The following is a 54909-nucleotide window of genomic DNA, read 5'->3' on the forward strand; positions in this document are numbered from 1 at the left end:
TGGTACGACAAGGAGCTCTTCGACAAGGCCGGCGTCAAGTACCCGACCGCCGACTGGACCTGGGACGACCTCAAGGCCGCCGCCAAGAAGCTGACCGACCCGGCCAAGAAGCAGTACGGCCTGCTGGCCCCCCTGTGGGACCAGGGCGGTTTCTACCCCACGATGATCCAGGCCGGCGGCCACGTCATCTCCGCCGACGGCAAGAAGTCGGGCTTCGACGAGCCCGGTTCCATCCAGGGCCTGGAGTTCTGGACCGACATGATCAACAAGGACAAGGTCGCGCCGCCCGTCCAGGTGACCACCGACACCAACCCCATACAGCTGTTCATGACCGGCAAGTACGGCATGTACTACGGCGGCTCCTGGCTCGCCACCACGTTCAAGGCCAACACCGAGCGCGGCGACAAGGTCGACGTGGCGCCGCTGCCCAAGGGGCCGGTGCAGGAGGCCGTCATCCTGCTCGGCCTGGCCAACTCCGTCTCGGCCAAGAGCGAGCACCCGGCCGAGAGCCTGGAGTTCGCCACGTTCCTCTCCTCCGAGGAGGCAGAGAAGATCCTCAGCGACTCCGGCGGCGCCTCGGTCTCCTCCCGGGCGGGCACCCAGGACGGCTGGTTCAACGCCTTCCCGAACTACCGCCTGAAGGAGACGTTCGACGCCTCGATCCCGAACGGCGTGCCGTACCCCGTCTCCCTCGACACCGCCAAGTGGCAGGACGTGCAGAACAAGGTCCTGGCCGACGCCTGGGCGGGCAAGCGGGCGACCGCGGACGCGGCCAAGGAGATCGCCACGCAGATGAACGAGATCCTGGCCAAGGAGTAGCCGATGGTGCTGACCGAGGAACGGGCCGCCGCCAAGGCGGCGGCCCCGCCGGGGCGGCCCGCGCGGCGCGACTGGCTCTGGGGGTACGGGCTGATCGCGCCCATGGCCCTCGGGCTGGCCGTGTTCTACCTGTGGCCGATCGTCCAGACGCTCTATCTCAGCTTCACCGAGTCCGGCGTGTTCGGCGGGCAGACGTGGGTGGGCCTCGACAACTTCGCCGAGCTCCTCGGCGACGAGGAGATGATCGGCGCCCTGCGCAACACGCTGCTCTATTCCGTGCTCGTGCTGATCGGGGTGCCGCTGTCGATCGTGATCGCGGCGCTGCTCAACGTCCCGGGGCTGCGCGGGCTCGGCTTCTACCGCACGCTGTACTTCCTGCCGGTGGTCACCATGCCCGCGGCCGTCGGCCTGACCTGGCGTTACCTGTACAACGGCGACTTCGGGCTGATCAACTACCTGCTCGCCCAGGTGGGGATCGACGGGCCCTACTGGGTGTCCGACCCCGACTTCGCGATCTACGCGGTCGCGGTGGTCGGGATCTGGACCTCGCTCGGCTACAACGCGGTGTTGTTCCTGGCCGGGTTGCAGGGGATCCCCAAGCACTACTACGAGGCCGCCTCGATCGACGGCGCGGGCAAACTGCGGCAGTTCTTCCGCATCACGCTGCCGCTGCTCACGCCCACCACGTTCTTCGTCATGGTGATCACGCTGATCAACGCCCTCCAGGTGTTCGACCTGGTCTACCTCATGATCGACATCAAGAGCCCGGCGCTGGCGGGCAGCCGCACGATCGTCTACCTCTTCTACGAGCAGGGCTTCGTGCAGAACAGCCGCGGCTACGCCGCCGCGATCGCGGTGGTGCTGCTGGCGCTGATCCTCCTGCTGACCGCCGTCCAGTTCAGGCTGCAGAGGCGGTGGGTCCACTATGAGTAGGCGCTGGATCGTGCACGCCGTGCTGCTCGTCGGCGGGCTGATCATGATCATGCCGTTCGTCTGGCAGCTCGTCGTCTCGCTGCAGACGATGACCGAGTCGATGCGGGTGCCGCCCACGGTGGCCCCCTCCTGGCAGTGGCACAACTTCGCCGACGTGTTCCGGACCGTGCCGCTCGGGCGGCAGTTCCTCAACACCGTGATCGTCACCGTGGCGGTGACCGCCGGGCAGCTGCTGCTGTGCTCGCTGGCGGCCTTCGCGTTCGCGCGGCTGGAGTTCCCCGGGCGCGGGGCGGTCTTCATGTTGTTCCTGGCCGTGCTGATGGTGCCGGGCGAGCTGTTCCTGCTCCCGCGGTACCAGATCATGCAGGAGCTCGGCTGGCTCGACACCCTCCAGGCGCTCATCGCCCCAGGGGTCTTCGGGGCCTTCGGCACGTTCCTGCTGCGGCAGTTCTTCAAGACCCTGCCCAAGGAGCTGGACGAGGCGGCGCGCCTGGACGGCGCCAACCCGCTGCAGATCTACTGGTGGATCATGCTCCCGCTGGTGCGGCCCGGCCTGCTGGCGCTCGGGCTGCTGACCGTCATGTGGTCCTGGAGCAGCCTGCTCTGGCCGCTGGTGGTCAACACCGACCCGGAGATGATGACGCTCTCCGCCGGGCTGGCCTCCCTGCGCGGCCAGTACCTGACCAACTACCCGATCCTCTTCGCCGGGTCCGTCGTTGCCTCGCTGCCCGTGATCGTTCTCTTCGTGGTCATGCAACGGCAGCTGATCGCCGGGATCGCGTTCACCGGCTCGAAGGGCTGATCCGCAACCCTTTTATCCCGCTGTATCACCTATCGAGGAGTATGTATGTCTTCGTTCCGCAAGTGGATAGTTGTCGCCTTAGGCGTCACTCTGGCCTCAACAGCCTCACCGCCGGCACTGGCCCAGCCGAAGCCCGTGGACGTGCAACTGCTGTCCCTGACCGACTTCCACGGCTACATCACCCCGCAGAGCAACGCCACCGACGGCACCATCAAGGACCCGCAGGGCAACACCCTGGTGGTGGGCGGCGCGCCGTACGTGGCGGCACACCTGAACAGGCTCCGGCAGGGACGTGAGAACACGGTCACGTTCGCCAGTGGTGACAACTTCAGCGGCTGGCCGACCGAGGTGTCGTACCACGCCGACGAGCCCACGATCGAGTTCCTGAACAAGATCAAGGTGGAGTTCACCGCGGTCGGGAACCACGAGCTGGACCGCTCCCTGGGGTTCCTGCGCGACCACATGGGCAAGGGCGAGTGCTTCGGCGAGATCGGGCTCGACAGCTGCTTCGCCGACTCCGACGGCAAGCAGTTCGCCGGCGCCGACTTCACCATCTCCACGGCCAACATCGCCCGGAAGGGCGACACCGAACCGGTGCTCCCGCCGTACGTGATCAAGCGTTTCCAGGGCATCCCCGTCGGGTTCATCAACCTGACCACGCCCACCACGGTGGACGGCTCCACCTCCTACCAGCCGGCGCTGGACAACCTGCCGCTGGTGGAGACGGCCAACAAGTACGCCGCCATCCTCAAGAAGCGCGGCGTCAAGGCCATCGTCGCCAACGTGCACGAGGGCGGCAAGGCCGGGGAGGACTACACCGGCTGCGGTGACCAGAAGGCCGGGCCCATCTGGGACTTCGCCAAGAACGCCTCGCCCGACATCGACGCCATCGTCACGGGCCACTGGCACTGGTACTTCAACTGCTCGATCCCCGACCCGGCCGGCAACCCCCGCCCGGTCGTCGAGGCCGCCAACCACGGCCGCCTCATCAGCGAGGTCAACCTGAAGCTCGACCGGCGTACCCGTGACGTCATCAGGTCCGAGACCACCGCGGCCAACCACCCCGTGACCCGCGACATCGCCCCCGACCCCACCATGGTCAAGCTGGTCGACTACTGGAACGCCAAGCAGAAGGAGACCTACGCCAAGCCGTACGGGACCATCACCGGCGACCTCACCAGGACGCGCGACGCCACCGGGCAGAGCACGCTCGGCAACACCGTGGCCGACGTGGCGTACTTCGACTCGCAGCAGACCCCGGGCGGCAAGGCCGACCTGGCCATGGTGGCCGTGGCGCCGGCCAAGGGCTCCAACTCGCTGCGCGGCGACCTGAAGTTCGCCAAGGGCACGAACCCCGCCGACAGCGACGGCCAGGTGCTCATGGGCGAGTCGTGGGCGGCGTGGGGCTACGCCAACCCGGTGCTCACCGTCTCGGTCACGGGCGCGCAGGTGGAGCAGGCCCTTGAGCAGCAGTGGCAGACGCAGGCCGACGGCACCGTGAAGTTCGCCCCGCTGGCCGTGTCCGGGAACGTGCGCTTCTCCTACTCCGCGAACAAGCCCGTGGGGGACCGGATCAACCCCGCCGACGTGATCGTCAACGGGCAGCCGCTCGACACCGGCAGGACGTACCGGCTCGCGGCGCTGGCGTACACGCTGATCGGCGCCGACGGCTACAGCGCCTTCGCCGGGTACACCGACGCGGTGCGCGGCGAGCGCGACTACGAGGCCATGCGCGCCTACCTGCGGCAGGGGCCGGTGACCCCGCCCGCCCTGAACCGGGCGGTGCCGCTGACCTAGAACCGTCCGTGCGGGGGAGCTCGGCCCCCCTGCACGGAAATGCCCCTCTCCGGTCATCGTACGTTCTGATGTATACGCCGTAAACGTCTGTGGTTTACTGTGTATACGTCAGGACGCGACGGGGAGGGGCTTCGATGGTGTCCAGGAACGGACGACGGCGGTGGGTGTGGATCACGGGCCTGGCGGTCGTCGTGGTCCTGGTCGCGGCGACGGGGATCGGGGCCTGGTTCGGCAGCGAGCAGTCGATCGGGGTCGTCCACTACGGCACCGGCAACGCCGAGGTCCTGGCCGTACGGGGTGACCTGGTGACGCTCGCGCAGACGCCGGAGACCGGGAAGCCGGGCACGTACTGGCTGGAGTGGACCGGCTCGTACGCGATGCTCGGCGACATCGTGTCCCGCGCGCCCGGCCGGGTGACGCGCAAGGTGCTGCGCGGTTCGACGCCCTCGGTGGGCACGCCCGGCTACTTCGGCAACGTGCCCCCCGGTGATCCCCAGGTGGCCTGGGGGATCGGCTACACGGAGATCATGGTGCCCACCGAGCTGGGGCCCGCGCCGGCCTGGTACGTGCCCGGCAAGGGCGACACCTGGGTCGTCGCCGTCCACGGCCAGAACGGGCGGCGCAAGGCCGAGCTGAAGGTCCTGCCCGTCGTGCACCGGTTGGAGCTGCCGTTCCTGGACATCAGCTACCGCAACGACGAAGGCGCCCCGCCCTCGCCCGACGGGCTGCTGCACCTGGGCGACTCCGAATGGCGCGACCTGGAGGCCGCCCTGCGCCAGGCGCGGACGATGGGCGCCCGCCGGTTCGTCCTGTACGGCACCTCGATGGGCGGCCAGGTCATCGGGCAGTTCCTGGGCCGGTCACCGCTGGCGGGACTGGTCGACCGGGTCGTCATGGACGCGCCCATGATCGACCTCGGGATGACCGCCGAACAGGGCGCCAGGAACTTCCACGCGCCCGCCTTCATCGGGAGCCTTGCGAACCAGGTCGCCCGGTGGCGTACCGGCGTCGACCCGGACAGGCTCAGCCTGATCCGGCATCCGCCGCGGACCCGGCCGCCGCTCCTGCTGATCCACACCGTCCCCGACACCGAGCACCCGATCCAGGAGGCGTACGGTCTCGTGGCCGTGGGCAGGCGGCTGGGCTGGGAGATCCGGTTCGAGCCGTTCGAGCAGGGCGCGCACACGGAGGCGTGGAACGTGGACCGCGCTCGCTACGAACGCCTCGTCGGCGACTTCCTGACCCCGAGCGCCCCGCAGAGGTGAACCCGCCTGGTCCACTCACCGGTCATTAGGGCGATTATGACCATATTTGTCAATATGATCACACTTTTCCCATAGATCACTTCATAACCAGGAACGGGAGTTCTTAGCTATACACTGCGGGCTGTTCCTGGTTTTGTGTCGCCGGTCCGGTATGGGCGGGCGACGCCGTTCTCCTGGCGGGGCGCACCTGCGCCGCCTGCGTGTACACCCGATTCACGGATGGCATGGGGCAGGTGGGGATGACGACGGTTGGGGAACCGGATCGGATCGTGCCCGGCGAGGGACGGCCGTGGGCGATCGGGGCGGCCCGGGAGTACCGTCGCGACCCGCTGGGGTTCGTGGAACGGGCGGCCCGCGAGCGGGGGCCGGTGTTCCGGCTTCCTGACGACGGGGCACTGTGCGTGGCCGACCCCGCCGAGGCTCTGCGCGTCCTGCACGACGACGCGGGCGACTACGACGACGTGTCCGGCTTCTTCCACGTCGGCGGGGGAGTGCTGGGGCCGCGGGCGACCCAGGTGGCGATCGGGCGGGCGGCTCGTACGACGCTGCGCGCCCACGTGGCCGCCCACCGCGAGCGGCTGCCCGCCGTCGTCGCGGAGCTGGGGGAGGTCAGCGCGTGGCCGGACGCCGGGCGCGCCGCCGTCCACCGGTTCCTGGCCGGCGCCCTGCTGCGGCCGGACAGCTCGCCCGCGCTGCGGGAGCTGATGGCGTACGTCGTCCGGCGCGAGGTCCTGATCCGGCCCGGCGGCCGGCTCGCGCGGTTGTCGCGGCGCGCCCTGTGGGCCCGCGTGGTACGCACGATCGCCGCCGAGGCACGCCACCGCCGCGCCACCCCGCGAACCGCCGACCTGCCGGGCGATCAGCCGAGTGATCAGCAGGGCGATCCGCCGGGCGACCTGCTGGACGCGGTGCTGGGCGCCACCCCGCCCGGCACGCCCGCCGAGCACGTCGCGCAGGTGTACCTGCTGCTGTTCCGCACCTCGGTCGCGCCGGTGGGCCATGTGGTCGCCTGGGCGCTGCTGGAGGCGGCGGCCCACGACGTCGATCTGGCCCAGGTGCCCGCCGGCTCGGCCGTACGCGAGTCGCTGCGGCTCTGGCCGGTCGCGTGGCTGCTCGGCCGTCCGGTACGCCGGGCCCACCGGGTCGGCGGCGTACCGCTGGAGCCGGGCGAGAGCGTGGCCGTCTGCCCGTACCTGCTGCACCGCGACGAGCGGCACTGGCCGCAGGCCGCCAGGTTCCGGCCCGGCCGGTGGGACGGCTCCGAACCCCGCGGGCCCTACCTGCCCTTCGGCGGCGGCCCGTTCACCTGCGCCGGGGCGTCGGTCGCCCAGAGCCTGGCCGCCGACCTGCTCGCCGCCCTGACCCACGACGCGCGCCTGGAGGTTCGCCGCGGGGGGGGACGGCCCCACGTCGAGGGCATCATCACCCCGCCGCCCTTCGAGCTGCGGCGTACCGCAAGCCACACCTGACCACCAGCGGTTCGTCACGGAAGGGAGGTGATCTCCATGAGGAAGCTGCTGCGCCGCGTCACCGGCCGTCGGATCAACCGGCAGGCGTGGTTCATCTGGTAGGTCTGTTCGGCGACCGCGCCGGGCCCGTGGCCCGGCGCGGTCTCCCCGCTCTCGACCGGAGGCACGCATGTCGCACGTCGAGGAGACGCTGGCGGCCTACGACGGCATCGCCGCCCGCTACGACGAGCTGAACGCGCGGATGGACACCGCCGCGCTGGTGGGCCGCTTCGCCGAGGCCGCCGACCGGCACGGGTCCGGCGGGCGGCGGCTGCTGGACGCCGGATGCGGCACCGGCCGCAGCAGCGCGGCCTTCAAGGAGCGGGGCTTCGAGGTGACCGGCTACGACCTGTCCCCGGAGATGGTGGCGATGGCACGGCGACGGCCGGGGGCGGAAGGCATCCCGTTCCTGGTGGGATCGCTGCTGCGGCCTCCGCCGGGGCTCACCGGCTTCGACGTGGTCGCCGGCGTGGACGTGCCGCTGACGTACCTGACCGACGCCGAGCAGCTGCGGCAGGCGCTCGCGGCGGCACGCGACCAGCTCGCCGACGGCGGGGTGGTGCTCTTCGACCTGAACACCATCGGCTACTACCGGCGCACGTTCGGCGCCCCCGTCGTCGTCGACCGGGGCGACCGGTACGTGGCCTGGTTCGCCGAGTCGCCGCTGATCGAGGCCGACGGGGTCGTGGTCACGCAGTTCGACCTGTTCGAACGGGCCGGCGCCGGCTGGGACCGGCTGTCGATGCGGCACGTGCAGCGCCACCACTCCGGCCGGACCGTACGCCTGGCCGCCGAGCAGGCCGGGCTGCGCGTCGTGGCCACCCATGGGCTGGTGGGCACCGAGGTACGCGACCCGGCGGACGAGGACGCCCATGACCGCGTCCTGTACGTCGCCCGAACGGCATGACGGGGACCACTGTCTTCGCGTGGTCAAGTCGCCCGGCGGCGAAGGAATAGGCGCATCATCTCGCCTCTCATGTTTTGTACCTTTTCTGCGGTAATTTCCGCCGCCGAACGTCACGACTTGCACCACTTGCCAGGGCGAGCCCGTGCATCGGGCCTGGCCGCGTCATGTCGCACCCACAGCGCGGTAAAGATCTTCATCGCTACCTGAACGGCGAAACAGGGCAAATGGTAAAGCTCTGTGACACCTGAAGATTCGCAATCTTTATCGGACGCCATCCCGTGGGTGCGGCCTTACCTGGGAAGCCTCCAAGTAAGTTGGTCGCTGCCCGTGAATCGGGGCGATTATCGGAATGGAGTCAAAGATGAGCGAATTTTCGCGATAAGCGAGACATGTATACCCCCACGCCGTACGTGGATGCCTCACCCTGAAATGGTCGCGCAATGGAGCAGATATGGTCACACCTCTGAGGGAAGAGGAACCCTTCCCGCATTCCACGTCAACGGGCATGCTCCTTGCGCAGCGGCTCGGCCTCCGCTCCGGCCGCGGCCGGCGACGGCCGGTGACGTCCTGGACCTTCTGCTCCCTGGCCGACGCGAGCGTCGACGCCGTCGCGCTGGCCGCGCCCGTCCTCGACGCGGGGTACGGCGCGCTGCTCGCCGTGATGGCTGTGGGGCTGCTCCTCCTGCTGAACCTGGCGGGCGGCACGTACCGGTTCCGGTTGTCGCCGTCCCTGACGGACGGATGGTCGTGGCGGGGCGGCTGCGTCACCGCGATCGCCTGCATGCTGACCGTCGCGGCACTTGAGCACGAGGCCGCGCTGGTCGTGTGGGCGGGCGAGGTGGCGCTGGTCGTCGTCCCGTACCTCGGGCTGACGCTCACCGGGCGGGGGCTGGTCTACACGGTGTTGCGGCAGGCCCGCCGCCGCGGTGTACGGGTGCCCACGCTGGTGGCCGGGTCCGGCGCGCACGCCCGCGCCCTCGCGCTGACCCTGCTGCGGCACAGCGAGTACGGCCTGGCGCCCGTCGGCGGGGCCTGCGACGTGCTGGGCCAGGCGTCGCACACGCCGCTCGCGGACGATCCGGAGAAGCTGCTCGCCATGGCCCGCCGGCACCGGGCCCGCGTGGTGCTCCTGGCGCCGCCTCCGGGCGGCGAGGAGCACTCCCACCGGCTGGCGCAACAGGCCCGGCAGGCGGGATATCCGGTGTACCTGGCGCCGCAGCCTGGCGGGGTGCTGGTCGACTTCGTCTCCGGCGCCGAGCACATCCGGGGCTTCCCGGTGCTGCGCATGCGCCCACTGCCGCAGCAACGCCTGTCCTGGCCGCTCAAGCGCGCGCTGGACGTCGTGCTGGCGGCGGCCGGGCTGGTGGTCAGCGCTCCGGTGCTGGCCGTCTGCATGCTCCTGCTGCGCCGGCAGGGTGGTCCGGGGGTGCTGTTCCGCCAGGTCCGGGTGGGTCTCGCCGGGACCCCCATCGAGATCGTCAAGCTCCGTACGTTCGCCCCGCTGCGCGCGGGCGAGTCCGACACCCGCTGGAGCATCGACGACGACCCCCGCCTGACCCGGACGGCCCGGCTGATGCGCTTCTGCTCGCTGGACGAGCTGCCCCAGCTCTGGAACGTGCTGCGCGGCGACATGAGCCTGGTCGGCCCGCGCCCCGAACGCCCGCACTTCGTGGAGCTGTTCTCGCGCGCCGACCACCACTACGGACGCCGCCACCGGCTGCCCGTCGGCCTCACCGGTTGGGCGCAGACCCACGGCCTGCGCGGCGACACCTCGATCGAGGACCGGGCGCGGCTGGACAACCACTACATCGACACCTGGTCCCTGCGCCGGGACATCAAGATCATGATCCGTACGGTCGGGTGCCTGCTGTGGCCGGGGCGATCGTGATCAGGGCAACCCCGGCGTCCCTGGGCCGCCTGGCCGCGCGGCCGGCGCTGTGGGCCGCGCTGACGGTGATCGCGGTGTGCGTGCCCGCCGAACCGCACGCCGCCGACGTCCTCCGGGTGCACGTCGCCGACCTGATGTCGCTGGCGCTCGTGGCCACCGCCGCGGCGAGCCTGGTGCGCGGCGGCGCGCGTCCGGGACGGTGGGTCCTGCTCGCCGCGCCCGCGGCGGTCGCCGTGACGGTGGCCGCCGTCACGGCCTCCGACCTTCTGCTCGCCCTGCCGGGGCTGGCCCGGTTCCTCCAGGTGTTCGTCCTGGTCCCGGTCGCCGTGGCGGTCGCGGTACGGCAGCGTTCGGACGTCCTGCTGGTGGGCGGCGCCGTCGCCGCCGTGGCGCTCGTCCAGGCCGCGATCGGCTGCTGGCAGACGCTCACGGGCAGCGGCGCCTCGTACGGAGGGCAGATGATCCGCGCGGTCGGCACGTTCGGCGCGAGCGAGGTCATGGCACTGGCGAGCGTGGTCAGCTTCGGGCTGATCATCGCCCTGGCGGTCGCGCTCGCCGGGCGGCCGTCCTGGCGCGCCGCCGCCCTGATCGCGGCGGCGGCGCTCTGCCCGCCGCTCGTCATGTCGCTCAGCCGCGGCACCTGGCTCGCCGCGGGCTGCGCCGTGGTGGTGATGCTCGTGCTGCGCGACGCGCGCCTGGCCGCGCGGGCCGCCATGGCCGCGACGGCCTCGGCCGTGCTCCTGGCGCTGGTGGGCGGGCCCGCGAGCGGGGTGATCACCGAACGCGTCGCGTCCATCTCCTCCTCACTGACCCAGCCCGACAAATCGGTGACCGACCGCTTCCAGTTGTGGCAGGCGGCGGCCGGCATGTGGCGGGACCACCCGGTGACCGGGGTCGGCCCCAGGGGGTTCGCCGCCTGGCGCGACACCTACGCGCCGCTGGCCCTGTCCTCGGGCAGCGACATCGAGGACGAGGCGAGCGGCTACCGCCGCCAGCAGCTGCTGTCGCCGCACAACATGTACCTGCTGGTGCTCAGCGAGCAGGGGCTGGCCGGTCTGGCGGCGTTCGCGCTGCTCGTGGGGGGCATCCTCGTACGGGCGCTCACCGGGCCCGGACGGACCCGCCCGGCGGGCCTGGCCGCGGCCGGCTTCATGACGTGGCTCGTGGTGGACTTCGCCTACGCCGACGTCGGCGGCGCGACCAGCCTGGTCATGTCGGTCATGCTGGGCCTGGCACTGGGACGGACCGGTACGACCGCGCTCCCGGCGCGGCGACCGGCGTGCTGAGCCGGGGAGCGGCCGACCTGCGCGCGGCCGTCCTCACCGCGGTGCTCGTCGGCGCGGGATCGGCCCTCGGGTACGTCCGCGACCTGCTGATGGCCGCGCTGTTCGGCGCCAACGCCGACACCGACGCCTTCCTGGTCGCCTGGACCGTGCCGGAGACGGCGGCGCCGCTGCTCATCGAGGGGGCGATGGCCCTGTGGCTGATCCCGCTGTTCAGCGTGGCGGCCGGTCGCGCGCAGGTGGCGGCACTGGTGGAGCGGACGCTGCCCGCCCTCGTCGCCGTGCTCGCCGCGGTCGGCGTCTGCGCCGCGGCGTGCGCGCCCTGGCTGGTGGCGATGCTGGCCCCCGGCCTGCCCAGGACCGGGCTGGCCGTGGAGTGCTGGCGGATCTGCTGTGCCTGCGTCCTGCCGTTCGCGCTGGCCGGATACGCCAGCGCCGCCCTGCGGGCCAACAACGTCTTCGGCCCGCCCGCGGCCACCGGCCTGGCCTACAACGTGGCCCTCGTCGCCTGCGTGGCCCTCTGGCACGACGCGCTCGGCGTACGGGCCGCCGCGTGGGGCGTCGCCGCGGGGGCCGTCCTCATGGTCGTCGCGCAGGCGCCGTCGTACCTGCGGCGGGTCGGGCTGCCCCGGCGGCTGCCCCGGCGCCTGGTGCTGCCGGTCGCCGCGCTGCTGCCCATCATCGTCTTCACGCTCCTGCGGCAGGGACAGGTGCTCGTCGAGCGCGTGCTGGCCGCCGACCTGCCCGCCGGGGCCATCTCCCACCTCAACTACGCGCAGAAGATCGCCCAGGTGCCGATGGTCGTCGCGCTGATGCTGGCCACCGTCACCTATCCGCGCCTGGCCCGCAGCCTCGCCGCCGGTGACACGCGCCGGGCCTGGCAGCTGCTGGCCCTCGACCTGCTGGCGGCGGGGGCCATCACGGTCAGCGCCGCCGCGCTGCTGGTCGCCTTCGCCCCGGCGATCGTGGCCGTACTGCTGCGCCGGGGCGCCTTCGACGGCGCCGCCGCCACCGCCACCGAGCACGTCCTGCGGCTCTACACGATCGGGTTGCCGGGCCACACCGTCGTGGGCGTGTTGTGCCGCGCCTACTTCTGCGCCGGGCGCGGGCTGTGGTACCCGGCCCTGGCGATGGCCGCCGGGCTCACCCTGACCGCGGCGCTCGCCGCCGCGCTCGTCCCGGACCTGGCGCAGGGCGGCATCGCCGTGGCCAACGCCGCCGGGATCACCGTGACCGCCGTCCTCATGCTGGCCGGTCTCCACCGTCTCGGCCTGTCCCCGATCCGGGCGGCCGTCCCGACAGCCAGGGAAGGGGAACGCGTATGAGCATGCGCACCGGCGCGCTGCCGCTCATCTGGATGTACCACTCTGTCGACGAACGCGGAGAGGACCCCTTCGACATCGTCGTCTCACCCGGGCGCTTCGCCGCGCAGATGCGCTGGCTCGCCCGGCGCGGTCTGCGCGGCGTGTCGGTACGCGACCTGCTGGACCACCCGGGCAGCCGGCGCGGCCTGGTGGGGCTCACCTTCGACGACGGCTACGCCGACTTCGACACCGACGTCGTACCGGTGCTGGCCGGTCACGGCTTCACCGCCACCGTGTACGTGGTCGCCGGCCGGATCGGCGGGCACAACGCCTGGGACGCCGACGTCGCCCCCCGCGCCCTGATGGACGCCGCCGCGCTGCGCCGGGTGGCCGCCGCCGGCATGGAGGTCGCCTCCCACACCCACAGCCATCCCCACCTGCCGGCCGCCGGGCTCGGCGAGCTCGATGACGAGCTGACCACCAGCAGGAACATCCTTCAGGACGTGCTCGGCGCCCCGGTCACCGGTTTCGCCTACCCCTACGGCGAGCTGACCGCCCGCGAGATCGCCGCCGTACGCCGGGCGGGCTACGAGCACGCCTGCGCCGTCCGGCCCGGCAGGCTCGCCGGCCGCCACGCCCTGCCCCGCCGCTACGTCGGCGACCGCGACACCGCCGCCCGCCTGCTGGCCAAGGCCGCCTGCCACCGGCTGCGCTGGGAGCTGCGCCGATGAAGGTCCTGCACGTCATCACCGGGCTGGCCGCCGGCGGGGCCGAACAGCAACTGCGTACGCTGCTGCCCCACATGGACTGCGCCAGCGAGGTCGCCGTCCTGACCGCGCCCGGCGTCCTGGCCGACGCCATCCGGGCCGGCGGATCACCCGTACGGGTCGTCGGCATGGACGGCAACCGGGACCTGCGGGCGCTGCCCCGGCTCACCGCCCTCATGCGCGCCGGCCGCTACCAGGTCGTGCACGCGCACCTGTTCCGCGCCTGCGTCTACGCGCCGCTCGCCGCCCGGCTGGCCGCGGTGCCGGCCGTCGTCGCCACCGAGCACTCGGCCGGCGCCCGGCACATCGAGGGACGGGCCGTCACGGCGCCGATCCGCTCGCTGTACCGGACCGCCACCCAGCTGACGCACGCCGTCGTCGCGGTCTCGCCGACCGTGGCCGACCGGCTGCACGCCTGGGGCCTGCCGCGCTCGCGGGTCGTCACCATCCCCAACGGCGTGGACCTGTCCGCCTTCCGCCACGACCCGCGGGCCGCCGGCCTGGCGCGGGCGCGTCTGGGCATCCCGACGGAGGCGTTCGTCGTCGGCGGGGTGGGCCGCCTGGTGGCGGGCAAGAACTTCCACCTGCTCGTCGAGGCGCTGCCGCACCTGGACGGCGCGGTGCTCCTCCTCGTCGGCGACGGCCCGGAACTGCCGCGGCTGCGCCTGCTGGCGGCGCGGCTCGGCGTCGGGCGCCGCGTCGTCCTGGCCGGGGAGTCGGCGCACGTGCCGGAGCTGCTGTCGGCCATGGACGTGCTGGCCGCGCCGTCGCAGGAGGAGACGTTCGGGCTGGCCGTCGTCGAGGCGCTCGCCGCCGGCCTGCCCGTGTTGTACGGCTCCTGCCCGGCGATCGACGACCTGCCCCCGGGGACGGCGCCCGGCGCCCGCAGGGTGCCGCCCCACCGGCTGACCGCCGAGCTGGCGGCGCTGCTCGCCGGACCCCGTACGCGGCTGCCCCCGCCGCCCGCTCTTGACCGCTACGACGTGCGCCGCCAAGCCAGGCGGCTGCACGACCTCTACGACCGCCTGCTCACCAGGCACCACCAGGAAAGGCTGCCATGACTCACCCGGTCCAGCGCGTCGCCGGCGCGCTCCGTACCTGGTCACTGCTCGCGCTCCCGCTGATCGGCATGGGGGCCGGGCTGACGTACTCGCTGGTCCAGCGCCCTGTCTACACGGCCGACGCCTACACGGTGGTCAGCGGCGTACGGCAGGGCGCTCCGACCCAGGAGGCCGACTTCGCGCAGGCGTTCGCGCGGGTGACCGTACATCCCGGTCTGCTCGCGGGAGCGGGCGGCGACGCCTACCTGTCCAACGGCGAGTTGCTGCGGACCACGTTGCAGGCGTCGGCGTCGCCCGACGCGCCGCTGATCCGGCTGGCGGCCGTCGCCGACACGCCGGACGAGGCCGCCAGGCGGGCCAACAGCGTGGCCGGCGCGCTCACCGCGTACGCCAACCGGCACAGCGCCGACACCGGGGTCCGCCTGGCCGGGTTCGCCCCGGCCGTGCCGCCCGCCGTGTCCAGTTCGCCGCGCCCGCTGGTGGCCGCCGCCGTCAGCACGGCAGGGGGCCTGCTCCTCGCCGCCCTGATCTGGATGGCGCTCCCCGCCGGGCCGCGGCGCGACGACCGGGAGACGGCGTCTCCTCACCGGCCGGTCGAGACGACGTCGGCATGACCGTCGCGACCAGCCGGGAGCGGGACCTGGCCATCGAGACCGTGACCGGCTCCGACCGCCTGCGCGACCTGGCGGAGGAGTGGGCCGGGCTGCACGACCGCTCCCGGGCGGCGACGCCGTTCCAGTCGCACGCCTGGGTGTCGTCGTGGTGGGAGGCGTACGGCCACGGCGCGCGGCTGAGCGTGCTCCTGCTGCGCCGCGGCGCACGGCTGGTGGCCGCCGCGCCTCTGATGATCGTGCGGCGGGCGGGCCTGCGGGTCCTGCGGCCGCTCGGCGGCGACCAGTCCGACTACACCGACGTCCTGATGGAGGACGGCGACGAGGACCTGCCCGCCGCACTCGGCCGGGCCCTCGCCGACCTGCCCGGCTGGGACGTGCTCGACCTGCCGGAGGTACGGCCGGGGGCCGACGCCGAGCGGCTCATGGCCGCCTGGCCCGGCCGCTCCTGGCGGCTGCCCGCCTCCACCTGCGTCGAGCTGCCCGGCGTGCCGCTCCGGCAGGTGCTCGCCGGCCTGTCCGGCAGCCGCGGCAACAAGCTGCGCCGCGAGCTCAAACGGGTGGACGACGCGCCGATCCAGGTCCGGGACGTACCCGCCGCCGAGGTCGAGCCCGCCGTCGCCCGTCTGCTCGACCTGCACGCCCTGCAATGGCAGGGCCGCGGCATCAACGTCGAGCACACCAGGCCGCGTTTCCACGCCCACCTGTCCAGGGCCGCGCGGCGGCTGGTGGCCGCGCAGCAGGCACGGCTGACCGAGTACCGGCTGGACGGGCAGGTCGTCGCGGTGGACCTGGCGATCGTGGGCAAGGACTTCGTCGGCGGTTACCTCTACGGCACGCATCCCGGCCTGCGCACCCGGTTCGACGTCGTGACGCTGCTGCTGCGCACCGACCTCGACATCGCGTACCGGCTGGGCCGGCCGACGATGTCGTTGCTGCGCGGCTCGGAGTCCCACAAGACCAAGTGGGGTGGCCGGCTCACCGTTGCCCACCGGCTCCTGCTGGCCAGGACTCCGGTGGCGACGGTCTACGCCTTCGCGGCGCGGTCCCGTCCGGCGGCGCGGGCGCTGTGCGGGCGGGTGGGCGCGCTCGACCGGATCGTCCGCGTGCTGCGCAGGTCACGGTGACCGCCTCCGTCCCACCCCGCGTGCCGCATGTCACGCAGCCCACTGACGGCGGTGTCGCGCCCCGCGTGCTCCACGTCACGCAGCCCACCGACGGTGGTGTCGCGGTCTGCGTGGAGAGTGTCTGCGCCGACCAGAGCCGGCGCGGGTGGGCGGTCGCCGTCGCCGCGCCGCCCGGGGGACGGCTCGGCGAGCGGCTGGCCGCACTCGGGTTGCCGCATCTGCCCTGGCCCGCCGTACGGGCGCCGCGTCCGGCCGACCTGGCGGCCGTCGTCGCGCTGAGCCGGATCGTCCGCCGGTTCCGTCCTGACGTGGTGCATCTGCACTCCTCCAAGGCCGGGCTGGCCGGCCGGGTGGCGCTGCGCGGCCGTGTGCCGACGGTGTTCCAGCCGCACGGCTGGTCCTGGCTGGCCTGCCGCGGCCCGCTCGCCGCCGCGACGGCGGCATGGGAACGCGCCGCCGCCCGATGGGCCCACCTGGTGGTCTGCGTCGGCACCGGAGAGGCCCGGCAGGCCGAGGACGCCGGTCTGCGCGGCCCGCTGACCGTCGTACGCAACGGCGTCGACCTGACCCGCTTCCCGCCCGCCGGCCAGGACCGGCGCGAGGCCGCCCGCCGCGCCCTGGGCCTGGACACCGGGGGGCCGCTGGTGGTCTGCGTCGGCCGGATCACCCGGCAGAAGGGCCAGGACCTGCTGGTGGACAGCTGGCGGCAGGTCGCCGCGCGGCTTCCGGACGCCCGGCTCGCGCTCGTCGGCGACGGGGACGACTTCGACCACGTACGCTCCGCCGCGCCGCCCGATGTCCTCATGCCCGGGGCGAGCGCCGATCCCCGGCCCTGGTACGCCGCCGCCGACCTGGTCGCGCTGCCCTCCCGCTGGGAGGGGTTGCCGCTGACCGCGCTGGAGGCCATGGCCACCGGCCGGTCCGTGGTGGCCGCGGCCGTGCCGGGGCTCGTGGAGGTGGTCACCCCGGACACCGGGGCGCTCGTCGGGCCGGAGGATCCGGCGGCGCTGGCCGCGGCCGTCCTGGACCGGCTGACCGTCCCGTCCCTGCGGCACGCGGAGGAGCGGGCGGCCCGGTCGCGCGCGGCCGAGTTCGACCTGGCGAGCACTCTCGACCGGCTGGCCGCGCACACGCTCCGCCTGGCCCGCCCGCCTCACCCCGCGGACGCCACCGCCACGGAGGTGACGGCCGGGCCGGGCTGAGGGCTCGTGGGCAGGGACACGGGCGGCGGCGCGGGCGGCGCAGGGGCCGGTGGGGCGCTCGGCGGGGCGATGGGCGGGGTCGTCGGCGGGGGTGTCGCGCCGGGCTGGAAGCCCGGGTCGCGCATGAGCTCCTTGAAGACCTGCGACGACTTAGGGTTGGCCGGGCACTGCCAGACGCCGTGCGGGCAGTAGTCCACGATCGAGTGATAGGCCACGTCGTGCTGCGCTATCCAGCCGATCATGTCGCGGACGAACTCCGGCCGGTCCCCGTACCGGAACAGACCCCATTCGGGGAAGGAGATCTGCTTGTGGTGCTCGGTCGCGAAGTCGGCCTGCGCCCCCAGGCCGAACGGCTGGGCGACGTAGTCGGCGAACTCGTGGCCGGGGCTCTGGTCGTAGCTGTCCATGCCGATGATGTCGACCACGTCGTCGCCCGGGTAGCAGTCGGTCCAGCCGATGGCGTCCGGCCCCCGGCTGGGGGTGAAGTCGAAGCGGAAGCGCTGTCCCGGCACCGCCCGCATCACGGTGACGATCCGCCTCCAGTACGCCTTCCACGCCTCCGGATCGGCCGAGCAGCGGCTGGAGTAGACGATGCCGTTCATCTCCCAGCCGGGGACGATCACCGTGTCCGGCGCGCGCCCGGACACCAGCACCCTCGCCAGCCTGTCGAAATACGGATCGAACGCGCCGTCCGCGCCCGCCCTCAGCAGCGCCGACACGGCCTCGTCCGGGAGGCCGCCCTCGTTCGGCACGATCATCGGCACGTTGACCACGAGCATGCGCGACGGCTTGGCCGCCCGCCAGCGCAACCAGGGTTGCAGGATGAAGTCGGGCCCGCCCAGGGCCTGCCACGCCTCGCCGGGCACGTACGTCCGCCCCACCCGGACCTCCGCCCCCAGCCACGACTCGAACGCGGGCAACAGGGACGGGCCGCGCCCGTCGGAGGCGAGGAACACCCCGAACGGGGCAGCCGGCCGCGTGACGGGGTCCGCGGACGGCTCAGGGGGCGGCTCGGTGCCGCCCGCCGGCGGGCCCACCGCGATGAACGTCGCCAGCAGTGCGCAGACCCACGCCGTTCTCGCGCCCATCGCTCGCTCCTTCGGTCACCCTCTGTATCAGATCACGTACCCGGCGGAAGAATGTCCCGCCGCGCCCACGTCGGTAGGTGAGTTCTGCACATACTGTGCGAAGTTACTTACTCTACGTGTCCATGTGTTGCTATACCGGTCGATGTGGGCCCGGATGACAGTTTCGACGCCGTTCGCGCGATCGCCGACGCGATCCTCTACGAGGGGTACCTGCTGTACCCCTACCGCCGCTCGTCCGGGAAGAACCGGGTCAGGTGGCAGTTCGGCGTGCTGGTCCCGCCGGTATGGGCGCAGGTCAGGGGGCTCAACGGCGCGGGCGTGGCGGGCTCGGCCGAGTCGTGGCGTCAGCAGACGGAATGCCTGCTCGAACCGGCCGGCGAGACCGCGATCGAGTTGCGGATCCGCTTCCTGCACCAGCAGCGGCGGCAGGTGTTGCGCCGCGCCGACGACGGCACCCTGAGCCCGGTCGACTCCCTCCAGGACGGCCCGCGGCTGGAGCTGAGCTTCGACGAGGCCGTCCCGCGCGAGTTCGACGTACGCACGAGCGCCGCCGAACTTCTCGCCGGCGAGAAGCGTGTCGCCGTCACCGTGCCGGCGGGGGAGGAGCGCGAGCCGCTGCCCGGCGGGCAGGTGCTGATCGAGCGCGCGGCGCTCCGGGCGACGGCCGTCGTCTCGGCCACGCCGTGCGAGACGCCCTTCCCGCTCCTGCGCCTGCGGTGCCGCATCGAGAACGACGACCCGTCCACCCCCGCCGACGCCACCCGCGAGGAGGCGCTGCGCGCCTCGCTGCTCAGCTGTCACACCCTGCTCGCCGTGCGCGGCGGCGCGTTCGTCTCGCTGCTCGACCCACCTCGGTGGGCCGAGGCGGCGGCGCGCGACTGCGTCAACGAGGGCGCCTTCCCCGTGCTGGCCGGCGAGCCGGGCAGCCGGGACGTGGTCCTCTCCTCCCCGATCATCCTGTACGACCACCCGCGGGTGGCCCCCGAGAGCCCCGGCGACCTGCACGACGCCACGGAGATCGACGAGATCCTGTCGCTGCGCACCCTCACGCTCACCGACGCCGAGAAGCGCGAGGCCAGGGCCACCGACCCGCGGGCCGCGGAGATCATCGACCGGGTCGAGTCCATGCCGCCCGCCGCGTTGTCCAGGTTGCACGGCACGATCCGCGCCGCCCGCCCGTCGGCGGGACCCGGCAGCGTGACGGTCGCCGGCGTGGAGGTGTCGAAGGGCAGCCGGGTCAGGCTCCGGCCGAGGCTGACCGGCACCGATCCCCAGGACATGTTCCTCACCGGCCGTACCGGCCTGGTCGAGGACGTCCTGCTGGACGTGGACGACACCCTGCACCTGGCCGTCACCGTCGAGGACGACCCGGGCGCCGACCTGCACCGCTGGTACGGCCGCTACCGCTACTTCACGCCGGACGAGATCGAACCGCTGGAGGCGTCATGAGTGCCGCGCGGAACGTCCTGGTCGCCGGGATCGGGAACGTGTTCCTGGGCGACGACGGCTTCGGCGTCGAGGTGGTCAGACGCCTGACCGGGACGGCGATGCCCGCCACGGCCGACGTCGCCGACTACGGCATCCGCGGCGTGCACCTCGCCTACGAGCTCCTGGACGGCCGCTACGACACGTTGATCATGGTCGACGCCGTACCGATCGACGGGCCGCCGGGCACGCTGGCCGTCATCGAGGCCGCGGACGGACCGGCGGGGGACGCCGCCGCGATCGACGGGCACGGGCTGCACCCGGACGCCGTGCTCAGGCTGCTGAGCCATCTCGGCGGCGGCGTCGAACGGGTGCTGGTCGTGGGCTGCCGGCCCGCGGTCCTGGACGAGGTGATGGGGCTGTCCGAGCCGGTGGCCGCCGCGGTGGACGAGGCCGTCCGCCTGGTCGCGGAGCTGGCCTGGCAGGAGGCGGCCGGAACGGCCGAGAAGGAGACCACCGATGCATGAACTGGGGTTGTGCGACGCGATCGTGGAGGCCGCGCTGGGACGGGCCGGCGGCCGCCGGGTGAACGCGCTGCGCGTCCGCGTCGGCGGGCACCCGGTGGACCAGCAGGTCATCGACCTGGGATTCCGCATGGCCGCCGCGGGCACCGTGGTGCAGGACGCGAGCGTCGAACTCGTCGCCGAACCGCTCCGGGTGCGCTGCGCGGGCTGCGGCGCCGAGCAGGAGGCGCGCGCCGCCACGGACCTCCTCGCCTGCCGCGGCTGCGGCGGGCTGGACGTGGAGAGCGTCACGGAGGAGAGCGTCGTGGTGGAGTCGATCACGTTCGAGCCGGCCGCCGGGACCACCTGACGGACCGGACGGGGGAACAGGCCGCCGACGCGAAGGAGAGAGGCGACATGGGCGAGCACACGAGCGGATTCGACGAGATGCACATCCTGTGGATCTCGGAGGGCATGAGCTGCGACGGCGACACCGTCTCCGTGACGGCCGCGTCCCAGCCGGCGATCGAGGACGTCGTCAACGGGCTCGTCCCCGGGCTGCCGAAGGTGCACCTGCACAACAAGGTCCTGTCGCCGACGGTGGGCGGTGAGGACTTCCTGGCCCCGTTCCGGGCCGCGGCGCGCGGCGAGCTGGAGCCGTTCATCTTCGTCATGGAGGGATCGGTCCCCAACGAGCGCATCAACGGGGACGGCTACTGGACGTCGTTCGGCAACGACCCGGAGACGGGCGAGCCGATGACCGTCAACACCTGGATCGACCAGCTCGCGCCCAGGGCCTGGGCGGTCGTCGCGATCGGCACCTGCGCCACCTACGGCGGCATCCACGCCATGGCGGGCAACCCGACCGGCTGCATGGGCCTGGCCGACTACCTGGGCTGGGACTTCCGGTCGGCCGGCGGGCTGCCCATCGTCAACGTGCCGGGTTGTCCCGTCCAGCCGGAGAACTTCATGGAGACCCTCACCTGGGTGCTCTTCCACGCGGCCGGGTCCGCGCCGCCGCCGCCGCTGGACGCGCTGCTGCGTCCCCAGTGGTTGTTCGGCAAGACCGTGCACGAGGGGTGCGACCGGGCCGCCTACTACGAGCAGGCCGACTTCGCCGGCGACTACAACTCGCCCAAGTGCCAGGTCAAGGTCGGCTGCTGGGGGCCCGTCGTCAACTGCAACGTGCCGAAACGCGGCTGGATGAACGGCGTGGGGGGCTGCCCGAACGTCGGCGGCATCTGCATCGGGTGCACGATGCCCGGGTTCCCCGACAAGTTCATGCCGTTCATGGACATGCCGCCGGGCGGCAGCCTGTCCTCGATGTTGATCAAGCCCTACGGGGCGTTCATCCGCCGCATGCGCGGCATCACCAACCACACCGCGAACACCGAGCCCAGATGGCGGCACAACCGTGACGCGCTGACAAGCGGCTTCGATCCGCGGTGGCGCCCGTAAGGGCCCGCCACGCCAGAGAGGACTCACCAGCACATGGCCATCTCCGAGCAGGAAGCCCCCGGGCGGGGACAACCGGGTCAGCTCGTCGAAAAGTCGTGGGATCCCATCACGCGGATCATCGGCAACCTGGGCGTCTACACGAAGATCGACTTCGCCAACCGGCGGGTCGCCGAGTGCCACAGCACGTCCTCGCTGTTCCGCGGCTACTCGGTGTTCATGAAGGGCAAGGACCCCAGGGACGCGGGCTTCATCACCAGCCGGATCTGCGGCATCTGCGGCGACAACCACACCACCTGCTCGGTGTACGCCCAGAACATGGCGTACGGCATCAAGACGCCGCCCATGGCCGAGTGGATCATCAATCTCGGCGAGGCCGCCGAGTACATGTTCGACCACACGATCTTCCAGGACAACCTGGTCTTCGTGGACTTCTGCGAGGCGATGGTCAAGGACACCAACCCGTCGCTGCTGCGGCGGGCCAGGACCACCGAGGCGCCGGGGGCGGCGATCCACGGCAAGCGCACGATCGCCGACATCATGGAGGCGTTCAACCCGTTCGAGGGTGACATCTACAAGGAGGCGCTGCGGGTCAGCCGCGTCACCCGGGAGATGTTCTGCCTGATGGAGGGCCGGCACGTACACCCCTCGACCGTCTATCCCGGCGGGGTCGGCACGATGCCGGAGCCGACCCTGTTCACCGATTACCTGTCGCGGCTGCTCGGCGTCGTGGACTTCGTCAAGAAGGCCGTCGCGCTGAACAACGACGTGTTCGACTTCTTCTACGAGGCGCTGCCCGGGTACGAGGAGGTCGGCCGCCGCAGGATCCTGCTGGGCTGCTGGGGCGCCTTCCAGGACCCCGGCGTGGTCGACTACCGCTACGAGACGATGAACGACTGGGGCAAGGCGATGTACGTCACCCCGGGCATCGTGGTGGACGGCGAACTGGTCACCAACAACCTCGTCGACATCAACCTCGGCATCCGCATCCTGCTCGGCAGCTCGTACTACGACGACTGGACGGGCGAGGAGCCGTTCGTCACGCACGACCCGCTCGGCAACCCCGTCGACATCCGCCACCCGTGGAACCAGACGACCCTGCCCGCGCCGCAGAAACGCGACTTCGACGGCAACTACAGCTGGGTGATGAGCCCCCGGTGGCTCGATCAGCGCACCGGCGACCACCTGGCCCTCGACACCGGCGGCGGCGCCTTCGCCCGGCTGTACGTCACCGCCCTGTCGGGCATCGTGGACACCCCGTACGTGAAGGCGACCGGCTCCAGCGTGCAGATCTCGTTGCCGAAGGGCCCGGAGCTCCCGGAGACGACCCTCGAATGGCGCATCCCGCCCTGGTCGAACGCCCTCGAACGGAACCGGGCCCGGGTGTACTTCGTCGCCTACGCGGCGGCGATGGCGGTGTTCTTCATCGAGCAGGCGATGCAGCGCATGCACGCCGGCGACACCCGGGTGTTCACCGACTTCACGGTGCCGGACGAGGCGATCGGCGTCGGTTTCCACGAGGCGGTGCGCGGCGTGCTCTCCCATCACATGGTCATCCGGGACGGCAAGATCGCCAACTATCACCCGTACCCGCCCACGCCGTGGAACGGCAGCCCGCGCGACAGCTTCGGCACGCCGGGGCCGTACGAGGACGCCGTCCAGGACATGCCCATCTTCGAGGAGAACGGGCCGGACGACTTCAAGGGCGTGGACATCATGCGCGCGGTGCGCAGCTTCGACCCCTGCCTGCCCTGCGGCGTGCACATGTACGTCGGAAAGGGACGCACCGTGAAGAAGCTGCACTCCCCGATGTTCGGCGCGAGCCATGGCTGAGCGGGACGCAGTGGAAGACAGGACGGCTGAGCGGGGCCGCCTCGACGACCAGGCCGTGGCCCGGCTGCTGGAACGGCTGGAGGAGACCCTCGGGCGGCTGGAGGGCATGCCCGGCCCGTCGGCGGAGGCGGCGCTCGACGCCGTCGCCATCCTGGCCGAGGTGTACGGCGAGGCCCTGTCCCGGGTCATGGACCGGGCCCCGGCGGGCACCGCCGTCGCCGCGGCGCTCGCCGACGACGAGCTGCTCGGCCACCTGCTGGTCCTGCACGACATCCACCCGGAACCGCTCCGGCGGCGGGTCGAGCGCGCGCTCGACGGGCTCGCCTCGGTCCTGCGCACCCACGGCGTCGAGGCGCGGCTGGCCGAGGTGACGGCCGACGTCGCGCGGGTGCGGCTGACGGGCGGCTGCTCGTCGGGCTCGGAGCCGGTACGGCAGGCGGTCGAGCAGGCGGTACGCGCGGTCGCGCCGGAGCTGGGCACGGTCGAGGTGAGCCGGGCGGCGCCGCCCGCCTTCGTCCCCGCCGAGGCCCTGCTGACCCGGCCAGGCGGCCCGGTGTGAGCACGACCGCGTACGGCCGCCTGCTCAGGCGTACGGCGGGCCGCCGGGAGGACGGCGAGCGCTGCGAACTGTGCGAGGCGCCCGTCCAGGGCGAGCACGCGCACGTCGTGGACGCGCGCTCGGCGGAGGTGATGTGCGCGTGCCGGGCGTGCGCGCTGCTGTTCACGCCAGAGAGCGACGGCAACTTCCTCCAGGTGCCCGACCGGCTGCAGCGGCTCACCGGGCTGCGGCCGGCCGACCTCGGCGTGCCCGTGAGCCTGGCGTTCTTCGTCACCAGGCCGGACGGCTCGGCCACCGCCCACTACCCGAGCCCGCTGGGCGCCACCCGCTGGGAGCTGGACGGCCCGGCCTGGCAGGCCATCGCCGGCCGCGCCGGGCCGCTGCGGACGATGCGGCCCATGGTGGAGGCGCTGCTGGTCAACGGCGTACGGGGGGCCACTGAGTGCTGGGTGGTGCCCATCGACGACTGCTATCGCCTGGTGGCCCTGGTACGACGTGAATGGAGCGGTCTGTCCGGCGGCGATCAGGTATGGGCAAAGATCGAGCAGTATTTCGCCCAGCTCGACGACACTCGGAGCCGGCCGGGGTAGGACCCGCCACATGGCACACATCAAGGTGGGCAAGCCCGACGTCGCGCCGGACGTGTCCGCGCACGTCAAGGGCGTCAGACAGGGCAACGACCCCGGAGCGCGCAGGCGCCGGCCGGGACACCACCGGGACGGCACCGCCGACGCCCGGCGCTCGACCGGGATCAGCCCCAAGAAGCACAACCCGATCCTGCCGGTCATGCCCAACCTCCCGCCCGGCTGAGAAGGGGAAGACGACATGCGGCGACCCGTCGTGACACTGCTGGCCGGGCTGGCCGGCGTGGTGCTCCTGAAGATGTTCTGGGAGGAGCTCCCATCACTGAAGCGCTACCTCAAGATCAGAAAGATGTGACCCCGAGCCGATGTGCCTAGGTATCCCTGGAGAGATCGTCGAACTCCTGCCGGACCGGTCCGACCTGGCCACCGTCGAGGTCGCCGGCGTCCGGCGCGCGATCAGCGTCGGACTGCTCGACGGCCCGGTCCGGCCCGGTGACTGGGTCCTCGTCCACGTGGGCTTCGCGATGTCGCGGATCGACGAGGCCGAGGCCGCGGCCACGCTCGCGCTGCTGAACGGGCTCGGCCCCGCCTACACCGACGAGCTGCAGGCGCTCGCCGAATCCGACATCACGTGAAAGGCGCCGGCATGCGCTTCGTCGACGAGTACCGCGACGCCCAGAAGGCACAGGCCCTGGCCCGGCGCATCGAGGAGCTGTGCGAGCCCGGCCGCCGCTACACCTTCATGGAGGTGTGCGGCGGCCACACGCACACGATCTACAAGCACGGCGTCGAGGACTACCTGCCGCCGAACGTGAACCTCGTGCACGGTCCCGGCTGCCCGGTCTGCGTGATCCCCATGGGACGGATCGACGACGCGATCGCGATCGCCCGCGAACCGGACGTGATCATGACCTCGTTCGGCGACATGATGCGGGTCCCCGGAGGCGACGGCTCCTTCCTGGACGCCAAGGCCGCCGGCGCGGACATCCGCATGGTGTACTCCCCGCTGGACGCCCTGAAGATCGCCCGCCAGAACCCCGGCCGCAGAGTCGTCTTCATGGCGATCGGCTTCGAGACGACCGCGCCGTCCACGGCGATGACCGTCCTGCGCGCCGCGGCCGAGGAGCTCGGCAACTTCTCCGTCTTCTGCAACCACGTGATGATCATCCCGGCGATCAAGGCGATCCTGGACTCGCCGGACCTCCGGCTGGACGGCTTCATCGGCCCCGGCCACGTCTCCACCGTCATCGGCTGCCGGCCGTACGGGTTCATCGCCGAGGAGCACGGCAAGCCGCTGGTCTGCTGCGGGTTCGAGCCGCTGGACGTGCTGCAGTCGATCCTCATGCTGCTGCGCCAGCTCGCCGAGGGGCGGGCGGAGGTGGAGAACCAGTACACGCGGGTGGTGCCGTGGGAGGGCAACGGCCGGGCGCTGGAGGCCATCGGCCGGGTGATGGAACTGCGCCCGTACTTCGAGTGGCGCGGGCTCGGCTTCATCTCCCACTCCGCGCTGCGCCTGCGCGACGAGTACGCGGCCCACGACGCCGAGCGGATCTTCCAGGTGCCGGGCGTACGGGTGGCCGACCCGAAGGCGTGCCAGTGCGGCGAGGTGCTGAAGGGCGTGCTCAAGCCGTGGGAGTGCAAGGTCTTCGGGACCGCGTGCACGCCGGAGACGCCGATCGGCACGTGCATGGTGTCCTCCGAGGGCGCCTGCGCCGCGTACTACAACTTCGGCCGCTTCACCCGCGGGCGGGCCAAGGAGGCGACCACGGCATGACCACCGAACGTACCGCGGGATGGGCCGAGCAGGCCGTCCGCGAAGCCGGGCAGCCGGCCGGGCCGGCCTCCCGCGAGGAGGAGGTGCTGCTGCGCATCGAGCGGGCCCGCGGGCGCAAGGCCCGGGTCAGGGAGGAGCGCGTCACGCTGGCCCACGGCGCGGGCGGGAGCGCCTCGCACACGCTGGTCGAGGCGGTGTTCGTCGAGGCGTTCCGCAACCCGATCCTGGAGCCGCTCGGCGACGGCGCCGTGCTCACCGTCAGCGGCTCGCGGCTGGCCTTCAGCACCGACTCCTTCGTGGTGTTCCCGCTGTTCTTCCCCGGCGGCGACATCGGGGACCTCGCCGTCAACGGCACGGTCAACGACCTGGCCGTGTGCGGGGCCCGGCCGCTGTACCTGTCGGCCGGTTTCATCCTGGAGGAGGGGTTCCCCATCGCCGACCTGCGGCGGATCGCCGCCTCGATGGCCGCCGCGGCGGAACGGGCCGGGGTCCGGGTGGTCACGGGGGACACCAAGGTCGTCGAACGCGGCAAGGCCGACGGCTGCTACGTCACCACCGCCGGTGTGGGCGTCCTGGAACGGGAGAGCGAGCTGACGCCGTCGGCGATCCGGCCGGGCGACGCGGTCATCGTCTCCGGGCCCATCGGCGAGCACGGCGTCACCATCATGATCGCCCGCGGCGAGCTGGACATCCAGGCCGACCTGGCCTCCGACACCGCGCCGCTGAACGAGGTCGTCGCCGCGCTGCTCGACGCCGTCCCCGGCGTGCGGGTGCTGCGGGACGCCACCCGCGGCGGGGTGGCCACCGTGCTCAACGAGCTGGCCAGGTCCGCGCGGCTCGGCATCGTGCTGGAGGAACGGGCGGTGCCGGTCCGCCCGGTGGTGAACGGCGCCTGCGAACTGCTCGGCATCGACCCCCTGTACGTCGCCTGCGAGGGCCGGTTCGTCGCCGTGGTCGACGGCGAGCAGGCCGACAGGGCGCTGGACGCGCTGCGCGCGCACCCCCTCGGCGCGGACGCCGCCGTCGTCGGCCGGGTACGCGCCGAACCGCCCGGCCTCGTGCTGCTCGACACCGCGTTCGGCGGCACCCGGATCGTCGACATGCTCGTCGGCGACCCGCTGCCGCGCATCTGCTGAGACGCGCTCACCCGTCCGCGTCGAGGGCGGCGGCGACCGCGGCCTGTCCCAGGCTGAGGCCGCCGTCGTTGGGCGGGACCCGGGAGTGGACGAGCACCCGCAGGCCCGCCGCCTCCAGGCCCGACACCACCCGCTCCAGCAGGACGACGTTCTGGAAGACGCCGCCGGACAGCGCCGCGTCCCGTAGACCGGTCCGCTCGCGCACCGCCAGCACCGCCCGTACCAGCACCCGGGCGAGCCCGTTGTGGAAGCGCGCGGAGACCAGCGGCCCGGCGGTGCCCGCGAGCAGGTCCTCCACCGCCCCGCGGACCAGGTCGGCGCCGGAGAGCACCAGCTCCCGCCCGGACGTCAGCGCCGCCGGATAACCGCCCCGCTCGTCCGGGTCGGCCAGTTGCTCCAGCTCGATCGCGGCCTGGCCCTCGAAAGAGACGCGGTCACGCAGCCCGGCGATCGCGGCCACCGCGTCGAACAGCCGGCCCGCGCTCGACGTGAGCGGCGCGTTCGTGCCGGTGCGGGCCAGCGCCGCCACGGCCGCCCAGCGTTCCCGATGCCGCCGGACGAAGGGCAGGTCAGGGGGCGCGTCGCCGTAGATCGCGTCGAGGTAGGCCACGCCCATGCGCCACGGCTGCCGTACGGCCGCCGCCCCGCCGGGCATGGGCAGCGCCTCCAGGTGGCCCGCCCGCTCGAAGCCCCGCAGGCCGGCGACCAGCAGTTCCCCGCCCCAGAGTGTGCCGTCGTCGCCCAGGCCGAGCCCGTCCAGGGCGACGCCGATCACCGGGCCCTCCTCGCCGTTGTCGGCCAGGCAGGAGGCGATGTGGGCGTGGTGGTGCTGCACGCCGACGAGATCGACGTCGTCGAGGCCGAACGCGTACTTGGTGGACAGGTACTCCGGGTGCGGATCGTGGGCGACGAGCCGGGGCCGGACGCCGAACAGCCGGCTCAGATGGCCGATCCCCTCCGTGTACGACCGCAGCGTCTCGTAGCCCTCCAGGTCGCCGATGTGCTGCGACAGGATCGCGTGCCGGCCCTTGACCAGGCAGAAGGTGTTCTTCAGCTCGCCGCCGCAGGCGAGCACGTGCCGGGCCGGCGGCCGTCGCAGGAGCAGGGGAACGGGCACGTATCCGCGCGAACGGCGGACGGGCAGCTCCCGGCCGCGGAACACGCGCACCACCGAGTCGTCGGCGCGGACGTGGATGGGCCGGTCGTGGGTGAGGAAACCGTCGGCGAGGCCGGACAGCCGTTCCAGGGCGTCCTCGTCCCGGTGCGCGATCGGCTCGTCCGACCGGTTCCCGCTGGTCAGGACGGCGGGAACGCCCAGCCGTACGGCGAGGAGGAGGTGCAGCGGCGTCGGCGGCAGCAACACGCCCAGCTCGCGGTTGCCCGGCGCCACCGAGGCCGCGACCGGGCCCCCGGGACGGCGCGGCAGCAGGACGACGGGCCGCCGCGGCCCAGCCAGCACGTCCTCCGCGCCCGGAGTGAGCAGGACCAGCTCGCGGGCCGCGGCCAGGTCGGCGGCGAGCACCGCGAACGGCTTGCCCTCCCGGTGCTTGCGGGCACGCAGGGTGCTCACCGCCTGTTCGTCGCCGGCCACGGCCGCGAGGTGGAACCCGCCCACGCCCTTGACCGCCAGGATCCTGCCCTGCGCCAGCCAGAGCGCCGCCGTCCCGACCGGGACGCCCGGCGCGGGGCGGCCGTCGGCGCCGAGCAGCCGCAGCGACGGCCCGCACGCGGGGCAGCACACCGGCTGCGCGTGGAAACGCCGGTCGGCCGGGTCGAGGTACTCCCGCGAGCAGCGCGGGCACATGCCGAACCCGGCCATCGTGGTGTTGCGCCGGTCGTAGGGCAGGTCCGTGATGATGGTGAACCGCGGCCCGCAGGCCGTGCAGTTGGTGAACGCGTAGCCGTGCCGGCGCGCCGCCGGGTCGATCGTCTCGGCCGCGCAGGACTCGCACGGTGGCGTGTCGGGCGGCACGAACACCTGGCGGACGCCCTCACCCCGGCTGGACACGATCCGGAACCCGGTCCCCGCGACGACCTCCGCGACGGTCCCCGCGACGACCTCCGCGACGGTCCCCGCGATGGCCTCTGCGTCTGTCACGGTGATGCGCTCGACCAGCGCCAGCGGCGGCGCCCGCCGTTCCAGGTCGGCGACGAAGGCCCGCAGCGCCGACGGCTCGCCCTGGGCCTCGATGAACACGCCCTCCGGATCGTTGCCCACGAACCCGGTCAGATCGTGCGTCCCGGCGAGCGTGCTGACGAACGGGCGGAATCCGACGCCCTGGACCAGGCCCTCGACCCTGACCCGGATCCGGCCGTGCCCCTCAGCCGTCACCGGCCGGCGCCTCCTGCACCAGCTCCCACAACACGTGGCAGAGGGTGGTCTGCGCCTCCTGGATCCGGTGCACCGACGACGACGGCACGACGAACAGGTGGTCGGCGGCGTCGTCCGCCGCCATACGTCCCCCGTCGCCGCCGGCCACGCCGACGGTCAGGGCGCGGCGGCGCCGCGCCTCCCGCAGGGCGTTCAGCACGTTCGCCGAGCCGCCGCTCGTCGACAGGCCCACGACGACGTCGCCGGGCCGGGCGAACGCGGCGACCTGGCGGGCGAGGGCCAGGTCGTACCCGACGTCGTTGGAAAGCGCGGTGACGACGGCCATGTCCGCCGACAGGCAGGTCGCGGGATGGGCCCGGCCGCGCGCGGGATGGGCGAAGAGCTGGGCGAGCGCCTGCGCGTCCGTGGCGCTGCCGCCGTTGCCGAAGGCGAACAGCCTGCCGCCGGACGCGAACGCCGCGGCCATCCGCGCCGCGCACCGCGAAAGGTCCTCGCCGTGCCGGGCGGCGACCTCCTCCCGCAGGGAGACGATCTCCCGCGCCTTGGCCACGCAGGACCGGCGCACCTCCTCCAGCAGGGCGTCCGGGTCGGTGGGCCGGACGTACAGGAACGGGTAGAGGGCCTCGACTCCGGCCCCTTCTGTGGTGCTCATCCGCATCCTCCTCCCACCGCGATGGCCTCGCCGGCGTGCACCAGGACGACGTCGCCCGGCCCGGCGTCGACCAGGGCCACGCTGATCTCCTCCGGACCGGCCTCGCCCTCCGCGATCGCCATCCCGTCGGGGAGCAGCTCCACGACGCGCATGGGCAGGGCGAGGTCCGAGCACGTCACGCAGACCCGGTCCCGCGGATCGGCCGTCGGGTCGGCCGTCGGGTCGGCCGTCGGATCGGTCGTCGGGTCGGTCGTCGGATCGGTCATCGGGTCGGTCGTCATCGGGCCGCCTCCGGCTGGTCGAGGAAGACGTGCACCAGCTCCCACAGCAGGTGGTAGACCGTCATGTGGATCTCCCGCACCACGAGCGGATCGCCGGACCGGGCGGCCAGGACGTGGTCCGCGACCGGCCCGCCCCCGCCTTCGCCCTCGGCTTCTCCGACCAGGGCGATCGTGAGCAGGCCGCGTTCGCGGGCCGCCCCCAGGCCGCGCGCCACCGCCGCGCGGCGGCCACCGGAGGAGAACCCGAGCGCGATGTCCTTCTCGGTGGCGAGCAACCGCACCTGGGCCGCGTACACCTCCTCGAACCCGAGGCTCCCGGCGACGGCGGTCAGGTGCGCGGCGTCATGGGACAGGGAGAGGGCCGGCAGGGCCCTCTTCCCGACGACGACCGGATGGACGAACTCCACGGCCACGTGCTGCGCGTCCGCCGAGCCGCCGCCGTCGCCGAAGACGAGCAGCCGGCCGCCGTCCGCGAACCGCAGCGCCATGGCCCGGCAGACCAGGGCGATCCGGGCGGCCTCCTCGGCGAGCGCGCCGCCAGGGGCGACCCGCCGGTCGAACGCCGACGACACAGGTGTCATCCACTGTCTCCTTGCCATGAGACGACACGGGAACGGGACGGGCCCGCGTCCGGCGGCCGGGGCTCCTCCCACAGGGCCACGCAGGTGTCCAGGACACGCCCCAGGTGCCGCAGCCGGATCATGGACGCCTTCAGGTCGCTCAGGCCCGAGGCGGTGATCTCGTACTTGCGGCGCGGCGGGCCCGCCCGTGAGGTGATCCACGAGGAGACCAGGAACTGGTCCCGTTCGAGGCCGCGCAGCAGCCGGTACACATGGCCGGGCTCCACCGCGGCCACGCCCAGGTCCGCCAGCCGGTCGATCAGGTCGTAGCCGTGGCCCGGCCGGTTCCAGATCAGGAGAAGCAGGATCGGGGAGAGCAACCCTCGCGTCTCGCCGCCCTCCATACGTTCTCTCCCGTCTAGACCAGCGCCGGATCCCACGAGCAGTAGATCGTCCTCGGGGGGCGATCGCGCGCGTCGCGCGCCGTCCTTGTCAACTTCTGGCAACAAGACAATCCAGGGGATAGGTATTCGATCCGGCCGCGCGTTCAGGCCCCGGCCACGATCCGGTACGCCCGGATCACGGTCTGCTCGACCGTGCCGCCGCCCGCGTCCACGGCCTTGGCGCGCAGCGAGACGTACCCGTCGGCGGCCGGGTGGAGCACCGTGACCGCGCCGTCGCGGACCGGGGCCGGCCGCCAGGTGACGCCGTCGTCGAACGAGGTCTCCACGGTGAGCTCGCGGGTCACCCGCGCGCCGCTCGCGGTCGCGGCCGAGCGCAACCCGGCCGTACGCGAGCCGGTCACGATGAGGGGAGGTCGTCGCCCGCCGCGGCCAGGGCGGACAGTGCCACCGCCACCGCCCCCGCGACCGGTGTGATTCTGTTTCTCATGCCCCTATTCCGCCGCGGACCCCGATGGCTTTCACCTCCGGCGGCTCTCGTGCAGGAGCGAACGCAGCCCCGCGGTGTCGACGATGTCGGCCAGCCCGGGGAGGACGCCGGTCATCAGGGTCTCGTGGACCCGCGGGTCCGGGTCGGCGACGCCGTCGGAGAGCACGTGGAGCCGGTAGTCGCGGTCGGCGGCGTCGGCCACGGTGGACAGTACGGCGCCGCTGGTGCTGAGGCCGGCGACGACCAGCGTGGTGATCCCGCGATCGCGCAGCCGCCGGTCCAGGTCCGTCGTGGACAGCGCGCCGCGGCGGGTCTTGCGCACGACGATGTCGCCGGGCTCGGGGGCGAGCCGGTCGTGGACGTCCGTGGCCGGATCGGCGTGGTGCAGGAGGCGCCGCTCGCCGAGGAGGGAGAAGGTCCTGTTGGCCGGCGGGATCGCCGCCCAGTCGGCTTCGGTGAACCCGAGGCGTACGTAGGCGACGGTGCCGCCGTGGGCCCGCATGACGGCGACGGCGTCCGCCACCCGCGACAGCAGCGCCTCCGGGCAGGGGAGCGCGGCCAGGATCGCCGGCTGGCAGTCCAGGACGAGCAGGGCGGCCGTCCGGGGGGCCAGCGTGGGGGAGGTGACGGTCATTTCTCTCCTTGAGGGGTTCCTTGGGTGACGAGGACTTCCGGGGACGCCGCCGCCGCGCGGCGGGGGAGCAGCAGCGAGGTCGCCAGCAGGAGCACGCCGGCCAGGGCGATGGCCGTACGCGCCCCGAGCAGGCTGCCCAGCACGCCCCACGCGGCCGTCAGCAGCGCGGTCGAGGCCCTGGTCGTCACCGCCCAGGCGGACAGCGTGCGGGCGACCCGCTCGTCGGGGGTGCGCTGGAGGCGGTAGGTGGCCTGGACGGGGTTGAAGACCGCGCAGCAGAAGATCAGCCCGAGTTCGACGGCCATCACCAGCAGCAGCCCGCCGCCGCCCGGCCCCACGAAGGCCAGGCCGACCGGCCAGAGCACGCGCAGCACCCCGGCCGCGACCAGGACCTGGTGTTGCCCGTACCGGGTGACGAGCGGCCGGGCCAGCCGCGAGCCGAGCAGCCCGCCGATCGCCGGCACGGCGAAGGCGAGGCCGTACTGCCAGGGCTCGAACCCGAGCTCGCCGAGCATCAGGACGGCCAGCAGCGCGTCGATGGCCATCACCAGGCCGTTGAACAGGGCGGTGTTGAAGAACAGCGGGCGCAGCGTCGCGTCGGCGAGGATGTACCGCCAGCCGTCGAGCAGGTCCCCGGCACGCATCCGCGCGGCCTTCGGGCGCTCCGGACGCGGCTCCGCGCCGCCGATCGCGCGAATGCCCAGGGCCGAGAGCAGGTAGCTGACCGCGTCGGCCGTGACCGTCGCCACCGGGCCGAGGAGCCCGATCGCGGCGCCGCCCAGCGGCGGGCCGATGATCGTGGTCGTCCAGGTCGTGGACTCGAACCGGACGTTGGCGACGAGCAGGTCCTCAGCGGGCAACAACGTCTTCAGGTACGCGCCCGAGGCGGCCCGGAAGGTGATGTCGGCCGCCGCGACGACGACCGAGACCAGCAGCAACTGCGCGAAGGACAGGACGCCGAGCGCGAACGCGGCGGGGATCGTCAGCAGCGCAGCGAACCGCGCCAGGTCCGTCGCGATCAGCACCGGCCGCTTGCGGCGGAACTCCACCCACGGGCCGAGCGGCACCGCCACGGCCGCGCCCACCGCCGCCCCGACCGAGGACAACGCCGCCACCTCCGCCGGCCCGGCGTGCAGCACCTGGACCGCGATCAGCGGGAACGCGCCGAAGGCGAGCCAGGTGCCGAGCGCGCTGGTCCCGTACGCCCCCCAGAGCCATCCGAACCGCCGTCCCAACCGGTGCCCGTTCCCCATGTCCGCCGCTCCTCGTCACTCGCCCGTACGACCGATCCGCGATCGGAGGCATCAAAGCGAGTACGACGCCCGGCGATCAAACAACCGCAGGTCGCCCGGCCACAACCGGCGGTTGTCCCCGGAGTTCGGGGCCGCGTGCGCCCGGCCAGAGGCGGGCGAAAACGCCTCGGTGGTCACGACTTGAGACCGAGGCGGCGCTCCGCCTAGCGTGGCACAGCGCTCTCCCGGCGACTCTCCGTTATTTTGCGAGGTGGACGGGGGGATCCACTATGGAAGATTCGCGCGGGGTCGTGACCCGCAGGTTGTTCGTCAGCGGCATGTTCGCCGCCATTGGCAGCGTTCCCGCGGTCGCCGCGGCGGCGTCCGAGGGCGGGGGCGCCACGGCGGCGCCGGGAGGCCGGGTGTTGCGGGCCAGTCCCGGCACCGTGGTCCTCGACGGGCGTGCCTTGCAGACCTGGGCCTACGACGGCCTGTTGCCCGGCCCGACCATCCGGGCGACGGCCGGCGGCACCGTACGGGCCAGGCTCGTCAACGACCTGCCCGAGGCGACCACCGTTCACTGGCACGGCATCAGGATCGCCCCGGCCATGGACGGCGCCCCCGGCTTCTCGCAGCGGGCCACCCAGCCCGGCGACACGTTCGACTACGTGTTCACCGCCCCCGACGCCGGCACGTACTTCTACCACTCGCACGTGGGCATGCAGAGCGACCGCGGCCTGTACGGCCCGCTCATCGTGGAGGACCCGGACGAGCCGCACTCCTACGACCACGAGTTCACGGTCATGCTCGACGACTGGCAGGACGGCGTCAACGGCAGCGCCGACGACGCGCTGCGGCGGATGAACACCACCCCGCACGACGTGACGCTCACCAGCCATGTCCTCGGCGGCACCTCCGGCCACGTGCGCTACCCGTACTACCTGGTCAACGGCCGCACCGCGGACGACCCCATGACGTTCACCGCGAGTCCCGGCGACCGGGTCAGGTTCCGGGTGATCAACGCGGGCGCCGACACCGCCTTCCGGGTCTCACTCGGCGGCCACCGCATGACCGTCACCCACGCCGACGGGTTCCCCTGTGAGCCCGTCACCGTGGACACGTTCGTGGTCGGGATGGGCGAGCGCTACGACTTCCTCGTGACGCTGGAGGCGGGGGCGTTCCCGCTGATGGCGATGGCGGAGGGCAAGGCCGGCAGGGCGTTCGCGGTGGTGCGTACGGCGCCCGGCGCCCGTACGCCGTCGCCGAACGGTCAGGTCCCGGAGCTCCAGCGGCGGATGCTGAGCTATCAGGACCTGCGGTCGCTGAGGGCGCAGCGGCTCCCCCCGCCGTCCAGGACCGTCACCGTCACGCTCGGCTGGCGCCAGCGCGTCGGCGGCAACGAGTGGACCCTCAACGGCCGCCTGGCCAAAGACCCGATGCGGCTGCGGGTCGACCAGGGCGAGACGATCAGGATCGTCATGCACAACGACACCCATATGTGGCACCCCATGCACCTGCACGGCCACACCTTCCAGGTGCTGACGAGCGGCGGCCGCGGACCGAGGAAGGACACCGTGAACGTCATGCCGCGCAAGCGCCTGAAGATCGACGTGCACGCCGACAACCCCGGCGAGTGGATGTTCCACTGCCACAACCTCTACCACCAGGAGCAGGGCATGATGGGCGTGTTCGGCTACGGCAAGGCCCCGCGCCGCCGCCACGACATGCACCACTGACCCGCCCGCCCGCACGGCGTGCAGCACGGCCCGTCCATCGGCCCGGCATGCGGCACCGGCCCGTCCGCCCCCGGCCGCGGGGGCGCCGGTCCGTCAGGTGCTCAGCCGGTCGATGGCGAAGGCCGACAGGAAGCCGACAGTGGTGATCAGGCCGGTGAGGACGTGCGCGCGTTCGAACGCCTCGGGGATCATCGTGTCCGCGACCATGGCCAGGATGGCGCCCGCGGCTACCGCCGTGATGACGGCGATGACGGCCGGCGAGACCGATCGCAGGGTCAGGTAGCCGACCGCGGCGGCCACGCCGCTGGCCACGGCGATGCCGCCCCAGACCCCCAGCACGTAGGACAGGCTGCGGCCCGCCCGTTTCATCCCGGCGGCGCTGGACAGGCCCTCGGGCACGTTGGAGATGAAGACCGCCGCCACGACGGCGATCCCGATCTCGCCGCCGTGCAGCAGCGAGAGGCCGAGCACCACCGACTCGGGGATGCCGTCGAGCAGCGCGCCGACGGCGATGGCGGCGCCGCTGCCCTGTACGTCGCCCTCGCCTGGCTGCTGATCACCCGAACGTTTGCGGTGCCGGGCGCCGTGGCGGGCCAGCCAGGCGTTGGCGGCCACGTAGGCGCCGGCCCCCGCGAGGAAGCCGGCGGCCGTGGGCGCGAGCCCGCCGGTGCGTTCGGCCTCGTCCATGAGTTCGAACGACAACGCCGAGATCAGCACGCCGGCGCCGAACGCCATGATCGCCGCGATCAGCCGCGCCGGGACCCGGAACAGCCAGGCGATGCCCGCGCCCAGGATCAGCGCGCCCCCGGCGACCAGGCCCCACACTCCCGCTTCCGCCCAGCCAGGCACGTCCCCGCCCCTCCCCGCTTATCCCTGCTTGCCCCAGTATCGCGGTCCGAGATCGTCCACGGGAGGCGACGGCGAACTCCGGGAGGCCCGATCAGGACGTCGGCGGCACCGGCAGGAGCCCCTAGATCAGGCCCAGGGCCAGCATGGCGTCGGCGACGCGGCGGAAACCGTCGACGTTGGCGCCGGCCACGTAGTTGCCCGGCATGCCGTACTCGTCGGCGGTCTGAAGGCAGCGGGCGTGGATGTCCTGCATGATCTCCTGAAGCCGGCGCTCGGAGAAGTCGAACGTCCACGAGTCACGGCTGGCGTTCTGCTGCATCTCCAGCGCGCTGGTCGCCACGCCGCCCGCGTTGGCCGCCTTGCCCGGCCCGAACGCGACGCCCGCCTCCAGGAACAGCTTGATGCCCTCCGGAGTGGTCGGCATGTTGGCCCCCTCGCCGACCGCGATGCAACCGTTGTCCACCATGAACGCGGCGTCCCGCCCGGTGATCTCGTTCTGCGTGGCGGACGGCATCGCCACCTCGCAGGGCACCTCCCACACGTTGTGGTCGGGCACGAAGACGGCGTGGCCGCCCCGGCGCTCCGCGTACGCGTCCAGACGGCCGCGCTCGACCTGCTTGATCTGCTTGAGCAGGTCGAGGTCGATGCCCTTCTCGTCCAGCACGTAGCCGGAGGAGTCGGAGCAGGCCACCACGACGCCGCCGAGCTGCTGGACCTTCTCGACGGTGTAGACGGCCACGTTGCCGGAGCCGGACACCACGACCCGCTTGCCGTCGAACGACGTGCCGCGCGCCTTGAGCATCTCGTCGACGAAGAACGTGCACCCGTAGCCGGTGGCCTCGGTGCGTACCTGGGCGCCGCCGTACACGAGCCCCTTGCCGGTGATGACGCCGGATTCGTAGCGGTTGGTGATGCGCTTGTACTGGCCGAACAGGTAGCCGATCTCGCGCCCGCCGACGCCGATGTCACCGGCCGGGACGTCGGTGTACTCGCCGATGTGCCGGTAGAGCTCGGTCATGAAGCTCTGGCAGAAGTTCATCACCTCGCGGTCGGAGCGGCCCTTGGGGTCGAAGTCCGACCCGCCCTTGCCGCCGCCGATCGGCAGGCCCGTCAGGCCGTTCTTGAAGATCTGCTCGAACCCGAGGAACTTGACGATGCCCAGGTAGACCGACGGGTGGAACCGCAGCCCGCCCTTGTACGGCCCCAGCGCGCTGTTGAACTCCACCCGGAAGCCCCGGTTGATCTGCACCTCGCCCTGGTCGTCCAGCCACGGCACCCGGAAGATGATCTGCCGCTCGGGCTCGCAGATCCGCTCGATGATCTTCGATTCGGCGTACTCGGGATGCTTGCCGAGAACCGGGCCGATGCTCTCGAGTACCTCCCGCACCGCCTGGTGGAACTCAACCTCGCCAGGATTGCGGCGCAGGACGTTGTCGTAGATCGACGACAGTTTCTCGTGCAACGGGCACTCCCTACATCACGGTTGCGATCCTGCTCACTTTACGATTTGGCATTTTGTCAGCCGCACGCGCCCTGGCCTGGACGAAGCAGACCGGTAAAGGAAGGTTTGCCTCCCGGGCCGCGTACGGGAGAAGGCCCGGGTAGCGCGTCGCCGCCTCGCCCGACGACCCGCAGTACGTCGTACGCAGCGACAAGAGCGGGCAGCAGGCCGTGCACAAGCCGTCGGCCCCGCGCAAGGGCAAGGGCACGAAGTGAGCGGCGCCGACCGGGACGTCGCGGCCGAGTTCGGCGCGGCCGGCGAGCAGCGGGACGTACGGGAGGGGCGCTCAGTCGTCGTGCGCGATGTGCATGAGCTGCCGCCACAGCAGTACCACGAACACCGCGGAACCGGCGAACGCGAACCAGAAGGGCGCCGCGACCCCGAACCGGGTGGCCAGGACGCCGCCGATCAGCGAGCCGACCACCAGGCCGGCGTAGACGCAGACGGTGTTGACGCTGCCCACCCGGCCCTGGAGCTCGCGCGGGACCGCGCGCTGGCGGACGGTGACCGAGGTCGTGCCCCAGATGAAGGCGTGCGCGCCGAAGGCCAGGAAGATAGCGCCGGCGACCCACGGCGAATGGGTCAGGGCCAGGCCCAGGTGGGTCAGCGTCTCGATGATGAGCCCGATCCGCATCAGGGCGCCGAGGCTCAGCCGGCGGGTGATGGTGCCGTACAGGGCGGTGCCGACCAGGCCGCCGATCCCGCTGAGGGTGGTCATCAGGCCGAACCCGATGGCGCCGAGGCCGAGCTGTTCCTGGGTGTAGAGGACGAGCACCGACCAGGCCGCGCCGAACGTGAAGTTGAAGATCAGGATGGTGAGCGCCAGCGTACGGACCGCGGCGTGCCGGAACGTCCAGCTGAACCCGGCCACGAGCTCCCGCACGGTGCCCGGCCCGCGACCGCCGGCCGGCTGGTCGCGCGGCGGCAGCGTGATCCGCGAGACCAGCACGATCCCGGCCAGCACCAGGAGCAACTGGCTCGCGAACGGCCAGGTCAGCCCCAGGCCGAACAGCGCCGCGCCGATCGGCGGCCCGGCGAGCTGGTTGAGCGTGATGAACCCGGTGCCCAGGCGGGCGTTGGCGACGACGAGGTCGTCCCGTTCGACCATCATCGGTGTCAGCGTGGCCGTCGCGTTGTCGGCGAACACCTCGGCTACGGCCCGGAGCGTGAGCGCCGCCAGCGCCGTCACCACGCTCACGGTGCCGGTCATCATGAGCACGACGAGCACCGCCAGCACCACGGCCCGTACGGCGTTCGCGACGAGCACGATCCTGCGCCGGTCATGCCGGTCGGACAGGACGCCCGCGTACAGGCCGAACAGCAGCGGCGGCGCCCAGCTCACCAGGGCCGACAACGAGATCATCAGCGGATCGCGGGTCAACGTCGCGATCAACAGGGGGCCTGCGGCGGCCGCGACCCCGTCACCGAGATTCGTCAACCAGCTGGAGGCCAGCAACCATCGGAATCCCGTACCCAGCCGGGCAGGCAGGACTCGCTCCACCACTGCGATCACGAGCGCAAAACCCTACGTTCGCGGAGCATCCCCGGCAACGGGTTTTTCCGGGCGGGCCGTCAGGGGGTGCGGAACCCGCGGAAGGTCACGGGCCCGCGGGTCTCGAAGCCGAGCCGTTCGTAGAGGGCGATCGCGCCGGTGTTCGCCTCCGCGACGTGCAGGAAGGGACGTTCGCCGCGGGCGACGATCCGCGCGACGAGGGCGCTGACCAGGCGGGCGGCGTGCCCTCGGCCACGGGCCTCGGGCGCGGTGCAGACGGCGCTGATCTCGGTCCAGCCCGGCGGCCGCAGCCGCTCGCCCGCCATCGCGACCAGCGCGCCGTCCTCGAAGACGCCGAGGTAGGCGCCCAGTTCGCGGGTACGCGGCCAGAACGGCCCCGGCTGGGTCCGCGCGACGAGATCGAGCATCCCCGGCACGCTCTCCGCACCGAGCTCGACCACGTCCCCGCTGTTCACGGCGGTTTCGGCGGCCGGGGCGCCGGTCCAGACGAGCTGGCGGCCTTCGAGGACGAAGACCGGCTCCCAGTCCGGCGGCGGGACCGCCGGGCGGCTGAACAGGTCGGCGAGCCGGTCCCGGCCGAGCAGCCGGGCCAGGTCGGCCCACTCCCGTTCGTCCGGGTCGGCGGACACGGCGGAGAAGGTCGCGACCTCCGCCTCGTAGGTGGCGGCGGCGCCGAGGCGGCGGGCGAGGTCGGCGTGGTGGCCGCGCAGCGAGGCGCCCACCGGGTCGTCGAGTGCGGTGGCGTCGGGGTCCGCCATGGTGGTGCGCCTCTCGTGGGTCGGCCGGTCGGACGGACGATGACACGTCCGGCCGGTCATCCTAGTGACATCGTTGTCAAGAGCGTTCAACGGCCTCGATCGCCTGCTTCATCTCCCGTACGCCGTACTCCATGCGCACCCCGACCTCGGCGGCGGAGGAGTCGGGCAGCACGTCGGCGGTCCAGATCAGCCGGCCCGCGCCGGCGCCCTCCGGGCGGACCTCGAAGGTCGCGTGGTGGTGCTCCAGCGGGGGCCGTGCGCCCTCCACGACGGCATAGGCCAGGCGGCGGGCGTCGTCGGCGACGGCGACGATCAGCTCCCTGATGACGTGCCCGTCGGGGAACGTCAGGAACCGCTGGTCGCCCTCGATCCTGGTGCCGGCCACCCGGCCCGGCAGCAGGCGTTCGTGCACGGCGCCGACGTCGCGCAACACGTCCCAGACATGCTCGGGGGAGGCGTCGACGACGATCTCATGCCGGATGGAGGCCATTGTGTACGTCCTTCACTATGAAATTACAGAATAGTACGTCCTTCTATAATGCCCGAACATGATCCCGCCCGTACGGCGTCACCGGACGTTCCAGTCCTCCTTCCGGGGCGGGTAGGCGAAGGTCTGGCGGTCTGCCCAGTCCTCGCCGACGACGCGGTAGTCGTGCGCGGCCTCGCTCGCGGTGTGGTCGCGGCCGACGTCGACCGTGTCGGCGATGGACCAGACGCCGTTGACCTCGTGCTCGACGGTGTAGAGGAACTCGTTGCAGCCCGAGGCGGACACGCACGTGTTGACGACGGTGAGCGAACGCCGGCCCGCCGTCAGCTTCGGGGGCACGTCGACGATCTGGTTGCGCCACTTGTAGACGCCGTCCTCAAGGAGGGGGCGCCACCTCGCGGCCGGGGTGCCGTTGACGGTGACGGTGGCGTCCTGGAGGCCGACCCCTACGTCGAGGCGGCGGATCAGCCGTACGCCGGTGTTGGCCGCGCTGACCCTCACGGTGAACCGGCTCGACCCGCCCCGAGGGAACGCGCGCCCGTCGTCACTGACGACATGGGCGGGATCGACAACATGAGCCGGCACCCCGTCGGGCATCTCCCCCTGCCCTTCCAGCCGCAGTACGACGACCACCCCCAGAACCACCACGACAACCGCAGCCGCCAACACTCCCCGCCGCCGCCACCCACCAGACGCCGACGCCCCAGGCTCGGGGGCGGCGGGGGGCGGTGTGTCGTGGGAGGCCGGGGGGACGTGGTCGTCCACGGCCGTCCTGCCGGACAGGCGGCCGACACGTACCCGCTCCCACGCCCGTTCCCACGCGGGGAGCTCGTGGTCAGGCACCCGGCATCCCCGCAGGAACGCCACCATGACCGCCTTCTTCGGGAAACGCCGCCCGGCCAGCATGTCGGCGCAGGTGGTACGCGGCAGCCGGGCGCCGCCCGCCTTGTCGGCCCGCGCCTGCAACTCCCGCAACGACACGTCGGCCCGTACGAACCGCTCGGCCAGCAGCTTCACCAGGTCCTCATGGCAGCTGACCGACTCCAGCCCGAGCCCGGCGGTCTCTCCGACGCCAGGGACCTCGCTCATCGCCCTCAACCCCGCCTCTCCTGACCGGCCCATGAGGCCGCACAGACCCGCGCCAGACAGTGTAGGGGCGATCACACAACGTGTCCGGGCTTGGCGGTACGGCGCTGCCGTCCGCCGGAAGCGGACGGTCAGGCCCGCCCGACGCGCCCTGGAGAGTCGGTGCGTCGCTACGCTGTTGTGCCGTGCAAGCGACGCGCCTCGACACCGCTCGCATCCGGGCGGCCCGCCGGGTGATCGACCCGATCTTCCTCGACACCCCGCTCTACTGTTGTGAGGCGCTGGAACCCCACCTCGGTTGTGCGGTGAGCGTCAAGCTGGAAACGGCGAACCCGGTCCGCAGCTTCAAGGCCCGCGGCACGGAACTGGTCACGAGCCTGCTCGCCGGCGTCGACGGCAGGGCGGCGGCCGTGGTGTGTGCCAGCGCGGGAAACCTCGGCCAGGCCCTCGCCTGGTCCGGACGTCGCCGTGGCCTGGACGTCACCGTCGTGGCCTCCCGCTCCGCCCCCGCCGCCAAGCTCGACCGCATCCGCGCTCTGGACGCCCGGCTGGAACTCGTGGACGGCGACTTCGACACGGCCCGCGAACGGGCGGCGGCCATCGCGCGGCACGACGGCGTCCGCCTGGTGGAGGACAGCCTGGACCTTGAGACCTGCGAAGGCGCGGCGACCATCGGCTTGGAGCTGGTGGCGGCAGTGCCGTCGTTCGACGCCGTCCTGATCGCGCTCGGGGGCGGGGCGCTGGCCACCGGGGTGGGACACGTGCTGAAATCCCTGGCGCCCGACGTCGAGGTGATCTGCGTCCAGCCGCTGGGGGCGCCTGCGATGACGTACTCGTGGCGCCGGCGGCGGGTCGTCACCACCGGGCCGACCGACACCATCGCCGACGGCGTGGCCGGCCGGCGTCCCATCCCGGCCGTCCTGGACGATCTCCTCCTGGTCGCCGACGACGCCGTGCTGGTCCGGGAGGCGTCGATCATCGCCGGGATGCGGATGTTCCTCGACCACGCCGGCCTGGTCGTCGAGCCGTCGGCCGCGCTCGGCCTCGCCGCGATCCTCGAAGACCGCGACCGCTTCGCCGGCCGGCACGTGGTCACCGTCGTGTGCGGCGGCAACGTCGACCCGGACGCCTACCGCCGCTGGATCGGCGTTTCCTGACGGCCGTAGAACCCGGCGGTTCAGCGGGCGGGCCAGGAGACGTTGCGGATCACTTCGGGCAGTCTGGCGCGGAAGCGGGACAGGCCGAGCCTGGACCGGCGTACCGAGGCCGACACGATCATCGTCATCTCGAACGGCGTGCCCTTCCTGGCCTTGACCACCGCGAACATGCGCTGGACGCCCGACAGCTCGGCCGCCCGAGTACGGCGCAGCCGCCACTCGAAATCGCTCTCCCGCTCCCCGAGCCCCAGGACGAAGACGTCGTCCCTGCTGTGCTCGGTGTTGTGGGCCAGCGACGGTTCGGCGAACCCGAGCTTGGCGTTGATCCCGACGTTGTTCGTCACCTTCACCGGCACCGCGGAGCGCAGCGGGAACAGCGACCAGGCGATGGGCCGTTCGCGGCCGTCGGGGGTGGTGAGGCTGACGCCCATGGCCGCGTCCTCGAAGGGTTCGCCGGGGTCGGGGTAGAGCGTCATCACCAGGTGCAGTTCGAAGAAGTCGTGGGTGGCCAGCGTGTCCAGCAGGTAGCGGTCGACGGCGGCGCGTTCGCCCTCCGGCTGCGCCAGCGGCGCCAGTACGGGCTCGCCCAAGGACATCCGCCTGGCCAGCGGCCCGCCGGGCGGCCCGCCCAGCACGCGGCGCGGTTCCAGTTCGACCGGATGCTCGGCCGCCGGTCGCAGCGGCAGCTCGAAGATCGTTTCATCCATGGTTCTCCTATCCGGCGTGCCCGACGAGGCAGAACGCTCCCCAGTCCGCGTACTGGGGGTAGGCCCGGCGGGTGAGGGCCTGGGCGTGGACGAAGGCCGCTCCGACCTCGCCCGAACGGTAGAGGTGCTGGTAGAGCGTGGCGAAGAAGAGCGCCGACACCTCGGGGCGTACCGACCAGCAGGCGCCCGCCACCGCCCCGGCGCCGGCGCGCAGCAACATCGACGGCAGGCCGAACAGGTTGTCCAGGTAGTCGTAGCGCATCAGCAGCGACTCGCACGCCTCGATGGTCACCAGCCGGACCGCGCTCAGGTCGCAGCGCAGGATCTGGTCGGCGAACAGCCTGCCGTCCTCGCCCGCCAGGAACAGGCAGTGGAACAGCGGCGCGTCGGGGTCCTGCATCCCGTGCGCGGCCAGGTGGATGTACGGCGTCCGGCCCGCCCTGGTCAGGAACTCGGCCGGCGTCGCCCGCTCTCCCGTCAGCGCCCGGCCGCCGAACAGGACCGCGATCCCGGCCGCGCTGCGTTCCACCGACTCCTCGTACGGCAGGCCGTACCGGGTGCCGCCCGCGGCCGAGGCGACGGCGAGCACCCCCTCCTCCTGCGCCGCGGCGCCCGTGCGGAACAGCGGCGCCAGGCACGGCAGCACGCTGACCGTGAAGCGGTCGGCCACGATGCCGTCGCCGAACGGCAGCAGCCAGAACGGCAGCACATGGGCGGCCTCGTGCGGCCACAGATAGAGCGTGGTGACCGTGTCGTCGAGCCCGGACAGCCAGTCCAGCATCGGGCCCAGCCGCCCGGCCTCCTCCCGCAGGCGCTGCTCGGCCTCGCGCGACAGGTGCCGGTTGAGCGCGTCCTCCTGTACGGCGTCCAGGAGCGTGGGCATGCCGCCGAACAGGACGGACAGGTCGATCACGCCACGCTCGCCGCCGAGGAGCATCGTGCCCCAGAGGCCGGGCCGGTCGGGACTGTAGGTGACGACGACCTCGGTGGCCCGCCCGGTGATCAGTTCGGCGGTGACGGTGTTGCCGTGGTCGCCCTGCATGTTGCCGGTGAGCAGGGACAGCAGGCAGGCCGAGTCGCCCAGGAAGTCCTGCACCTGCCGGAGCCCGCGGATCGGCCGGTCGGCGGCCATGCCGGCCCTGGCCAGGTCGCGGGCGAGCGTGCGGTGGTAGACGCGGCGCCAGTTGGCGGAGGTCTGGGCCTCGTCGGAGCCCGGCTGCCCCTCGCGGACGGTGACGGGCGCGGCGAGTTGCGCCGACGCACCGCCGTTGACCTGCCAGGCCCCGGCGGACAACTCGGCGCCGGTCGTGCCGTACACCCGCAGAGCCTGGCTCACGTTCTGGGTCATGGCGTCCACCGGGCGCCTGTCGCCGTCGAGCGCCGCGGCCAGTACGAAGCCCTTGGCGAGCTGGTGCGCGGCCAGCCAGATGGCGTCCGTGTCGGGGAAACCGCGGACCGCGGCGAGTGAGACGATCTCGAACAGCGCCTGCTGGATCAGCCGGTGTCCCTGGAGGCCGACCGGCACGCCCGCGCCGCCGACCAGCCCCATCAGGCGGAGCAGCAGGTGGGCGACGTCGGCCCCGGACCGGGCGGGGAGCTGCCTGATCTGCCGGGGCAGCCCGTCCAGGCACACGGTGGCGGTGTCGGGGCAGTTCTCGACCAGGTAGCCGAGTGCCGCGTCGGCGGTGGCGACGGGGTCGGCCTCCTGGTCCCCGGGGTCGGCGACGGGGTCGAAGGAGATGGTCCTGGCGAGGCTGAACGCCCTGCTCAGCGCGCCGTTCCCGCGGCGGGCCGCGGCGCCGACCCGGTCCAGGGTCGGCCCGTCGTACCGGGCGTGCAACAGCGCGTGGACGGCGGCCGCCGGCTGGCCGTAGTCGAGGAAGGTCTCCGGAGGCATGCCCGCCAGATGTTGCCCGCAGCCGGTCGGGTCGCCAGGAAGGGCGTGCAGCATCAGGCTCGCGGCGTGCAGCCGGGCCTGCTCCATGCCGGTCCTCGGGAGGAACGGCCGCAGGTGCTGCGAGCACACGGCGAGCCGGTCGCGGTCGGCCGCGCCGCACGCCAGCTCCATCGCGGTGAGGTAGAGCCAGGCGGTGGCGTGCAGGCCGTGCTCGGCGATCATCTGCCCGGCGTTGCGTACGTGGACGCGAGGGGTGCGCAGCAGGACCGAGGGGTCGCGCAGGTCACCGGCGAACAGCCAGAGCCTGGCCCAGACCGTGGGGACCGCCCGCGTCGGGAGCAGCCGGTCGGCCTCCTCCAGCCGGCGTTCGACCTGCCGCAGGTCCGGCGGCCTGCCGGTCATCGCCCGGGTCAGGTCGATCAGCGCCAGGTAGGCCAGCGCGCGTCCCCGTTCGACGCCGTCGTCGAGGGCGGCGGCGCGCCGGAAGCAGTCTTCGGCACGTTCCAAGGAGTCGTCGTAGCCGGGGAACGTGTCCGGCGTCCCGCTCGCCGGGCGCGGCATGCCCGAGTTCCAGGCCCGGCGGAACGCGCGCATCGCCACGTCGTGCTCGTAGGACTGGGAACCGGCGGCCAGCGAGTACGGCTCGAAGTGCACGCGGCCGGCGAGGTTGAGCGCGAGGGCCGAGCCCGTGACGGCGGCGAAGGCGTCCGCCAGCCGGGCCGCGTGGTCCATGACGGCCGGTTCGTGCTGGTCGGTCAGCAGGTCGATGGTGGCGGTCAGGCAGTCGCGCACCGCCCGGTGGGGGCCGAGCGAGCCGCCGTCGCGCGGCCGGAGGCTCTCGTGCAGCAGCAGGAAGTGGTTGCGCCGGTGTTCAAGGGTGCTGAACAGCAGCGGCACTCCCACGTTCATGTCCTGCAACAGGATCATGGCCGGCTCCGGGAGCAGGAGCGGCGGCTCCTTGACCCGGTCGGCGGCCCGCTCGGCGTCGCCCGCGCCGAGCGGCGGCAGGTCGCGGACCCGCCGGACGGCCTCCTCCTCCGAGTAGATGCCGCGATTGCGTAGATCCAGCATGTAGTCGAAGAGCACGAGCGCCAGGTCGTCCACAGGGACAGTATGGGTGCGCAGGGTGGCGGGTGGAGGGCCTTCCGTGACGAAGGCGCTCCTGATCAGCGTTCGTCCGGCACGCGGGGCTCGGGCTTCGTGTGGAGGACCGCGCGGGCCTGCTCGGCGGCGCGGATGAGGCTCTCGGTGACGAAGTCGAGGAAGCGGGCGACGTTCTCCAGGCGGGTGGCGGCCGGGGTGCCCTGGCCGAGGACGCCGGCGCCCTGGCGGGCGATCTCGACGAGCCGGGCGTTGTCCTGGGCGCTGGTGATGATCGACTGGTACCACAGCTCGTCGTCCACGACGTAGCGCTCGCGGCGGCGTTCGTCGCGTTCGCGGCGGACGAGGCCCTGGCCCTCCAAGAACGCGATCGACTTGGAGACGGTCGCCGGGCTGACCTGGAGGCGCTGGGCGAGCTCGGACGCGGTGAGGCTGCCCGCGTCGGTGGTGAACAGGCAGCCCAGCACCCGGGCCATCATCTTGGGCAGCCCTCCCTGCATCAGGACGGTGGTGAACGTCTCCTCGTACTCGCGCACGGCCTCGGCGTCGCGCCCGTGGGCCTGCGGGACGGCCTGGGGCGCGCGCGGCGCGGGCTGGGCGCGTCGTTGCGTACGGCGTTCGGTGGCGCGGTGGGCCAGGTCGGCGCGGTAGGCCGTGGGCCCGCCGTTGCGCATCACCTCGCGCGTGACGGTGGAGGTGGGACGGTCGAGCCGCCTGGCGATCTCCGCGTAGGCGAGGCCGTCGGCCAGCCCCACGGCGATCTGCTGGCGGTCGTGCTGGGTGAGCCTGCCTCCCGGCATCGCGATCTCCTTCGTCTCTCCCGATCGCCGCCCAGCATAGCGTTAACGTTCAATCCATTGCAACGAAACGAACGAAGGTCGTTGCGTTATCCGGCAATCCGGCGCAACGATTAGCTGACGTTGACCTGCGTGAATGCAATTTCTCCGCAACGTGGATGTTGCACGCACTTGGAAAGCAACGTAGCGTTTCCGGTGTCAGAAACAACGAGCGCAGGAGATCGCAATGCAGACCTTCACCACCCCCGCCCCCATCGCCGCCGTCCTCGACATCCCCGCCGGGCGCGTGCAGCTCATCGCCGCCGACAGGGCCGACACCGTGGTCGAGATCCGGCCCGCCGACGCCTCCAAGGGCCGCGACGCGCAGGCCGCCGAGCAGACCAAGGTGGAGTACGGCGACGGCGTCCTGCGGATCGAGACCACCGTGAAGAACCAGTACCTCGGCCCCTCCGGCTCCGTCGAGGTGACGGTCCAGCTCCCGGCCGGTTCCCGGATCGAGGCGAAGGTCGCCGCCGCCGACTTCCGCGCCGTCGGACGGTTCGGCGAGGTCGTCCTCGACGGCTCGCTCGGCACGATCAAGATCGACGAGGCCGCGTCCGCCCGCCTCACCACCGCCGCCGGCGACGTCACGATCGGCCGGCTCAACGGCCCAGCGCAGATCAGCACCGGCAAGGGTGACATCCACGTCACCGAGGCCGTGAGCGGCAAGGTCGTGCTGCGCACCGAGGCCGGTGACGTGTCGGTCGGCGCCGCCGCCGGGGTCTCGGCCTCCCTGGACGCCGGCACCTCCTACGGCCGCGTCCACAACTCGCTCATGAACGCCGAAGGCGCCGGCGCCCCCCTCGACATCCACGCCACCACCGCGTACGGCGACATCACCGCCCGCAGCCTCTGAGCCGCCGGACGGCAAGCGGCCTACTGGCCGGGCCTGATCTCCGAGACGTTCGCCGAGCCGTCGTCGTAGCGCGCGCGGGCGGTGGCCACGTACGGGCGGTGCTCCTCGGCCCAGGCGATGAGCCCGGAGACCTGGACGGAGAGCGTCTGCCCGACGGGGGTGAGCGCGTAGTCCACCCGGGGCGGCGAGGTGGGGGTGACCGTCCGTTCGACCAGGCCGTCACGCTCCAGGCTGCGCAGGGTGAGGGTGAGCATCCGCTGGGAGATGCCCTCGATGGAGCGCCGCAGCTCGGAGTAACGTTTGGGGCCGTCGCCCAGCAGGTTCATCACCAGGACGCTCCACTTGTCGCCGACCCGGTCGAGGACGTCGCGCAGCCGGCAGGTCGGGTGGCCCTCGCCGATCGGGTCGCGCACATCGGTGTGCCCTACGCGGGCCAAAGTGCCTTCTTCCGCCATGGCGGCATTGTGCAGCAGGATCGATCCGCGCACAAGAAGTAACCAGCGCACGGAAATTACTGCTGCATTCGCGACACGACGGAGTGATCATCATGCGTGCCATGGCATTCACCGGCTTCGGCGCCGGCCTGGCGGCCACCGACCTGCCCACCCCTGAGCCCGCCCCCGGCGAGGTGCTGGTCCGGGTGCTGGCCTCCTCGGTCAACGGCTTCGACCTCGGCGTGCTGGGCGGCCACCTCAAGGGCGTGTACGAGTACGAGTTCCCCGTCGTGCTCGGCAAGGACTTCGCCGGTACCGTGGCCGCCGTCGGCGAGGGGGTGACCGGCCTGACCGCCGGCGAGGACGTCTTCGGCGTGGTCATGCGTCCCACCCTGGGCCAGGGCGGCTACGCCGAGTACGTCTCGGTGAACCACGGGTACGGCCTGGCGCGGATGCCCCAAGGGCTCGGCCACACCCGCGCGGGCGTGCTGGGGCTGGCCGGCACCGCCGCGTTCGACGCGGTAGAGGCCGTCGCCCCCGCGCCGGAGGAGACCGTCCTGATCTCGGGCGCGACCGGCGGCGTGGGCGCGTTCGCCGTCCAGATGGCCGCCGCGCGCGGCGCCAGGGTGATCGCCACCGCCAGGCCGGGGGCCGAGGCCGCGTTCGTCACCGGACTGGGCGCTACCTGGACCGTCGACCACGAGGACCTGACGGCGGCGGTGCGCGCGATCGCGCCCGGCGGCGTGGACGCCGCGCTGCACCTGGCGGGCGACGGCCCGGCCGTCGCCGCCCTGCTGGCCGACGGCGGGCGGCTCGCCTCCACCCTGCACTACCTGCCCGAGGAGCCCGCCAGGGACCTCAAGGCCACGGCCGTGATGGCCGACCCCAACCCGGCCACCCTCGCCCGGCTGGCCGCCGACGTGGTCGAGGGCCGCCTGCGGGTGCCGGTCGCCCGCTCCTACCCGCTGGCCTCGGCGCCGAGCGCGATCGCCGACTTCACCGCCGGGACCTTCGGCAAGTTCGCCGTCACGATCTGAGGGCGTCCGGTCAGCCGCGCTTCTCCTGTGGGTCGCTGGTGACCCAGTCCCAGCTGGTGATCGTGGTGCGCATCAGGCGGGCGGCGGTCGACAGGTGGCTGTCGGCGCCCCAGAACAGCGTGAGCGTACGGCGGCAGTCGGGGCTGTCCACGTCGACCCAGCTCAGCGGCGCGCGGGTGGTGGAACGCCGGGCGATGGACGGGACCAGCCCGATGCCGAGCCCCGCGCTGATCAGGTCGGCGATGGCGCTGGACTCGTCGCCCTCGCAGACGATCCGCGGCGTGCGGTCGCGGGCGGCGAAGAGCCGGTCGAGCAGCCGGCGCTGCCAGTGGCCCTTGCGGGCGGTGACGAAGGGCTGGTCGGCCAGCTCGTCGATGGTCACCGACGTACGGTCCGCCAGCGGATGGTCGAGCGGCGTGGCCACCCCCACCGGCTCGTCGAGCAACTGGACCGACTCCAGGCCCTCGGCGTGGATCGGCTGCGAGGCGACGCACAGGTCGAACTCCTGCGCGCGCAGGCGTCCGGCCATGTCGTCGGCGGGCGCCCAGTGGAGCTCGACCTCGACGGAGGGATGGGCACGCTTGTAGGCCGCGAGCGGCCCGGTGAGGGTGAGGAAGGTCTCCGACGCCAGCCGTACGGTGCCGTAGCCCTCGCCGGCGGACTCGGCGACGGCCCTGCGCCCGGCGTCCAGCTCGCCCAGGGAACGTTCGACGAAGCCGCGGAAGAGCCGGCCCGCGTCGTTCAGCCTGAGCCGGCCGGCGCGGTCGAACAGCGGCGTGCCCAGCTCGCTCTCCAGCCGGGCGATGGTCCGGCTCAGCGACGGTTGCGCCACCCGCAGCTCCTCGGCCGCCGCGCTGAGGTGTTCGAGCCGGGCCACGACCAGGAACTGCCTGAGCGCGTTCAGATCCATCATGCCTCCTCGGTCATAACAGCATAGCAATACAGATCTTGGACAAGATAACGCGAGAGCCATAGCGTCTGGAGGCGTACAGGAAGAACGAGACAGAGTGGGAGGGATCCCTCATGCTCACCGTGGCCGGCAGAGCGGGAGCCGACGCCGCACGCCGAACGGGACCCGCGGGGTGGACGCTGCGCGCGCTGGTCAGCGCGCACATGGTGGCGATCGCCGGGCAGCCGGTGTTCGCCGGGGTGTACCTGACCGGCGACTACGACAGCCTGCGCTGGCACGCCGTCGGCGCCGACGTGGTCACCTCCCTCGGCTACCTCCAATTGATCGCGGCGATCGTGGTGTGGGTACGGCTGCGCGAGTTCTGGCCCACGGTGGCCACGGCGGCGGTGGTGGCGGCCGAGACGGTGCAGTACTTCGCCGGGCTCGACGGCGCGTTGTGGCTGCACATCCCGCTCGGGGTGATGACCGTCGCCGCGCTCACGGTGCAGTTCATCACCGTCTGGCGCCGCCCCTTCCCCCGGCGGGAGGACCGCGATGCATGAGCACGACGCCGCTCCCGGACGCCCCCGCGGCGTGACCAGGCGGCAGGCGCTGGGCATCGGCGGCGCGCTCGGGATCATGGCGGCCACCGGGCTCGGCACCTCGGCCGCGCTGGCCCGCCGCCCGTCGGTCACCGGCGCCGAGCTGCGCAGCGAGCTGCCGCTGCCGCCGCCGTTCCGGGTGCCGCTGCCGATCCCCGCCGTGCTGGCGCCGACAGGAACCTCCGACCGCTACGAGATCGTCCAGCGCGAGACGACCCTGGAGATCCTGCCCGGCGTCCGGACCCGGGCCTGGACGTACGGGGGCACGTTCCCCGGCCCGACGATCGAGGCGCGCCGCGGCCGGCCGATCACCGTGACCCACCGCAACGACCTGCCCGTGCCGACCGTCGTGCACCTGCACGGCGGGCGCACCCCGGCGGACTCCGACGGCTACCCGACCGACCTCGTGCTGCCCGAGGGCTGGACCGAGCCCACGATGGGCCACGGCTCCGGCCACGGCATGGGGAACATGCGCGACCCGCACGCGGTGCTGAGCCGGCGGACGAGGGACTACACGTTCCCCATGGACCAGCGGCCGACGCTGCTGTGGTACCACGACCACCGGATGGACTTCACCGCCCCGGCGATCTGGCGGGGCCTGGCCGGGCTGCAGATCGTCCGCGACGACGCCGAGGAGGCACTCGGCCTGCCCTCGGGGGCACGTGAACTGCCCCTCATGATCGCCGACCGGGCCTTCACCGCCGAGGGCGAGCTGGCCTACCCCGCGCTCGACCCCACCCTGCGGGAGCGGCCGGGCGTGCTGGAACCGTACCTCGCCGGGGTGCTCGGCGACGTGATCCTGGTCAACGGCGCACCCTGGCCCGTGCACGAGGTCGACGCGGCCCGCCACCGGCTGCGCATCCTGAACGCCTCCAACGCCCGGCACTACGAGCTGGAAGCCGTCCTCGACGACGGGCGCCGGCTCGACCTCGTCCAGATCGGCGCCGACCAGGGGCTGCTCGCGGCCCCCGTCGTCCACCGGCTGCTGCCGATCGCGCCGGCCGAGCGCTACGACGTGGTTGTGGACTTCTCCGCCGTACCGGTCGGCGGCCTGGTCCGGATCGTCAACCGGCTCGGCTCCGGCCGTACCCGTGACGTCATGGCCTTCCGGGTCGCGCGCGCGGCGGCCGACGACAGCCGCGTCCCGCGTGTCCTGTCCGCCGACCTGCCCGGATGGCGCCGGGCCGACGCCGTACGGGTGCGCGACTTCTCCTTCCGCGCCGGACAGCTCGACCACGGCCGCGGTTGGCTGATCGGCGGGCTGCCGTTCGACCCCGCGCGCTCCGACGTCACCGTCGGCCTCGGCGACGTCGAGGTGTGGCGGATGGTCGCAGACGTCCATCACCCCGTCCACCTGCACCTGGTCGGCTTCCGGGTGCTCTCGCGCAACGGCCGGCCGCCGCTGCCCCACGACGCGGGGCTCAAGGACACCGTCTCCCTGCGGCCCGGCGAGGCGGTGGAGATCATCACCCGGTTCGACGGCTACCGCGGCCGCTACCTGTTCCACTGCCACAACGCCGAGCACGAGGACATGGCCATGATGGCCAACCTCCAGGTCGTCTGACCGCGTTGTCCGACCGCTCACCCCGTTCACGAGGAGCATCCCCATGGCCGCCGACCCCGGCGTCGTCATCATCGGCGCGAGCCTGGCAGGCGCCCAGGCCGCCCGCGCACTGCGGCTCGACCACTGCTACGACGGGCCGATCACGCTCGTCGGCGACGAGAACCACCTGCCGTACCAGCGTCCCGCGCTGTCCAAGGGCTACCTTCTCGGTACCACCGAGCCCGGCGAGCTCGACGTCCTGGAGCCGCGCTTCTACGCCGACCAGGACGTCACCCTGGCCCTCGGCGCCCCCGCCACCGCGCTCGACCTGGACGCCCGCCGGGTACGGCTGGGCCGCAACGTGGAGCTCGCGTTCGGCCAGGTGCTGATCGCCACCGGCGCCCGCCCGCGCCGCCTGCGGGTGCCGGGCGCCGACCTCGACGGTGTCCACTACCTGCGCGACCGCGACGACAGCGAACGCCTGGGCGCGGCCCTGCGCGCGGCCTCCGACGTCGTCGTCATCGGCGCGGGCTGGCTCGGCTGCGAGGTGGCCGCCGCCGCCCGCGCGCTCGGCGTGCGCACCACCGTCGTCGATCCGCTGCCCGCGCCGCTCTACCACGTGCTGGGCGACCGGATCGGCGGCCTCCTCGCCCGCCGGCACCTCGACCACGGCGTGAACCTGCTCACCGGCGACGGCGTCGAGGCCGTGCTCGGGACGCGGTCCGTCGAGGCCGTACGCACCGTCGCCGGGCGGCGCGTCCCGGCCGACCTCGTCGTCGTCGGCGTGGGCGTCACCCCCAATACCGAGCTCGCCGAGGCCGCCGGGCTGCGCGTGGACGGCGGCGTGCTCACCGACGGGCACCTGCGCACCTCGCACCCGGCGGCGCTGGCGGCCGGTGACGTCGCCCGCCACCGGCACCCCCGCTACCTGAAACCGGTACGGATCGAGCACTGGGACAACGCCGTCGTCCACGGGACCGCCGCCGCGGCCACGCTGGCCGGCCGCCCCACGCTCGTGGACCACGTCCCGTACTTCTTCTCCACCCAGTACGGGTCCACCCTCGAATACGTCGGGCTGCCCGCCACCTCCGACCGCGTCGTCACCCGGGGCGCCCCCGGCGAGCCCGGGTTCACCGCCTTCTGGCTCGACCGCGGCATCCCGGTGGCCGCCCTGACCGTGGACAACCCGGGCGCCGCCGGCCACCTGCGCGGCCTGGTCGCCGCCGGGCACTCCGCCGACCCGCGGCGCCTCGCCGATCCGGACGTCCCCATGGCCGACCTCCTGCCACGGGTAACCGCCTCCTGAACGGGTTCAGACCCGTACCACCGCCGTACGGGCGTGGCCGCGGCTGCCGCCGACCTCGACCTTGACCGCCCGCTTGGACCTGCGTACGCCGCGGTCGGCTTCCTTGACCGACCTGACCGGCCAGGGCAGCCTGATCCGCACCTCGTCGGCGGTCCTGGACGGGTCGGAGACGGCGAGTCGTACCCGATGCCCGTCGCGGCGGGCCAGCAGCGTGCACGGGCCGTCGGCGGTGAGCCGGCCGTGCGCGGTCTCGACGCTGCCCGCGCGCCAGAAGACGGCGGCGATCAGGTCGTCGCGGGAGACGGCCTGCACCGTACGGTTGTTGGCGAGGACCTTGACCCGCCCGGCGTAGGCCGCGGTCTGCGTGGCGGAGGCGTCGGGCAGCACGGCGTAGGCGTAGC

At 72.7% G+C, this 54909-nt stretch carries 56 protein-coding genes and 1 pseudogene (2 of these 57 cut by a window edge); 35 read left to right on the top strand and 22 right to left on the bottom strand.

The features are described 5' to 3' along the window. The 6 genes from DMB42_RS18435 to DMB42_RS18460 form a co-directional block, all read left to right on the top strand. Window positions 1-819: the 3' portion of a sugar ABC transporter substrate-binding protein gene (locus DMB42_RS18435; protein ID WP_125636140.1), read on the top strand. Its footprint begins 429 nt before the window's first position; 819 of the gene's 1248 nt are visible here — the last part of the coding sequence; its start codon lies beyond the left edge, outside the window; it ends in the stop codon at window positions 817-819. Between the two features lie 3 nt (window positions 820-822). Continuing rightward, complete coding sequence (locus DMB42_RS18440) at window positions 823-1752, top strand: carbohydrate ABC transporter permease (protein WP_125636142.1); 930 nt, start codon at window positions 823-825, stop codon at window positions 1750-1752. Beyond that, complete coding sequence (locus DMB42_RS18445) at window positions 1745-2554, top strand: carbohydrate ABC transporter permease (RefSeq protein ID WP_125636144.1); 810 nt, start codon at window positions 1745-1747, stop codon at window positions 2552-2554. Before DMB42_RS18440 ends, DMB42_RS18445 begins: the two co-directional genes overlap by 8 nt. Window positions 2555-2599: 45 nt before the next feature. Beyond that, a complete protein-coding gene (locus DMB42_RS18450) occupies window positions 2600-4351 on the top strand; it encodes a bifunctional UDP-sugar hydrolase/5'-nucleotidase (RefSeq protein WP_125636146.1) in 1752 nt (583 codons plus the stop codon). A gap of 134 nt (window positions 4352-4485) precedes the next feature. Next, on the top strand, window positions 4486-5616 hold the full coding sequence (locus DMB42_RS18455; RefSeq protein ID WP_125636148.1) for a S9 family peptidase: 1131 nt from the start codon (window positions 4486-4488) through the stop codon (window positions 5614-5616). A gap of 239 nt (window positions 5617-5855) precedes the next feature. Then, window positions 5856-7085 carry a cytochrome P450 gene (locus DMB42_RS18460; protein WP_185844727.1) on the top strand — a complete coding sequence of 410 codons (1230 nt, stop codon included), beginning with the start codon at window positions 5856-5858 and terminating at the stop codon, window positions 7083-7085. Between the two features lie 14 nt (window positions 7086-7099). Here DMB42_RS18460 and DMB42_RS53250 read toward each other — a convergent pair whose 3' ends face one another. Beyond that, a complete protein-coding gene (locus tag DMB42_RS53250) occupies window positions 7100-7252 on the bottom strand; it encodes a hypothetical protein (RefSeq protein ID WP_185844728.1) in 153 nt (50 codons plus the stop codon). Between the two features lie 2 nt (window positions 7253-7254). Here DMB42_RS53250 and DMB42_RS18465 point away from each other — a divergent pair, with 2 nt between their 5' ends. The 9 genes from DMB42_RS18465 (at window position 7255) to DMB42_RS18505 (ending at window position 17274) form a co-directional block, all read left to right on the top strand. Next, window positions 7255-8031: a class I SAM-dependent methyltransferase gene (locus DMB42_RS18465; RefSeq protein WP_125636151.1), complete on the top strand. Its 777-nt coding sequence runs from the start codon at window positions 7255-7257 to the stop codon at window positions 8029-8031. Between the two features lie 505 nt (window positions 8032-8536). Next, a complete protein-coding gene (locus DMB42_RS18470; RefSeq protein ID WP_185844729.1) occupies window positions 8537-9919 on the top strand; it encodes an exopolysaccharide biosynthesis polyprenyl glycosylphosphotransferase in 1383 nt (460 codons plus the stop codon). Next, window positions 9901-11205: an O-antigen ligase gene (locus tag DMB42_RS18475; RefSeq protein ID WP_125636155.1), complete on the top strand. Its 1305-nt coding sequence runs from the start codon at window positions 9901-9903 to the stop codon at window positions 11203-11205. Before DMB42_RS18470 ends, DMB42_RS18475 begins: the two co-directional genes overlap by 19 nt. Continuing rightward, window positions 11199-12527 (top strand): lipid II flippase MurJ, encoded by a 1329-nt coding sequence (locus tag DMB42_RS18480; RefSeq protein ID WP_125636157.1) that lies wholly within the window; start codon window positions 11199-11201, stop codon window positions 12525-12527. The genes DMB42_RS18475 and DMB42_RS18480 overlap by 7 nt, the downstream gene beginning before the upstream one ends. Further along, window positions 12524-13237 carry a polysaccharide deacetylase family protein gene (locus DMB42_RS18485; RefSeq protein ID WP_221762226.1) on the top strand — a complete coding sequence of 238 codons (714 nt, stop codon included), beginning with the start codon at window positions 12524-12526 and terminating at the stop codon, window positions 13235-13237. Before DMB42_RS18480 ends, DMB42_RS18485 begins: the two co-directional genes overlap by 4 nt. Then, the gene (locus DMB42_RS18490) at window positions 13234-14334 is read left to right on the top strand and encodes a glycosyltransferase (protein ID WP_125636159.1); all 1101 of its coding nucleotides are present in this window, start codon (window positions 13234-13236) and stop codon (window positions 14332-14334) included. The genes DMB42_RS18485 and DMB42_RS18490 overlap by 4 nt, the downstream gene beginning before the upstream one ends. Then, window positions 14331-14948: a lipopolysaccharide biosynthesis protein gene (locus tag DMB42_RS18495; RefSeq protein WP_125636160.1), complete on the top strand. Its 618-nt coding sequence runs from the start codon at window positions 14331-14333 to the stop codon at window positions 14946-14948. Before DMB42_RS18490 ends, DMB42_RS18495 begins: the two co-directional genes overlap by 4 nt. After that, window positions 14945-16072, top strand: a complete 1128-nt coding sequence (locus tag DMB42_RS18500) for a GNAT family N-acetyltransferase (protein ID WP_125636162.1) — start codon at window positions 14945-14947, stop codon at window positions 16070-16072. Before DMB42_RS18495 ends, DMB42_RS18500 begins: the two co-directional genes overlap by 4 nt. Before the next feature lie 65 nt (window positions 16073-16137). Then, on the top strand, window positions 16138-17274 hold the full coding sequence (locus tag DMB42_RS18505; RefSeq protein ID WP_185844730.1) for a glycosyltransferase: 1137 nt from the start codon (window positions 16138-16140) through the stop codon (window positions 17272-17274). On the opposite strand, the gene DMB42_RS55995 is transcribed toward DMB42_RS18505, so the two are convergent. Beyond that, entirely contained in the window at window positions 17226-18362 is a 1137-nt protein-coding gene (locus tag DMB42_RS55995; RefSeq protein WP_125636165.1) for a glycoside hydrolase family 26 protein, read from the bottom strand. The genes DMB42_RS18505 and DMB42_RS55995 overlap by 49 nt on opposite strands. A gap of 144 nt (window positions 18363-18506) precedes the next feature. On the opposite strand from DMB42_RS55995, the gene DMB42_RS18515 reads away from it, so the two are divergent. The 12 genes from DMB42_RS18515 to hypE are packed head-to-tail and all read left to right on the top strand — an operon-like array spanning window position 18507 to window position 27631. Then, window positions 18507-19811: a hypothetical protein gene (locus DMB42_RS18515; protein ID WP_260477767.1), complete on the top strand. Its 1305-nt coding sequence runs from the start codon at window positions 18507-18509 to the stop codon at window positions 19809-19811. Then, a complete protein-coding gene (locus DMB42_RS18520) occupies window positions 19808-20314 on the top strand; it encodes a hydrogenase maturation protease (protein ID WP_125636169.1) in 507 nt (168 codons plus the stop codon). Before DMB42_RS18515 ends, DMB42_RS18520 begins: the two co-directional genes overlap by 4 nt. Then, window positions 20307-20660, top strand: a complete 354-nt coding sequence (locus tag DMB42_RS18525; protein ID WP_125636170.1) for a hydrogenase maturation nickel metallochaperone HypA — start codon at window positions 20307-20309, stop codon at window positions 20658-20660. Before DMB42_RS18520 ends, DMB42_RS18525 begins: the two co-directional genes overlap by 8 nt. Before the next feature lie 47 nt (window positions 20661-20707). Continuing rightward, complete coding sequence (locus tag DMB42_RS18530) at window positions 20708-21748, top strand: hydrogenase expression protein HypE (protein WP_125636172.1); 1041 nt, start codon at window positions 20708-20710, stop codon at window positions 21746-21748. 33 nt (window positions 21749-21781) lie between these two features. Next, the gene (locus DMB42_RS18535) at window positions 21782-23578 is read left to right on the top strand and encodes a nickel-dependent hydrogenase large subunit (RefSeq protein ID WP_125636174.1); all 1797 of its coding nucleotides are present in this window, start codon (window positions 21782-21784) and stop codon (window positions 23576-23578) included. A 10-nt stretch (window positions 23579-23588) separates the two neighbouring features. Continuing rightward, complete coding sequence (locus DMB42_RS18540; RefSeq protein WP_221762227.1) at window positions 23589-24137, top strand: NifU family protein; 549 nt, start codon at window positions 23589-23591, stop codon at window positions 24135-24137. Next, window positions 24134-24727 (top strand): DUF5947 family protein, encoded by a 594-nt coding sequence (locus DMB42_RS18545; RefSeq protein WP_125636177.1) that lies wholly within the window; start codon window positions 24134-24136, stop codon window positions 24725-24727. Before DMB42_RS18540 ends, DMB42_RS18545 begins: the two co-directional genes overlap by 4 nt. Window positions 24728-24737: 10 nt before the next feature. Beyond that, complete coding sequence (locus DMB42_RS18550) at window positions 24738-24947, top strand: hypothetical protein (RefSeq protein WP_125636179.1); 210 nt, start codon at window positions 24738-24740, stop codon at window positions 24945-24947. Between the two features lie 15 nt (window positions 24948-24962). Continuing rightward, the gene (locus tag DMB42_RS56365; RefSeq protein ID WP_379478604.1) at window positions 24963-25076 is read left to right on the top strand and encodes a DUF6893 family small protein; all 114 of its coding nucleotides are present in this window, start codon (window positions 24963-24965) and stop codon (window positions 25074-25076) included. A 10-nt stretch (window positions 25077-25086) separates the two neighbouring features. After that, window positions 25087-25356, top strand: coding sequence for a HypC/HybG/HupF family hydrogenase formation chaperone (locus tag DMB42_RS18555; RefSeq protein WP_125636180.1), 270 nt, complete (start codon window positions 25087-25089; stop codon window positions 25354-25356). An 11-nt stretch (window positions 25357-25367) separates the two neighbouring features. Further along, the gene (gene hypD / locus DMB42_RS18560) at window positions 25368-26495 is read left to right on the top strand and encodes a hydrogenase formation protein HypD (protein ID WP_125636182.1); all 1128 of its coding nucleotides are present in this window, start codon (window positions 25368-25370) and stop codon (window positions 26493-26495) included. Beyond that, a complete protein-coding gene (gene hypE, locus DMB42_RS18565) occupies window positions 26492-27631 on the top strand; it encodes a hydrogenase expression/formation protein HypE (RefSeq protein WP_125636184.1) in 1140 nt (379 codons plus the stop codon). Before hypD ends, hypE begins: the two co-directional genes overlap by 4 nt. Window positions 27632-27638: 7 nt before the next feature. On the opposite strand, the gene hypF is transcribed toward hypE, so the two are convergent. The 8 genes from hypF to DMB42_RS18605 all read right to left on the bottom strand — a co-directional run bounded on the left by hypF (window position 27639) and on the right by DMB42_RS18605 (window position 34234). Further along, window positions 27639-29963, bottom strand: coding sequence for a carbamoyltransferase HypF (gene hypF, locus DMB42_RS18570; RefSeq protein WP_221762228.1), 2325 nt, complete (start codon window positions 29961-29963; stop codon window positions 27639-27641). Then, window positions 29953-30615, bottom strand: coding sequence for an SIS domain-containing protein (locus tag DMB42_RS18575; protein WP_125636186.1), 663 nt, complete (start codon window positions 30613-30615; stop codon window positions 29953-29955). The genes hypF and DMB42_RS18575 overlap by 11 nt, the downstream gene beginning before the upstream one ends. Beyond that, window positions 30612-30896 carry a HypC/HybG/HupF family hydrogenase formation chaperone gene (locus tag DMB42_RS18580; protein ID WP_125636187.1) on the bottom strand — a complete coding sequence of 95 codons (285 nt, stop codon included), beginning with the start codon at window positions 30894-30896 and terminating at the stop codon, window positions 30612-30614. The genes DMB42_RS18575 and DMB42_RS18580 overlap by 4 nt, the downstream gene beginning before the upstream one ends. Next, entirely contained in the window at window positions 30893-31477 is a 585-nt protein-coding gene (locus DMB42_RS18585) for an SIS domain-containing protein (RefSeq protein ID WP_221762229.1), read from the bottom strand. The genes DMB42_RS18580 and DMB42_RS18585 overlap by 4 nt, the downstream gene beginning before the upstream one ends. Further along, window positions 31474-31860 (bottom strand): helix-turn-helix transcriptional regulator, encoded by a 387-nt coding sequence (locus DMB42_RS18590; RefSeq protein ID WP_125636191.1) that lies wholly within the window; start codon window positions 31858-31860, stop codon window positions 31474-31476. Before DMB42_RS18590 ends, DMB42_RS18585 begins: the two co-directional genes overlap by 4 nt. Before the next feature lie 143 nt (window positions 31861-32003). Beyond that, window positions 32004-32261, bottom strand: a complete 258-nt coding sequence (locus DMB42_RS18595; protein WP_125636193.1) for a hypothetical protein — start codon at window positions 32259-32261, stop codon at window positions 32004-32006. Window positions 32262-32378: 117 nt separating this feature from the next. After that, window positions 32379-32981 (bottom strand): cysteine hydrolase family protein, encoded by a 603-nt coding sequence (locus DMB42_RS18600; protein ID WP_125636194.1) that lies wholly within the window; start codon window positions 32979-32981, stop codon window positions 32379-32381. Further along, a complete protein-coding gene (locus tag DMB42_RS18605; protein WP_125636196.1) occupies window positions 32978-34234 on the bottom strand; it encodes an MFS transporter in 1257 nt (418 codons plus the stop codon). Before DMB42_RS18605 ends, DMB42_RS18600 begins: the two co-directional genes overlap by 4 nt. 269 nt (window positions 34235-34503) lie before the next feature. On the opposite strand from DMB42_RS18605, the gene DMB42_RS18610 reads away from it, so the two are divergent. Continuing rightward, entirely contained in the window at window positions 34504-35949 is a 1446-nt protein-coding gene (locus DMB42_RS18610) for a multicopper oxidase family protein (protein WP_125636198.1), read from the top strand. 93 nt (window positions 35950-36042) lie between these two features. On the opposite strand, the gene DMB42_RS18615 is transcribed toward DMB42_RS18610, so the two are convergent. Then, on the bottom strand, window positions 36043-36798 hold the full coding sequence (locus DMB42_RS18615; RefSeq protein WP_125636199.1) for a ZIP family metal transporter: 756 nt from the start codon (window positions 36796-36798) through the stop codon (window positions 36043-36045). A gap of 121 nt (window positions 36799-36919) precedes the next feature. Next, window positions 36920-38260: an NADP-specific glutamate dehydrogenase gene (gene gdhA / locus DMB42_RS18620; protein ID WP_125636201.1), complete on the bottom strand. Its 1341-nt coding sequence runs from the start codon at window positions 38258-38260 to the stop codon at window positions 36920-36922. Window positions 38261-38418: 158 nt separating this feature from the next. On the opposite strand from gdhA, the pseudogene DMB42_RS18625 reads away from it, so the two are divergent. Further along, window positions 38419-38514, top strand: a pseudogene (locus tag DMB42_RS18625) (HVA1 family protein); the annotation flags it as partial. A 71-nt stretch (window positions 38515-38585) separates the two neighbouring features. Here DMB42_RS18625 and DMB42_RS18630 read toward each other — a convergent pair. The 4 genes from DMB42_RS18630 to DMB42_RS18645 form a co-directional block, all read right to left on the bottom strand. Further along, entirely contained in the window at window positions 38586-39812 is a 1227-nt protein-coding gene (locus tag DMB42_RS18630) for an MFS transporter (protein ID WP_125636203.1), read from the bottom strand. A 59-nt stretch (window positions 39813-39871) separates the two neighbouring features. Next, window positions 39872-40570, bottom strand: coding sequence for a GNAT family N-acetyltransferase (locus DMB42_RS18635; protein ID WP_125636205.1), 699 nt, complete (start codon window positions 40568-40570; stop codon window positions 39872-39874). A 76-nt stretch (window positions 40571-40646) separates the two neighbouring features. After that, complete coding sequence (locus DMB42_RS18640) at window positions 40647-41060, bottom strand: SRPBCC family protein (protein ID WP_125636207.1); 414 nt, start codon at window positions 41058-41060, stop codon at window positions 40647-40649. A 78-nt stretch (window positions 41061-41138) separates the two neighbouring features. Next, window positions 41139-42146 (bottom strand): hypothetical protein, encoded by a 1008-nt coding sequence (locus DMB42_RS18645; protein WP_125636209.1) that lies wholly within the window; start codon window positions 42144-42146, stop codon window positions 41139-41141. Window positions 42147-42328: 182 nt separating this feature from the next. Between DMB42_RS18645 and DMB42_RS18650 the strand changes: the two genes are divergently transcribed. Beyond that, window positions 42329-43300 carry a threonine/serine dehydratase gene (locus DMB42_RS18650; protein WP_125636210.1) on the top strand — a complete coding sequence of 324 codons (972 nt, stop codon included), beginning with the start codon at window positions 42329-42331 and terminating at the stop codon, window positions 43298-43300. A 20-nt stretch (window positions 43301-43320) separates the two neighbouring features. Here the strand turns inward: DMB42_RS18650 and DMB42_RS18655 are convergent, their stop codons facing one another. The 3 genes from DMB42_RS18655 to DMB42_RS18665 all read right to left on the bottom strand — a co-directional run bounded on the left by DMB42_RS18655 (window position 43321) and on the right by DMB42_RS18665 (window position 47805). After that, complete coding sequence (locus tag DMB42_RS18655; protein WP_125636212.1) at window positions 43321-44007, bottom strand: hypothetical protein; 687 nt, start codon at window positions 44005-44007, stop codon at window positions 43321-43323. A 7-nt stretch (window positions 44008-44014) separates the two neighbouring features. After that, window positions 44015-47008 carry a CHAT domain-containing protein gene (locus tag DMB42_RS18660; RefSeq protein WP_125636214.1) on the bottom strand — a complete coding sequence of 998 codons (2994 nt, stop codon included), beginning with the start codon at window positions 47006-47008 and terminating at the stop codon, window positions 44015-44017. Between the two features lie 62 nt (window positions 47009-47070). Then, entirely contained in the window at window positions 47071-47805 is a 735-nt protein-coding gene (locus DMB42_RS18665) for a helix-turn-helix domain-containing protein (protein ID WP_125636216.1), read from the bottom strand. Window positions 47806-48028: 223 nt separating this feature from the next. Between DMB42_RS18665 and DMB42_RS18670 the strand changes: the two genes are divergently transcribed. Then, a complete protein-coding gene (locus DMB42_RS18670) occupies window positions 48029-48697 on the top strand; it encodes a DUF4097 family beta strand repeat-containing protein (RefSeq protein ID WP_125636218.1) in 669 nt (222 codons plus the stop codon). A gap of 20 nt (window positions 48698-48717) precedes the next feature. Here the strand turns inward: DMB42_RS18670 and DMB42_RS18675 are convergent, their stop codons facing one another. After that, window positions 48718-49152, bottom strand: a complete 435-nt coding sequence (locus tag DMB42_RS18675; protein ID WP_125636220.1) for a helix-turn-helix domain-containing protein — start codon at window positions 49150-49152, stop codon at window positions 48718-48720. A 101-nt stretch (window positions 49153-49253) separates the two neighbouring features. On the opposite strand from DMB42_RS18675, the gene DMB42_RS18680 reads away from it, so the two are divergent. Then, window positions 49254-50168, top strand: a complete 915-nt coding sequence (locus tag DMB42_RS18680; RefSeq protein WP_221762230.1) for an NADP-dependent oxidoreductase — start codon at window positions 49254-49256, stop codon at window positions 50166-50168. Window positions 50169-50178: 10 nt separating this feature from the next. Here the strand turns inward: DMB42_RS18680 and DMB42_RS18685 are convergent, their stop codons facing one another. After that, window positions 50179-51081 (bottom strand): LysR family transcriptional regulator, encoded by a 903-nt coding sequence (locus DMB42_RS18685; RefSeq protein WP_260477768.1) that lies wholly within the window; start codon window positions 51079-51081, stop codon window positions 50179-50181. Between the two features lie 110 nt (window positions 51082-51191). Here DMB42_RS18685 and DMB42_RS18690 point away from each other — a divergent pair, with 110 nt between their 5' ends. Genes DMB42_RS18690 through DMB42_RS18700 form a run of 3 tightly spaced genes read left to right on the top strand, consistent with a single transcriptional unit; the run spans window position 51192 to window position 54508 of the window. After that, on the top strand, window positions 51192-51620 hold the full coding sequence (locus tag DMB42_RS18690; RefSeq protein WP_185844731.1) for a hypothetical protein: 429 nt from the start codon (window positions 51192-51194) through the stop codon (window positions 51618-51620). Next, complete coding sequence (locus DMB42_RS18695; RefSeq protein WP_125636224.1) at window positions 51613-53223, top strand: multicopper oxidase family protein; 1611 nt, start codon at window positions 51613-51615, stop codon at window positions 53221-53223. The genes DMB42_RS18690 and DMB42_RS18695 overlap by 8 nt, the downstream gene beginning before the upstream one ends. Before the next feature lie 43 nt (window positions 53224-53266). After that, the gene (locus DMB42_RS18700; protein WP_125636226.1) at window positions 53267-54508 is read left to right on the top strand and encodes an NAD(P)/FAD-dependent oxidoreductase; all 1242 of its coding nucleotides are present in this window, start codon (window positions 53267-53269) and stop codon (window positions 54506-54508) included. Window positions 54509-54514: 6 nt separating this feature from the next. Here DMB42_RS18700 and DMB42_RS18705 read toward each other — a convergent pair whose 3' ends face one another. After that, window positions 54515-54909 carry the 3' portion of a polysaccharide lyase 8 family protein gene (locus tag DMB42_RS18705; RefSeq protein WP_125636228.1) on the bottom strand. It continues 1915 nt past the right edge of the window, so the window shows 395 of its 2310 coding nt (coding positions 1916-2310); its start codon lies off the right edge, out of view; it ends in the stop codon at window positions 54515-54517.

This window comes from Nonomuraea sp. WAC 01424 (assembly GCF_003947315.1).
GTDB lineage: Bacteria > Actinomycetota > Actinomycetes > Streptosporangiales > Streptosporangiaceae > Nonomuraea > Nonomuraea spiralis.

What these genes read in the sequence shown, in the direction of transcription:
- DMB42_RS18465 (WP_125636151.1), top strand. Translation starts at nt 7,255, where the DNA reads ATGTCGCACGTCGAGGAGACGCTGGCGGCCTACGACGGCATCGCCGCC.
- hypE (WP_125636184.1), top strand. Translation starts at nt 26,492, where the DNA reads ATGACCACCGAACGTACCGCGGGATGGGCCGAGCAGGCCGTCCGCGAA.
- DMB42_RS18680 (WP_221762230.1), top strand. Translation starts at nt 49,254, where the DNA reads ATGGCATTCACCGGCTTCGGCGCCGGCCTGGCGGCCACCGACCTGCCC.
- DMB42_RS18525 (WP_125636170.1), top strand. Translation starts at nt 20,307, where the DNA reads ATGCATGAACTGGGGTTGTGCGACGCGATCGTGGAGGCCGCGCTGGGA.
- DMB42_RS18610 (WP_125636198.1), top strand. Translation starts at nt 34,504, where the DNA reads ATGGAAGATTCGCGCGGGGTCGTGACCCGCAGGTTGTTCGTCAGCGGC.
- DMB42_RS18675 (WP_125636220.1), bottom strand. Translation starts at nt 49,152, where the DNA reads ATGGCGGAAGAAGGCACTTTGGCCCGCGTAGGGCACACCGATGTGCGC.
- DMB42_RS18555 (WP_125636180.1), top strand. Translation starts at nt 25,087, where the DNA reads ATGTGCCTAGGTATCCCTGGAGAGATCGTCGAACTCCTGCCGGACCGG.
- DMB42_RS18485 (WP_221762226.1), top strand. Translation starts at nt 12,524, where the DNA reads ATGAGCATGCGCACCGGCGCGCTGCCGCTCATCTGGATGTACCACTCT.
- DMB42_RS18640 (WP_125636207.1), bottom strand. Translation starts at nt 41,060, where the DNA reads ATGGCCTCCATCCGGCATGAGATCGTCGTCGACGCCTCCCCCGAGCAT.
- DMB42_RS18530 (WP_125636172.1), top strand. Translation starts at nt 20,708, where the DNA reads ATGGGCGAGCACACGAGCGGATTCGACGAGATGCACATCCTGTGGATC.
- DMB42_RS18445 (WP_125636144.1), top strand. Translation starts at nt 1,745, where the DNA reads ATGAGTAGGCGCTGGATCGTGCACGCCGTGCTGCTCGTCGGCGGGCTG.
- DMB42_RS18665 (WP_125636216.1), bottom strand. Translation starts at nt 47,805, where the DNA reads ATGCCGGGAGGCAGGCTCACCCAGCACGACCGCCAGCAGATCGCCGTG.
- DMB42_RS18440 (WP_125636142.1), top strand. Translation starts at nt 823, where the DNA reads ATGGTGCTGACCGAGGAACGGGCCGCCGCCAAGGCGGCGGCCCCGCCG.
- DMB42_RS18695 (WP_125636224.1), top strand. Translation starts at nt 51,613, where the DNA reads ATGCATGAGCACGACGCCGCTCCCGGACGCCCCCGCGGCGTGACCAGG.
- DMB42_RS18580 (WP_125636187.1), bottom strand. Translation starts at nt 30,896, where the DNA reads ATGACGACCGACCCGATGACCGATCCGACGACCGACCCGACGACCGAT.
- DMB42_RS18495 (WP_125636160.1), top strand. Translation starts at nt 14,331, where the DNA reads ATGACTCACCCGGTCCAGCGCGTCGCCGGCGCGCTCCGTACCTGGTCA.
- DMB42_RS18685 (WP_260477768.1), bottom strand. Translation starts at nt 51,081, where the DNA reads ATGATGGATCTGAACGCGCTCAGGCAGTTCCTGGTCGTGGCCCGGCTC.
- DMB42_RS18460 (WP_185844727.1), top strand. Translation starts at nt 5,856, where the DNA reads ATGACGACGGTTGGGGAACCGGATCGGATCGTGCCCGGCGAGGGACGG.
- DMB42_RS18605 (WP_125636196.1), bottom strand. Translation starts at nt 34,234, where the DNA reads ATGGGGAACGGGCACCGGTTGGGACGGCGGTTCGGATGGCTCTGGGGG.
- DMB42_RS18490 (WP_125636159.1), top strand. Translation starts at nt 13,234, where the DNA reads ATGAAGGTCCTGCACGTCATCACCGGGCTGGCCGCCGGCGGGGCCGAA.
- DMB42_RS18590 (WP_125636191.1), bottom strand. Translation starts at nt 31,860, where the DNA reads ATGGAGGGCGGCGAGACGCGAGGGTTGCTCTCCCCGATCCTGCTTCTC.
- DMB42_RS18470 (WP_185844729.1), top strand. Translation starts at nt 8,537, where the DNA reads ATGCTCCTTGCGCAGCGGCTCGGCCTCCGCTCCGGCCGCGGCCGGCGA.
- DMB42_RS18455 (WP_125636148.1), top strand. Translation starts at nt 4,486, where the DNA reads ATGGTGTCCAGGAACGGACGACGGCGGTGGGTGTGGATCACGGGCCTG.
- DMB42_RS18600 (WP_125636194.1), bottom strand. Translation starts at nt 32,981, where the DNA reads ATGACCGTCACCTCCCCCACGCTGGCCCCCCGGACGGCCGCCCTGCTC.
- DMB42_RS18450 (WP_125636146.1), top strand. Translation starts at nt 2,600, where the DNA reads ATGTCTTCGTTCCGCAAGTGGATAGTTGTCGCCTTAGGCGTCACTCTG.
- DMB42_RS56365 (WP_379478604.1), top strand. Translation starts at nt 24,963, where the DNA reads ATGCGGCGACCCGTCGTGACACTGCTGGCCGGGCTGGCCGGCGTGGTG.
- DMB42_RS18535 (WP_125636174.1), top strand. Translation starts at nt 21,782, where the DNA reads ATGGCCATCTCCGAGCAGGAAGCCCCCGGGCGGGGACAACCGGGTCAG.
- DMB42_RS18585 (WP_221762229.1), bottom strand. Translation starts at nt 31,477, where the DNA reads ATGACACCTGTGTCGTCGGCGTTCGACCGGCGGGTCGCCCCTGGCGGC.
- DMB42_RS18645 (WP_125636209.1), bottom strand. Translation starts at nt 42,146, where the DNA reads ATGAGCGAGGTCCCTGGCGTCGGAGAGACCGCCGGGCTCGGGCTGGAG.
- DMB42_RS18690 (WP_185844731.1), top strand. Translation starts at nt 51,192, where the DNA reads ATGCTCACCGTGGCCGGCAGAGCGGGAGCCGACGCCGCACGCCGAACG.
- DMB42_RS18700 (WP_125636226.1), top strand. Translation starts at nt 53,267, where the DNA reads ATGGCCGCCGACCCCGGCGTCGTCATCATCGGCGCGAGCCTGGCAGGC.
- DMB42_RS55995 (WP_125636165.1), bottom strand. Translation starts at nt 18,362, where the DNA reads ATGGGCGCGAGAACGGCGTGGGTCTGCGCACTGCTGGCGACGTTCATC.
- DMB42_RS18670 (WP_125636218.1), top strand. Translation starts at nt 48,029, where the DNA reads ATGCAGACCTTCACCACCCCCGCCCCCATCGCCGCCGTCCTCGACATC.
- DMB42_RS18520 (WP_125636169.1), top strand. Translation starts at nt 19,808, where the DNA reads ATGAGTGCCGCGCGGAACGTCCTGGTCGCCGGGATCGGGAACGTGTTC.
- DMB42_RS18635 (WP_125636205.1), bottom strand. Translation starts at nt 40,570, where the DNA reads ATGGCGGACCCCGACGCCACCGCACTCGACGACCCGGTGGGCGCCTCG.
- DMB42_RS18575 (WP_125636186.1), bottom strand. Translation starts at nt 30,615, where the DNA reads ATGAGCACCACAGAAGGGGCCGGAGTCGAGGCCCTCTACCCGTTCCTG.
- DMB42_RS18655 (WP_125636212.1), bottom strand. Translation starts at nt 44,007, where the DNA reads ATGGATGAAACGATCTTCGAGCTGCCGCTGCGACCGGCGGCCGAGCAT.
- DMB42_RS18500 (WP_125636162.1), top strand. Translation starts at nt 14,945, where the DNA reads ATGACCGTCGCGACCAGCCGGGAGCGGGACCTGGCCATCGAGACCGTG.
- DMB42_RS18550 (WP_125636179.1), top strand. Translation starts at nt 24,738, where the DNA reads ATGGCACACATCAAGGTGGGCAAGCCCGACGTCGCGCCGGACGTGTCC.
- hypD (WP_125636182.1), top strand. Translation starts at nt 25,368, where the DNA reads ATGCGCTTCGTCGACGAGTACCGCGACGCCCAGAAGGCACAGGCCCTG.